This window comes from Psychrobacter sp. APC 3426 (assembly GCF_030408035.1).
Lineage (GTDB): Bacteria > Pseudomonadota > Gammaproteobacteria > Pseudomonadales > Moraxellaceae > Psychrobacter.
Genome location: NZ_JASDCF010000020.1, coordinates 1 through 55093, shown reverse-complemented (window position 1 = coordinate 55093; position 55093 = coordinate 1). Strand labels below are relative to the sequence as shown.

The following is a 55093-nucleotide window of genomic DNA, read 5'->3' as shown; positions in this document are numbered from 1 at the left end:
ACCATTTTGTTTGGCTAACTGTGACAGTTCAGCAGCAGGGTAGACAAGACTTGAGGTACCAATACTGATAAAGACATCACAATTGGCCGCTGCCTCCTCTGCCGTCTGCCATGCTTGTACAGGTAGGGCTTCTCCGAACCAAACGATATCTGGTCTGATATAGCCATCGCAACGCGAGCAATTGATTAATTCCTCATCGAAACTAAGGGTACTCGCACTATCAAATGTACGTCTAGATTGGTTTTGATAAGAGGTGTCGCATTGACTGCAGCGATTGCCCCATAGATTGCCATGTAAATGTATCACGTCACTACCAGCTTGCTCGTGTAGGTCATCGACATTTTGGGTAATGAGCGTCACTTGCTGATGTGATGATTGAGCATGGTATTGCCACTGCGCTAAAGCATCATGGGCTGGATTTGGTTTCTTATCAGCGACCAATTGCCGGCGCCATTGATACCATGACCATACCAGTTCTGGATCACGAGCAAAAGCCTCTGGTGTCGCCAAGTCTTCAGCACGATAATTTTCCCACAATCCAGTTTGATTGTCTCGAAACGTTGGGATGCCGCTTTCTGCGGAAATTCCTGCACCGGTCAAGATACAAACACGTGGTGCTGACGCCAATAGTTTGGTCGCCAGTTCTACTTCTGCTATTAACGCTGGTAATAATTCTGCTAACATGAGCCAACCCTTGCTAATAATGGATATCCCTTCTTATGATAGACGGAATTTGGTGGCTTGTCATACTCTTCGCTGTTGTTGCGGCCTTATGGCTATTGGCAAAATCACGTGGCGCAAAACCAGGTGAAACAGGGAGTCAAAAATCTGGCTATAAGCAGTCAAAAAAAGAAAAAATACCTGCTAACGATGGGCTGCAAAAAGCGGCGTCATTATTAAAACAGCATTTTCCTGATTATCGAGTCACGCGTAAGGCAAATCATCTGCTGGTCAGTAAACAAGATAAAAAAATTGCGATGATTACCATTGATAAAAAGCTTGCCATCGGTCAGCGTCGTTTGGGCAATGTCCCTGTAATTAATTACCACCGTGTACCTAGCCGTGCGCAGCTCTCTGCTAATTTGCAAGATGCAGAATAGGTTCAAGTAAATTTAACATTTTCAGCGCAGAATTCCCCTACTTCTAAAGTAGTGGGATGAATGCGTTATTGATAACTACCCTTACTCCCTATGGTATTATGATTAATAATTATAACGCCAATTAACAACAAGCTCCTTATGACCAAGCAAATCCTAAAAGCCCATAAAGTCAGGCTGTACCCCAATGAAGAACAGCAAATATTCTTTGCCAAATCATTCGGCTGCACACGCTTTATTTGGAATAGGATGCTTAGTGACAAAATAGACCATTACAACGAGCATAAGACCGAATTAAAAAATACTCCTGCTCACTATAAAAAAGAATTTGAATGGCTTAAAGAAGTCGATAGTCTGGCACTGGCTAACGTACAGCAAAACCTAAGAGCCGCTTATAGTAAATTCTTCAAAGGTTTAGGCTTCCCAAAATTCAAGAAAAAAGGAATTAAGGATAGTTATACCACCAACAACCAAAAGGGCACAGTGGCGATCACAGATAGCACTGTCAAACTGCCTAAAATAGGTCACATCAACGCTAAATTTCCAAGCAAGGTAAATGGCTTAATCAAGTCAGCGACCATCAGCCGCACCCCATCAGGCAAGTACTATGTCAGCCTATTGGTTGAAACTATCGTAGAGCCGTTGCTAAAAACTCACTCAAGAATAGGCATTGATTTAGGACTGACTGACTTTATCGTCCTATCAGATGGCAGCAAAGTTGCCAATCCTACCTTTTTATCTAAGCTGCAACATAAGCTTGCGCGAGAACAGAAAATACTGGCCAAACGCAGAGCCGTTGCCAAAGCGAATCAGCGCAAGCTGTCTGACAGCCGCAACTATCAAAAACAAAAAGTTAAAGTCGCTAAGGTCTATGAAAAAATAACCAATATCCGAAAAGACTTTCTGCATAAGCTATCATTCACTCTCATCAAAAACCACGATGTGATTGCGATTGAGGACTTAAACGTCAAAGGCATGGTTAAGAATAGGAAGTTATCTAAAGCGATTAGCGATAGATCATGGTCAGCCTTTACCATCATGCTGGCTTATAAAGCCGATTGGTACGGTAAAGAGGTAGTCAAAGTAGACCGATGGTATCCATCTTCTAAGACCTGCTCAGGCTGTGGTCACTTGCTAACTAAAGCTGAGTTACCGCTACAGGTGAGATCATGGAATTGTCCCAGTTGCTTGCAGTCCAACGATAGAGACATCAACGCCAGTATTAACATCCTCAACGAAGGACTAAGGCTGGTAACACTCAAAACCGTCGGTGTGACGGGGTTAGCTTAGTCAATTTGCCTAACCGCTGATACAAAATATCGTATCAAGTATGGGTATTACCTAAGAAACCGCCACCTCTTTAGGTGGTGGGTAGTTCATCAACAAAATGTACAACATTTTATAGATGTTAACACATAATAATAGAGGGCAGCTAAGGACGTAGATCGTCGCTGATAAAGGGTTCTAGAAGTATTGGGTAATACAGAGAAGGGGGTAATACAGAGAAAGGGGTAATACCATTCATGATTAATAATTGGTGCGCTCGGCGGGAATCGAACCCACGACCCTCGGCTTCGGAGACCGATACTCTATCCAACTGAGCTACGAGCGCATAACAAGATGAATCACTTGATTGGTTCAGCCTTTATTGATTGGCATTTTATCGATTAAGAATCTGCAAATAAAAGCAGCATACAAATCAATCAGAGTGGTAATAGCAAATACTATTAAATGCCGAAAAATAAAGACCGCTTAGTCTAACAAATAAAAGCCATAAAGCCAATGAATGAAGGCTGCGATTGATGTTTTTTAAGAAAAAACAGAATAGTCATTAAACAGGCATGGCAATCTACCTGCCTTTTCCCTTATAATGTCAGGGAGAATTCATATTTATAATCACCGATTGCAACTGTGCTGCACGCGGGATGGCTGTTTGCTATTGATGACGAGAGGTCATCAAAGGAGGACAGGCAGAATGTCCAAGCCGTGTAAGCCTTTGTATACGTAATAAGAGAACGTGACGAATGAGAAAAGTAGTTATGTTATCGGCAGCTGCCATTCTAGGAATCGCTAGTATCGCGGTGAGCCAAGCTGAAAGTGTTGTAGAAACGCCTGTAACTGTTTCTGATGTAGCAGAAGGTCAGGAAGTCGTTGAAAATGCACCTGAGCAATTAGGGGATGAGCCTAAAGCGGCTGCAGATACGACAGACGGCGAGGCTCCTGCTGATGAAGCCGCTGTAGTAGATAGCGAAGCAGACGCGGAAGAAACAGCTGCTGCAGCACCTGCTGTTGAAGAAGAGCCAATTCCACAAGATACGCCGCAAGTACAAAAGCTGATTGCTTTGTATCCTAACCTGATTGCCCGTATTCAGCCGGTTGCCAAGGTCTGTTTTGAAAACGATGAAGTCTGTGACGTGACGGCACGTGCTGCTGGTCCAGCAGCTGGTGACGGCCCTCGTGACGGCAAAGCCGTATACAATGCTGTCTGTCAGACTTGTCACGGTGCAGGTCTACTTGGCTCACCAATCTTAGGTGATGCAGGTGCATGGGGTGCACGTATCGCTAAAGGTACAGATACCTTGTATACGCATGCTATCAATGGCTTTGGTGCTATGCCTGCCAAAGGCGGTGCTGACATTGCTGACGAAGAAGTGCAAAACGCTGTCGATTATATGATTGATGAAGCGAGCTAAATTAAGTAACTGATGCACTTAGCAGCATAAAGATGGATTGTGTTAGCAGTATGCGCGATTCACAGCTGTTTATGATATCGCAACCTGTTTGCTAACTTGCCAGACGCATATATTAAAGCGCCTATTTCATTTAATGAGATAGGCGCTTTTTTAACAAAGTTCCGCAGAAATTTCCTACCTCTAAGGTAGTGGGATGGATGCGGTTGACCTTATGCGAGTGTTCTTATAATATGAATATTAAATTCAGTCTAATCATATAAAGGTCTTGCATTCAGATGCTTTTAGATACTAATTCTCATTCAGTCTTTTCGCTAAACTACCATCTAATTTTAGTGACTAAATACCGTAGGCAGGTTTTTGATAACGAAATATCAGACAGAGCAAAAGCTATTTTTGAGCGTATTGCACCTGACTATAAAATTGAGATTATTGAATGGAATCACGACAAAGATCATGTTCATGTTTTATTCAAAGCACACCCCAAGACCGAAATTAGTAAGTTTATTAATACCTACAAATCAGCAAGCAGTCGCTTGTTAAAAAAAGAATTTCCTAGGATTAAAGCCAAGCTTTGGGAAGATAAGTTTTGGTCGCAATCATTCTGCTTGATCACAACAGGCGGCGCACCTCTTGAGGTTATTAAGCAATATATCATTGGCCAAGGTAAATAATGACCAAGCAAATCCTAAAAGCCTATAAAGTCAGACTATATCCAAACGAGGATCAGCAAATATTCTTTGCTAAGTCGTTTGGCTGCTCACGCTTTATTTGGAATAAAATGCTGGCTGACAAGATCGAGTATTACCGTGAGACTAAAATGTCTCTCAACAACACCCCTGCTCAGTATAAAAAAGAATTTGAATGGCTAAAAGAAGTCGATAGCTTAGCATTGGCGAATGTGCAGCAAAACCTACGCAGTGCTTATAGTAAATTTTTCAAACAAGGCGCCCGGCTTCCTAAGTTTAAGAAAAAAGGCATTAAAGACAGCTATACCACCAACAACCAAAAGGGCACAGTGGCGATCACAGATAGCACCGTTAAACTGCCAAAAATAGGCCACATCAACGCCAAGTTCCCCGATAAAATAAACGGCCTAATAAAGAGCGCCACCATCAGCCGTACCCCATCAGGCAAATACTACGTCAGCCTATTGGTTGAAACCATCGTTAATGAATTACCAAAAACCCAATCAAACATCGGCATTGACTTAGGATTGACAGACTTTATCGTCTTATCGGACAGCACGAAAGTTGCCAATCCTAAGTTTCTAGCAAAGTTGCAAGATAAATTATCCAAAGCTCAAAAAATTATGTCTAAACGGGCATTGATCGCCAAAAAAGACAACCGTAATCTACGTGACAGTAAAAACTATCAAAAGCAAAAAACCAAAGTTGCCAAGGTTTATGAAAAAATAACCAATGCCCGTAAAGACTTCTTGCATAAACTCTCATTCAATCTCATCAAAAACCACGATGTGATTGCGATTGAGGACTTAAACGTCAAAGGTATGGTTAAGAACAGAAAATTAGCTAACTCAGACAGCTCATGGTCAACGTTTACCATCATGCTTGCTTATAAAGCAGACTGGTACGGCAAAACGCTTGTCAAAATAGACCGATGGTATCCCTCGTCTAAGACTTGCTCACACTGCAACCATCTACTGACTAAAGCTGAATTACCGCTTTCGGTTAGAATGTGGGATTGTCCAAGTTGCTTGCAGCAAAATGATCGCGATATCAATGCCAGTATCAATATCTTACATCAAGGATTGATACTGGCTAAACAGTCAAAAACTGTCGGTGCGACAGGGTTAGCTTAGTCAATTCGCTTAACCGCTGATACAGAGTATCGTATCAAGTAAGGGCGTTACCTAAGAAACTCTTATCTCTAAGGTAGGGGGTGGTTCATTGATGAGTATTTTTAATATGATGCTTCTAATCAGGTGCAGTTGAAATCTATCGTCGGCAGCCTCACTTTATGACATGACAACGTCTGTTCTAGACAACGCAATTGTAAGCAATAACCGTGCTCTAAAAATCGCTGTTCATATAAATGCATAACAAATAAAGAGGTTTTCATGTCTGAGGTACCAGCACTTGCTATCCAGAATTTATCCAAAACCTATGGCAATGGGTTTTCGGCACTCAAAGATGTCAGTTTAACTGTCCCGCAGGGTGGTTTTTTTGCGCTGCTTGGACCAAATGGTGCTGGTAAGTCAACGATGATTGGCATCATTAGCTCACTCTTTAAGCCTACCACTGGTAGCATCAAGATTTTTGGCACAGATTTGTTAGAAAACCCTTCGACTGCCAAGCAGTATCTCGGGGTCGTACCGCAAGAGTTTAACTTTAACCAGTTCGAAAAAGTTGAAGATATCTTGATTACTCAGGCGGGTTACTTTGGTATTTCTGCCAAAGAAGCACGTCCACGGGCCAAGCGCTTGCTGACGGCGCTTGGGTTATGGGACAAGCGTGATAGTAAATCACGTGAATTATCAGGTGGTATGAAACGCCGTTTGATGATTGCTCGCGCCTTGATTCATAAGCCAAAGTTATTGATTCTTGATGAGCCAACCGCTGGTGTTGATATCGAGCTGCGCCGCTCTATGTGGGAGTTTATGCAGCAGATTAATATTGAAGAGAACACTACCATTATCCTCACTACGCATTATCTAGAAGAAGCTGAGCAACTTTGTAAACGCATTGCGATTTTGGATCATGGCGAAATTCGTATTAATACTGAGATGAAGGATTTGCTTGCTCAATTGTCAGTTGAGACTTTTGTTTTGGATTTAGAGACACCGCTTACTCGTCAATTAGATTTGACTGGGATAACGGGATTGTCGCAGCCTGATGAGCAGACACTGGAAGTGACGTTAACAGAAGGCGAGTCATTAAATGGTGTGTTTAACCAATTGTCAGAGCAAGGCATTACCGTAGCGAGTATGCGCAACAAGGCCAACCGCTTAGAAGAGTTATTCATGCGCCTGGTGGATAAAAACATCGAGAATGCAGACAGTATGAAGGAGGCAGGACTATGAGTCAGGACATGAGTGAAATGAATAAAGCTTCACAGGCGTCTCGTCCTCATGATGGCTTAACCATTGCCCAAAAGTGGATTGCATTTCGTACTATTTTAATCAAAGAAGTGCGCCGGATTTTACGTATTTGGCCACAAACGTTGCTGCCTCCAGTCATTACCATGAGCTTATACTTTGTCATCTTTGGTAAGATGATTGGCTCACGTGTTGGTGAAATGGGCGGCGTGCCATACATGCAGTTTATCGTGCCTGGTCTCATCATGATGTCGATTATCACCAACAGTTACTCTAATGTGGTATCGAGCTTCTTTAGCGCCAAATTTACGTCCAGTATCGAAGAGCTTTTGGTCTCACCGGTGTCCAAGCATGCGATTTTGATGGGCTATATTAGTGGTGGTATCTTTCGCGGACTGGCGATCGGTATTATCGTCTCGATAGTGGCGTTATTTTTTACTGACCTTGGTATCGAACATTTATTTGTGACGGTATTTACGGTACTAGGCACCTCTATCTTGTTTTCATTGGGCGGCTTTATTAACGCAGTATTTGCCCGCTCATTTGATGACATCTCTATCATTCCAAGCTTTGTGCTGACGCCATTGACGTATCTTGGTGGGGTGTTTTATTCGATGGAAAATCTGTCACCATTTTGGCAAAATGTTTCGTTACTGAACCCGATTGTCTATATGGTGAATTCGTTCCGTTATGGCATCTTAGGATATTCTGATGTCAATGTTTGGTATTCCATGGCAGCGATTTTTGTATTCTGTGCGATATTTTATACCATCGCTTATCGATTACTGAGTAATGGCTCACGCGTACGTTTGTAGCATACAACGTTTAAAAGGCTGTGCTTTTACTGCCTTTTGAGCTAATTGCTAAGTCACTATTTTTATAAGCTTTTATAAGATTTTAATGGTTTGATATTAGGAAAGTAAATGAGTATTCACGGCATCTTGGGTGAGCAAACCACCGACTATCCGACTGAGTATAGTCCAGAGACGTTATATCCTATTGCTCGTAGTATGGGACGTGATGCGATTGGCTGGCATGATGATAAGCTGGCAGTAGGTATAGACTGGTGGCAGGCGTTTGAGATGTCTTGGCTCAATCATCAAGGCATTTCACAAATTGCCATTGCTCGCTTTGGTATTCCGGCAAGCTCGCCATTCATTATCGAATCAAAGTCGCTTAAGTTATATTTAAACAGTATTAACTTTACTGAATTTTCCAGCTGGGACGAGGTGCAAGCACTGATAGCCAAAGATTTATCAGCATGTGTACAAGCAGAAGTAACCGTTGAGCTATTTGATTTAAATGATGACCTGAACGATAAAGCAACAGGCTTATTGATTGCACAACCTGAAGGTGTTTGCATCGATAAGGCGCTTGCAAATAGTAGCGAGAAAGTGGCGCTGACAGAACATCCTGATGCCTCATTGTTAGTAAGTGATTCAGTGGTTTCTGAAAAACAAGTTGGCAAAAGTTTCAGCTTTTATTCTAACTTACTGCGCAGTAATTGTCCGGTGACCAATCAGCCCGACTGGGGTACGTTAGCGGTATCAATTAATACTAATAAGGCAATTAATGAAGCCAATATGCTACGCTACATATTAAGCTTTCGTCAGCACAACGGTTTTCATGAGCAATGTGTTGAGCAGATATTTGCTGATTTGAGTCAATATTATCAGCCAAGTGAACTCATGGTTCGTGCTTGGTATACGCGCCGTGGTGGTATCGATATCAATCCATGCCGTGTCAGTGATATGAGATTATTGCCAAAGCCAAGCCGTTTGATTCGTCAATAGAGAGAGCCATAGTTTAAAATAGTTTGGCTGATACAAAAAAGCGCCTATCTTATTTAATAAGACAGGCGCTTTTTATCGCATAAGTTTTACCAATAAAACTATTTGCTACTTACTTTTGAAATCACTTCTTCACGGCTTAGCATTTGCTTTTCTGCTTCACGGCGATTGACGTATTCGTACTTACCTTCAGCCAAGTTGCGATCTGAAACCACGATACGATGTGGAATACCAATCAGTTCAAGATCAGCGAACTTGACACCTGGACGTTCGTTACGGTCATCTAGTAGCACATTGATGCCTTGAGACTTAAGCTCTTCATACAGAGCGGTAGCTGTCTCCATGACGGTATCTTCTTTTGATTTCATCGGAATGATAGCCACTTCAAAAGGCGCAATCGAATCATCAACGGTTGGTGTTTGAGGCCACATGATACCGTTTTCGTCGTTATTCTGCTCGATGGCAGCCGCGATGATACGACTAACGCCAATGCCATAGCAGCCCATCATCATGGTTACTGGTTTGCCATCTTCACCAGAGACAGTAGCATTCATCGCTTGCGAATACTTATCACCCAACTGGAAGATGTGACCGACTTCGATACCACGTTTGATTTTTAGCGTGCCTTTGCCATCAGGAGAGGGGTCGCCTTCTTGCACATTACGCACATCAACGATACGAGTAATGCTCGCATCACGTGCCCAGTTCATGCCGACAGTATGTTTGTCGACTTTATTAGCACCTGTCACAAAGTCTGACAAGGTCGCCGCCGAGCGATCGACAAAGACTGGCATATCCAAATCAACACCGATAAAGCCTTTGTGTAGACCCGCTGCCTTGAGCTCTTCATCAGAGGCCAAAGTTAGTGGCACGTTGGCTTCTTCGACTTTCTCAGCTTTGATGGTGTTCAACTGATGATCACCACGTAGTACGACAGCGATGAGCTGCGGTGTGTCATCTTCTTTATGACCATGGACGATCAAGGTTTTGACCGTATTGGAAAGCGGGATATCTAAGTGTTCAGCGACCATCTTACAAGTGGTCATGCCTTCGGTGAGCACGTCTTCGCGCTCTTGCTTTGGCGGTTGGCGTTCAGCCATATTGAATGATATAGATTCGGCAAGCTCAACGTTGGCAGCATAGTCTGAGGAATCAGAAAAAGCGATATCATCTTCGCCACTATCGGCTAGCACATGGAACTCATGCGAGGCAAAGCCACCGATAGAGCCTGTATCTGCTTGTACCGCACGGAAGTCTAAGCCTAAGCGGGTAAAAATACGCGTATAAGCCTCATACATATCATGATAAGTCTTTGCGAGCGAAACTTGATCGACATGGAACGAGTAAGCATCTTTCATAGTAAATTCGCGCGCACGCATCACGCCGAAACGAGGACGAATCTCATCACGGAACTTACCTTGGATTTGGAAGAAGGTAATCGGCAGCTGTTTATAGCTACGCAATTCGCTCTGAGCCAAAGTAGTAATGACCTCTTCGTGCGTTGGACCAAGCACGAAATCACGATCGTGGCGATCTTTGAAGCGCAATAGCTCAGGACCATAGTCATCGAAGCGACCCGTAGTCTGCCACAGCTCAGCTGGCTGAGTCATCGGCATAAGCACTTCTTGGGCACCAACGTTTTGCATCTCTTCGCGAACAATACGCTCGACCTTTTGTAAGACGCGTAGCCCCATGGGCAACCAAATATATAACCCAGAAGCGATTTTGCGAATAAGACCGGCACGTACCATCAACTGGCTTGAGGCGATATCGGCATCACTTGGGGTTTCTTTTAGAGTGGCAAATAAAAATTGACTGGCTTTCATAAATAAAGCGTAACCTTATCAACGATAAAAAAATAAGAAATAGTGGGGTGTTGAGCGTAGGGCTAATCGGTTCATTGACGCCGTAAGCTTACCTTTATCACTTAGCAATGAACTAGGGTATTTCCTAGTAAATAATGTCTAGCAACTGATATCTGGCACGTAATATGCATACAACAGCATATTGATAAAACCGTTCAGATAACAAAGAGCTAGGTTTTGATTGACGTATCGATATGTAATGCCGCTAAATGAATGTATTTAGCGTAAAAAGTCTGCAAAATAAATCTATGCCGACATTTTATCAATACAATCTGACTATGTTAGGTAAAGTTCGCCTAAGACGCAATGACTTTTTGTTTTTTCAGACCGAACATTACCTAAAGAGCAAAATATACTCGTTTTAATTCGATTAGTTGGCTATTTCAAGTGTTTTTATAGCCAGTAGCGAGTAAATTTCGTCGCAATTGCCTTATCGATAATTATGTAGAGTATTGGTAGCTATTACTTGAAGTTAACGCCTGTAAATAGCATTTATGTCTTAGGTTTGAATACAAAATATTTGGCTTTTTTGAATCTCATAAAAATAAATAATAAAACTCTGAGGGTGTTTAGATGACCAGTCCTAGTAATGTTTCTACCAGCAATAATAATCCCCCCAATCAGCCACCCAAAAAAACCATCGCAATGCTGTCATGGGTAATATTACTTATTGGTTTAGCGGCATTGGTTTTCGCTATTTATAGTGTGCAAAATATCACGGAAGAAGAGCCGATTGAAACCATCACTCGTGAAGGGGTAGTGACGCAGATTCAGCAGTTAAATCGACTACAAACGGTGGCTTTTAGCGTGGATACGGTGATTACCAGTCAACGTCAGGGAAGCTGGATGAAGCTGTGGCAAGATGAACAAAAAGGGTTGTTTATCGCTCGTGGTCGGGTAGATGCCGGTATAGATTTGAGTGCGTTGACACCTGAGATGGTACAAGTCATACAGCCTGAGATGGGTGTAGAAGAAATACAAGCAGAGGGTACGAATACGCCAGTCTCTATCATGCCGCAGATTAATATCACCCTGCCACCTTCAGAGATATTTTCGGTGTATTTAGATGATATTGAGATTTATGATTGGCAGACAGGTGCTTTTGGTTTGATGCAGGTTGATCCAAAAATACTACAGCAAGCGCAAACGATGGCAAAGAAAGAAGTCCTTGAACGTGCTTGCCGAGGTGATGTGATGAATATGGCACTACAAAATGCACAAACTCAATTGCAGCAGCTGTTTGCAATGACGGGTGCTGTAGTGACGGTTACCACACAAGGCGCAGGCGCGTGTCAATTGCCAACAGCCAATGCATAAACTTGATATCAAAAGTAAGGTTAAGGCATTTTATTGAAATGTTCTAAATGAAAGTTAATTTAGAGTATGTTCTCATTTAGAACTTTACTGGTTTAATTGAAGATGTTCCCTAGTTAACAAATGTTGCTTGAAGTTATGAGTAATAAGCTTACTATATTATATAGCAATACTTATTTATCATTATCGATATCCTTATAAATATTGTCGATAGATAAGCTTATATAATATAAGAGGTGGCCTATATGAAAACTCCTAATAATCAGCCGTCTGCTAACGAGAAGCAACGTAAACTAACCAAACAACCCAAGGCGAAAGAGTCGCTGTCGTTTGCCACTTGGGTTCTATTAATAATAAGCTTCACCTTATTAATCTACGCTGTCTATACTATCAAGACGCGGATATTAGAGTCAGATACTGGTAGAGCGAGTGCGCCACAAAGTAGTTTGGTGCAAATAGACAGTTGACACTCTTTAAGATTTAGGCGCTAGTCTTTTTTAAATTCATTAATGGCTAATTGGCGAGCCGCTTTATGTTCGATCATCGGTACAGGGTAGTCAATTTCAGCAAACTTACCACCCTTTGCCAGCTCTTTACGCATTTTTTCCTCGCTGTGCAAGATGTTACTAGGAACGTCTTTTAGCTCAGGTAGCCACGTCTTGATGAACTCGCCATTAGTATCATGAGTTTTGCCTTGGCTAAAGGGGTTCATAATACGGAAGTAAGGAGCAGCGTCCGTGCCTGTGGATGCGCTCCATTGCCAGCCACCGTTGTTAGACGCAAAATCACCGTCTATCAGCTGCTGCATAAAGTAACGCTCGCCTAAGCGCCAATCAATCAGTAAATCTTTGGTCAAAAACATCGCCGTAACCATGCGTAGGCGATTGTGCATAGAGCCTGTCGCATTCAGACATCTCATTGCGGCATCGACTAACGGCACGCCCGTCATGCCAGTACACCATTTCTCAAAATCATCCTTGTCATAGGACCAATTAATCTTGGTGTCTGTTTCTTCCTTATAAGCCTTGTGGCGAATAAGTGCTGGCTTAGCTACTAAGACATGACGATAAAAATCTCGCCACGCCAACTCGCTTATCCAGCGATTAATGTCAGAGTTATCAGAGTTATCAGAGTTATCAGAGTTATCAGAGTTATCAGAGTTATCAGAGTTATCAGAGTTATCAGAGTCATTAAAGGTATCGCCATCATTACCATGAAGTTTTTCTTGCGCTTTCGCTGCTTGTAGGTAGCAAAGTCTGGGACTAATTGATCCAATGGTAAGGTAGGCTGAGAGCTGACTGGTTGCCTGTAGGCTAGGCACATCGCGGCTTACATCATAATTATCAATGTCATCAGCGATGAATGCCTCTAAACGCTGGCAAGCTGCATTTTCGCCAGCAGGGTAAGCTGTTCGAGCGTGGTCAAGCTGTGCGTCCATATCTATATGCTGTAATGAATCAATACCTTGTGAACTGCCGTCTTGTAATGTCTTTTGATAGCCATCGACAGTTTCTTTACTTAACTTTTCGATATCTTTAATAGTAGTAGCGCTAGATTTCGAGGTTTTCAGCTTGGTCTTATTATTGCTATTTACGGCTGGTGCTTCATGCATTTGCATGGTGCTGACATCCAAGGTATGTCGCCATTTTTTATAAAATGGGGTAAATACTTTATACATGCTATCGCCATCGTTGGTGGTGATGCTTTGTGGTGGTAAAATACATTGGTCATGCCAGCGGATAAACTCGATATCGTTTTTTGCCAGTTGCTTGGTTAATTGTTCATCGCGTTCAATCTCATTGCCTTCGTACTCATGATTGGCCATGACAAGGCTGATATTATTTTCTTCGCATAATGTGCTTAACGCATTCACGCAATCAGCAAAACTAGGACAGACTTGCACTTTTAAGGTGATATTCAATTGCGTTTGCAAATCTTGGCCGAGTATCGGTAAAGTGCGTGCGATATGATCGACTTGTGCTAGGGAGGTATCATGCGCTTGCCACTGTTCAGGCGTCAGGAAGAATAGAGCACTGACTGATGCATTGTCTTCTTTAGCTTGTTCACAAAGCGCAGCCAGTGCCGTATTGTCATGCAGCCGCAAATCACGACGAAACCACATCAAGTAATGCGGCATACTGACATTCTTATTATCATGATTTCCGTCATTGGTTGACGCTGTTTTAGACATTCAATTATCCCTATTTTAATCAATCGCAATCATAAACAAAACTATGAATAAAAGTATGCTAGGATAAGTTTTTGGATGCAATTGATTTGCCAATTGATTAACAAATCAGCATCATATTTAGGGATTAGAGTTTAACGCGAACTTGTCAAATGACGTCATACTCAATATCACATTTAACGTTTTAAGGTCATATAATGCACGTTAAGTTTTGCGGCTTTACCCAGCTTAGTGATATCAATACCGCTGTGCAGTTGGGTGTTGATGCGGTCGGCTTAGTATTTTATCCGCCAAGTCCGCGTGCTGTGACCTTAGAACAGGCGCAAATATTAAGCGCCGCTTTACCTGCTTTTGTCAGTGTCGTGGCGTTAGTCGTCAATATGCCTGAAGATGAGCTGATTGAGCTGGCAAATAACGTCTCTTTTGATATCATTCAGTTCCACGGTGATGAAACGCCTGAGCAGTGTCAGCAGCTGGCAAGTGCTGTCAATAAACGCTGGATGAAAGCGTTACGTATCAATGCTGAGCAAGACACGCTAGATAGCGTAAGCGCACGGATTGACAGTTTTGCCGCAGCAGGCGCGAGTAGTATTTTGTTCGATGCTTATCATCAGCATAAATATGGCGGTACGGGCGCGCGCTTTGACTGGAGCCTTATTCCGCATAATAGCTCACTACCGATTATCTTAGCGGGTGGATTGGATGCCGACAATGTCGCTGCAACTCGTGATTTGCCTATTTATGGCGTCGATGTTAGCGGTGGAATTGAGATTGATAAAGGCAAAAAAGACGCTGATAAGATGCGTGCCTTTATGAAAGCAGTAAAGCGTGACCGATGGCAAAACGAGACGGTCACTGACGTCATTTAAGATAATTGCTATATTTATGCTATTTATTCTTATTTAAGCGTTATTCCGACTTCCTGATTGAGGCTTATGTTTCCCCCGTCTCAATAGTTATCCCAATTTTTATACCATTACTCCTTATATCAAAAGATACCACCTATAGTAGGAATTATCATGAGTCATGCCACGAACAAAGCACCATCTGCTACTGCACAATCTATCAATACTTTTACTAATCCAACAGACGTTCAAGACTTTAACCAATACCCTGACGCACGCGGACATTTTGGTGTGCATGGCGGTCGCTTTGTCTCTGAAACGCTGATGGCCGCATTGGAAGAGCTTGAAACCTTATATACCAAAGTAAAAGCTGACCCTGCATTTTGGGAAGAATATCATAATGACTTGGTCAATTATGTCGGTCGTCCAACCCCGCTTTATCATGCCAAGCGTCTCAGTGATGAGATTGGTGGCGCGCAGATTTACTTTAAACGTGAAGACTTAAACCACACTGGTGCGCACAAAGTGAATAACACCATCGGGCAGGCACTACTTGCCAAAATGTGTGGTAAGAAGCGTATTATCGCTGAAACGGGCGCAGGTCAACATGGTGTCGCGACGGCAACGATTGCCGCGCGCCTAGGTCTAGAATGTATCGTCTATATGGGTGCAGATGATGTCGAGCGCCAAAAGATGAACGTCTATCGTATGCGTTTGCTGGGTGCAACGGTTGTGCCAGTGACTTCTGGTTCACGCACGCTTAAAGACGCGATGAATGAAGCCATGCGTGACTGGGTCACTAATGTAGATACCACTTATTACATCATCGGTACGGTTGCAGGTCCGCATCCTTATCCGCTACTCGTGCGTGACTTTCAAGCGATTATCGGCAAAGAAGCGCGTATCCAACATTTAGAAAAAACAGGTAAATTACCAGATGCCTTGGTTGCTTGTGTTGGCGGTGGCTCGAATGCTATTGGTTTATTCTTTGATTTCCTAAACGATACTGAAGTCAAAATGTATGGTGTCGAAGCGACAGGTGATGGCATTGAGTCAGGTCGTCATTCAGCGCCATTGGCTGCTGGTCGTATCGGAGTGCTACATGGCAACCGTACCTACTTGATGGCAGACGATGAAGGCCAAATTCAAGAGACGCACTCTATCTCGGCGGGCCTTGATTATCCTGGTGTCGGTCCTGAGCACAGCTTCTTAAAAGACATGAAGCGTGTTGAGTATGTCGGCTGTACGGACAAAGAGTCCTTAGAAGGCTTCCATGAAGTCACGCGTAAAGAAGGTATTATCCCTGCGCTCGAATCTGCCCATGCGGTTGCCTATGCGCTTAAGCTGGCTAAAACCATGACCCCTGATCAAACCATTATCGTCAATATGTCAGGTCGCGGCGATAAGGATTTGCATTCGGTAATGAAGGCAGAAGGGATTGAGTTGTAGTCACGTATTTTATTGCGAACTATAAATTCACTTTTATACAATAAATTGATGGGCTCTCTTATTAAATAATAGAGAGCCAATATAGCCAGTTTAAATTAATTTTAGAGACCACTATGACCCGAATTGAAAGCACCTTTGCAACCTTAAAATCGCAAAATAAAAAAGCCCTAATTCCATACGTGATGGCAGGTGATCCTAATCCTAGCAACTTCGTTGGCATGCTCCATGACTTAGTCAAGCATGGCGCGGATATGATTGAAGTGGGCTTACCGTTTTCTGACCCAATGGCAGATGGCCCAACGGTTGCGCTAGCTGGAGAGCGTGCTTTAGCAGCAGGTACCAGTACTCGTGATGCATTAAACATGGTCGCAGAGTTCCGCAAACAAGACACGCAGACGCCAATTATCCTAATGGGTTACCTCAATCCCGTTGAAATCATCGGTTACGATAACTTTGTCGCTTTATGCGAGCAGTCAGGTGTTGATGGTATCTTGATGGTTGATTTACCGCCAGCAGAAGCGGGTAGCTTTACTCAGCATTTAACTGAACATTCGATGAATGAGATTTTCTTGTTATCGCCAACGACCTTGCCTGAACGCCGTGAGCAAGTACTAACACATTGCGGTGGGTATATTTATTATGTGTCGCTTAAAGGCGTGACGGGCTCGGCAACGCTAGATACTGATGATGTCGCGACCCAAGTGCAAGCGATTAAAGCGGAGACCGATTTGCCAGTATGCGTGGGCTTTGGTATTCGTGATGCAGCGTCAGCCAAAGCGATTGGTGCTCATGCGGACGGTATCATTGTGGGTAGTGCGCTGGTGCAGAACTTTGCTGACATAGATGCTAAAGATGTATCTGCCGTTGCTAATGCTCAGCAAAAAATCATGGCTAAGATGGACGAGCTACGCAGTGCACTCGATAGTTTAACAGTCTAATGTTATATCGAATGTATGAGCATCAACGTGTGTATGGCTCAGCAACGTCATCGTCTTATTATTTATAAGAGGGGCGATAGCTGTTTTTATATCAAGGATTATCGTAACTTTTATAACAATGTTTATAAAGACACGGTGAAATGACTTTGCTAAAGTTAGTTTACGTGTGTAAACTAACATCACATATAAATTGTTACAGTTGCGCATAAGCGTGCTTTATAACTGCTGATGTTATAAGGCTATGTGACTTTTAAATTGATTCTTATAAACGGACTTCTTAGGGACAAGTAACTAAGCCAACTTGTCGATAAGCCTTTGATAATGGCAAATAATATGACTGATACCATAACACCAGATAATATAAATAATGCTGCTGCACCAAATGCGAATACCGCAGGACAATCGTGGTTCAATCGCCCAATACCAGGCATTAAGCAGCAACTGACTGCACCACTGACAGCGGTAGAGACCGAACCGTCAACCAAATGTAGTAATTGTCACTCCATGATTACCAATACGGCGCTGATCTTTAATTGCTATGTCTGTCCGCATTGTGACCATCATTTACCAATGAGTGCTCGTGAGCGCTTAAACTGGCTGCTCGATCAAGTAGAGGGTGAGCTGGGACAACAGTTCACTGCCAAAGATCCATTGAGCTTTGTGGATAGTAAGCCGTATCCGCAGCGCATGATCGAAGCACAAGACAAAACCGGCGAGTCTGAAGCACTAATTGTGATGTACGGTAAATTGCGCAATCTTGATGTGGTCACTTGTGCCTTTGACTTCCGCTTTATGGGCGGCTCTATGGGCTCGGTGGTCGGTGACCGTTTTGTAGAAGCTGCTGAAAAAGCCCTCAACGATAAATCTCCTTTGGTCTGCTTTGCTGCTTCTGGCGGTGCGCGCATGCAAGAAGGGCTGCTATCATTGATGCAAATGGCTCGTACTGCGGCGGCGATTGAACGCTTAAGAATTGCTGGCGTGCCTTATATCGTAGTACTGACCAATCCTGTTTATGGCGGGGTGACTGCATCACTTGCTATGCTTGGTGATATTCATTTGGCAGAACCAAAAGCCATGATTGGCTTTGCAGGCAAGCGTGTGATTGAGCAGACCGTGCGTGAAACTCTAGAAGAGCCGTTCCAGCGTGCTGAGTTTTTGTTAGAGCATGGCGTGGTCGATGAAGTGGTTCACCGTCATCAATTAATCGACACTATCTATCGCTTGCTGGCTAAGTTATGTCGCGTGCCTAATGTTGATGCCTAGTCGCTACATATTCTTAATCAGCGAGTAAATAGGTAAACTGAGTTTATAAGCTTTTATTAGCGTGCTAGACTCTGAAAAATAGTCAACACTTAACGAATAGCATTTATCGTCATCACGGTAAATGCTATTTTTGCTTTTTGGTCAGGTAGTTATATACTGTCTCTATTTTCTAATTCTTTATTTTCCCAAAAAATTCTATATAGGTTCTGTCCATGTCTGACGCTTTAGTTTCTAACCCCATCATTCCTAATGAGCATTCTAGTTTGACTGAATGGCTTGACTATATGCAGCAGATTCATGTGTCGGCGATAGATATGGGATTGTCGCGAGTGTTACCGGTGGCTGAGGCATTAGGTGTGGTACAGTCAGCCAAAGATGATGCTTATGTGTTTACCGTGGCAGGCACAAACGGTAAAGGCTCAACGACCGCTGTCATCGCGCAGATGTGTCAAGCGGCAGGATATAAAACGGCCTTATATCAATCACCGCATTTGAGTGTGTTTAACGAGCGCGTGCGTATCAATGGTAAGATGGTCAGTGATGAGACATTAATCAATGCGTTTAGTAAAGTAGAGGCAGCACGGTTGGCGTGTAATCTGACCTTGTCATTTTTTGAGATGACGACACTTGCCGCATTATTAATATTTGCCGAAGCAGATTGCGATGTCTGGGTGTTAGAAGTAGGGCTGGGCGGTCGCTTAGATGTGGTCAATATCATTGATCCTGATATAGCAGTGATTACCAACATTGCCATCGATCATGTCGACTGGCTAGGAGATAATGTCGAAGATATCGGTCGTGAGAAAGCAGGTATCTTACGTGATGGTATTCCCTTAATTTATGGTGCTACTGCGATGCCTGCTAGTGTGCAGCAAGCAATTGATACGCATCAGGCAACTTGTTACCAAGCTGGGCAAGACTTTATCAGCCGTGAGATAGGCTCAGGCACTTGGCAATATAGCAATGCCGCCGTTACCATGCAGTTACCACGTCCAGCGCTGTCATTGACCAATACTACTAATGCCCTATCAGCAGTGCTAGCAAGTCCATTAAATGTCGATATCAATGCTATTGAGCAGGCGCTGCGAACGGTTAAGCTCGCCGGTCGTTTTGACTATCGTGAGACACATAATCGCCATTGGCTGTTTGATGTGGCGCATAACGAGCAAGGCGTTGAGTTTTTATTGGCGCAACTGTTACCGCTTTGGCAGCAACATCTGGCAGAGAAAGCTGGTTCTGAGCAATTGAATAGTAAGCCTGCTACCATTAAAATGCTGTTTTCAATGTTGGTTGATAAGGATATAGATCACGTCGTGCAGCGTTTGACTGAATCAGGCTTACCTATTAGTGATTGGTTTATCGCTGAGATTGACTACCCGAGAGCAGCGAGTGCTGAGCATCTACAAGATATCTTATCGAACCACGTTAACCGTGCTCAGATACACCGTTTTGATAGATTGAGAGAGGCGACGCAGGCTGTGATACATGCGAGCGAGCCACAAGACTTAATCCTAGTATGTGGCTCATTTCATACTATCGGTGAGGCACTGGCGGCACTTGCAGTTGATGGTTTACTTTAAATATCTGGCTGTCCATCGTTGGTTCTAGCAGTAATATGATGGCAGACAGTATGAAAAATATGCTTTATAATCAAAATGATTTAGCGTGTCCCTGTACAAGGCTATTAGAAAGAAGCCCGGCATAACATTTGAAAACTGATGGACGTAACTGGCGGCAATGGCAACTATTAAGGCTATTCATTTAAGCTGTTTCAATATAGTCTTGAGACGATAGTTTTTGAGTGAGAGCTTGGCCGCTCAATCAACCTTATTACCAACTAAGAGACGTAAACGGATGAACTTTTCGAGACAAGCCTTATTGGGCATTGGGATGATTATTGGCGGTAGCGTGATGCTATACGCCATGGTGCAACAAATTGGCGAAAGTAATAACCAACAGCCAACGTCAGCGATGATAGACAAGCCAACCACTGAGCAAGCGTCACAACAGCCATTGACGACTGACATTGAGACGGAAAAACGTATCTTGGCACAGAAACAAAAAGAGCGTGCTGCGCGGGTCGCTGAACAAGAAAAGCGTGCGCAGCAGTTCTTGACTGAGCAAGAGGCCGCTGAAGCAGAAGCATTAGCTAAAGCACGTGCTGAAAGTCAGCAATATATGTCAAATACCGCAGCCACTGGTGATGATAGTGACAGTACAGCAGCTGCTGAAAACGTCATTGAAACGCCAACAGCCCAGCCACGCACTGATAGTGAGTCATCAGCCAGTACTAACGAGGCTGCTAATCAAAAAGCCACCGCTCAGCAACAAGAAGCCAAAAGACAAGCTGCCATTAAACAACAAGAGGCTGCCAAAAAATTAGCGGATAGTAAAAAAGAGGCGGAGGCGAAACGTCAAGCTGAAGCTAAGCGTCAAGCGGATGCCAAAAAACAAGCGGATGCTCAGACCATGGCTGAAAAAAAGAAAGCCGCCGCTGAGCAAGCAGCAGAGGCTGCTAAAAAAGAACCACCAAAATCGCCAACTGATTACGAAGTGAAAAGGGGTGATGGGTTGATTAAGCTGGCCAGACAATATAATGTGCCAGTAGAAGTGTTGGCTCAAGCCAACGACATGTCACCATCGACAGCACTACAATTGGGTCAAACCTTAACGATTCCATCGCGTAAGCAAGTGCAGCGTCTAGAGCGTGAAGCCGCCGCCGCTGAAAAAGCACGGGAAGAGAAGCGTCAAAAGGAAGAAGCATTAGCCAAGAAGTCAGCAGATGCCAAGCGTGAGGCGCAGCAGAAACTTAGCGAAGCACGTCAAGAAGTCAAAGAGACCGATGCCAAAGGTAGCTTTGGTGTACAGGTCGCATTAGCAAACGATCAAGCCAAAGCAGATGAGTTGGCGAAAAAATTCCAGTCAGCAGGCTATCAAGTCAAGACCAGTACCACCAGTCGAGGCGTACGTGTCATCGTCGGTCCTGAGCGTGGTAAAGTGGCGGCATTGGCGCTTAAAGATAAAATCAATAGCGACCCTAAAGTAAATACCACCAGTGCCTGGGTCTTATACTGGCGTTAAAAGCGTCTTTAAATTTGGGTAGTAGTTAGCCCTTAGAAACTAATGATTACCTAATAATTTGGCCGTATAATTTCAGTTTTTTGATTTTTTCTCTCTTATTATAAAAACACGACATTAGATGTCGTGTTTTTTGCGTTATAGATTGCCGATAAGGATAGGCTTAGATACTATGCCTACCATTTATTACTTCCTTCTGTATAACCTGTCAGCCTAGAAAGGTTGACCTGCTGTGATTGTTAAAAACGACGGCTTGCATTCAGTTTTTTATAAATAGCGAAGTCGTGAGTTTGGTCAATCACTCTTAAATTGTATAAGGTAAAACCATGTCATTTGGCGTTATTTTTTTAGTATTGGCCGTTGGGTTTTTAGGTCTCATTACATTACCAAAGCTGTTATCAAAACGTCAAAGCACAGAGCCTGATCCTAAGCCTGTGCGTGGTGATGATTTGGCTATATGGCCATTTGCACCCATGCCTATTATGACGGATACTGAAGTGCTGTTTTTTAATAAATTAAAAAATGCCTTACCAGAATATCATATTTTTGTTCAAGTGCAGCTGTCAAGAATCATCGAAGCCAATAGTAGCGAGACCTCCGAGCGCAGTTTTTGGTTTAATCGCATCTGTCGTCAAAGCGTTGATTACGTGATTGTTGATATTGATGCTCAAACAACCTTAGTGGCTATTGAACTTGATGATTGGACACACAGCAGTAAGTCACGACAAAAGGCCGATGATAAAAAGGACAAAGCCCTTGCCAGCGCAGGCATTCCGATTGTGCGCTTTCATGCTGAGCGTATGCCAAGTGCGGATATGCTCAGATATGAGCTGATGCAAGTGATTGAGACTTATTAAAAATTTACCCGAGCTCTTTAAGGGCTATCATTTGTTTCATCAGGCTGCCTTGGGTAAATGACAATTGGTCTGCCATTTTCAAAATACAGCCCTGTTGCAGGTGGCGTATCGTCTTCCCAAACCAACTGTGGCTGACATTTATCGTAACTGTCATAAAAGCTGCGTTTGGTAAACCATTCGATATAATGTGCGCGTCTGAGTTTCACCATGTTAATGGTTGCGAGACATGCTTTGTCACTTTTATCGCACCATTCATGCATCGGAAAGCTGGGTGCTAGCCAAGTAGGCCAGTCAGAATGGCTAGAGTTGGCTATGTTCATTGGCAAAAAGAATCGTCCTTTTATGATGCCATAACGCTTATCAATTTTTACTTGTCCATGATTTTCGGTATCGACCCACACCGTGCGAAACTGCTTGGTTTGCATATGCGTCATTTTACGCTGTAGATTGTCATTAGAATTTATCCCTACCCAATTTACAGGCGCAAAAGGGGCTGATCCCATAAAAAACTTAATCGCTAATTCCCAATGCTCGATGAGACCTTCATCGTGATTATGCAAAATCAAATCTAGTTCGCCAGTCGTCTGCTTGCCGTTGTACAACTGTACGTTATTAGCGAGCGTTTCGTATGGATGCAACTTGCGCGCAAACCCATCCTCTAACCAAAATGACAATAACCCCTCGAAATGAAAACCCAAGCGGTTAGGACTCGGACGCGTCAGTAAATAGCGGGTCAGATCCTGATAAGCATTGGTAGTATCTAGCTCTTCTAAACGCTGCTCATACGCCTCAAACTGCTGCTGCCAAAAGCTTGCACTATGTACCGATACGATATGCGTATTCTGATGCTGTGCAAAGTCCAACCACTCTGTTAAGACATTAGGGCACGCCAGCACATAAGCCAAATCGCGTACATAAGGCCGCTGATAAGCTTCCCAAGGTGCATAGTTGGTATGAGTTGCGAGAGTGGCGGGGCGTAGCGTGCTAAGCTCAAACATAGATTAAACCAGTGTAAACGTAAAGTATTTACCCTAGCTGCTCACTTGCTAAAAGTCTATAGTCAATCGTACTATGTTAAGATTGAGACCATCTGGCAGCACATGCTCTGTCGACTATGAAACATAAATCAAATAATAATGAGGATTGAACTATGAAATACCTTTTGCAAATCGATTTTCCATATAGTGGCCCTTTTGGCAATGCGTTCTTTGAATCGATGAAAGAGCTCGCTGAAGACATCGCAAACGAGAATGGTCTAGTCTATAAGCTATGGACAGAAAATGAAGAAACGCAAGAAGCGGGCGGCATCTACGTGTTTGACAACTTAGATGATGCCAACAGATACCTTGCCAAACATACCGAGCGTTTAGAGTCTTTTGGCTTTACAGATATTAAGTCTAAAACTTTTGAAATTAACGAAGCGCTGAGTGCGATTACTAAAGCGTCTGTATGATAATTGATGAAAAGTCATGAAAAAAAAGCCAACCATTGAAAGCAATGATTGGCTTTTTTATTGTATTATTATGTTTGGTCGGAACGGCAGGATTTGAACCTGCGACCACTACACCCCCAGTGTAGTGCGCTACCAGACTGCGCTACGCCCCGAATGACTGACTATTTTACGCAAAATCGTACGTATTGCAAGAGCTATTTATTTTGCTCGATTTTTACAACACCATTCTACGTATCATAGTCAGCATAACTACTTCGCCGTTCACTTTAACCCAATAGTTCTTTTAGGATTTGGTTTACTTGCTGAGGGTTAGCACTACCGCGGCTGGCTTTCATCACTTGTCCGACGAGACCATTAAAGGCTTTTTCTTTACCGCCGCGATATTCTTCCACCATGGCTTGATTCTTAGCAATGACTTCTTCTACCATGGCTTTGATAGCGCCAGTATCCGTTTCTTGCTTAAGACCTTTTTCTTCAATGATTTTATCTGCTGCATCATCATCGTTGCCGCCTTCGCGCTCATACAGAGCGCTAAAGACTTTCTTAGCCAATTTACCAGACAGCGTATCGTCTTTGATACGCGCTAGCATGCCAGCCAATTGCTTGGCGCTGATAGGGGAGTCGATGATGTCTTTATCATCTTTATTCAGTGCACCGAGTAAGTCGCCCATGACCCAGTTAGCCGCCATCTTCGCATCTTGCTGACCCACTTCAGCGACGACATCTTCAAAGTAATCGGCAAGCTGACGGCTACCAGTCAAGATACGTGCGTCGTACTCTGACAGCCCAAGCGCTTCTTCAAAACGTGCGCGACGTACAACAGGTAGCTCAGGCATGGCAGCTTTAATCGCATCGACAGTATGTTGCTCGATACGTACAGGCAGCAAATCAGGATCAGGGAAATAGCGATAATCGTTGGCATCTTCTTTGGTACGCATGGTGCGAGTTTCATCGCGCTCTGGATCATAAAGCATCGTTGCCTGCACGACTTTACCGCCGTCTTCAATGATGTCTATTTGACGTTCGATTTCACGATTGATGGCACGTTCGATAAAGCGGAACGAGTTTAGATTTTTGAGTTCAGTACGTGTGCCCAATTCTGCACCAGGCTCGCGCACAGAGACGTTACAGTCACAGCGGAATGATCCTTCTGCCATGACCGCATCTGAGATACCTAGCCACGTGACCAGCTGATGAATGGCTTTGATATAGGCCAGTGCTTCATGAGCTGAGCGCATATCAGGCTCAGAGACGATTTCGATTAATGGCGTACCAGCACGGTTCAAATCCACACCTGTCATACCATCGACAGCATCGTGTACTGACTTACCAGCGTCTTCTTCTAAATGCGCGCGAGTGATGCCCATACGTTTAGGGTATTCGTTTTTCTCGCCTTCATTGACGATGACATCGATATAACCTTCGCCAACGATAGGGTTGGCCATTTGGGTGATTTGATAGCCTTTAGGCAAGTCAGGATAAAAGTAGTTTTTACGGTCAAAGGTATTAAATAGACCCAGCTCAGCATTGACGCCGATACCGAATTTCAGCGCACGATCGACCACGCCAGCATTTAGAACTGGAAGGACACCAGGCAAGCCTAAATCTACGATACTGGCTTGGCTGTTTGGCTCATGACCAAAGTCAGTCGGTGCACTGGAAAATATTTTACTTTCCGTATTCAACTGGCAGTGAATTTCAATACCGATGACCACTTCATAACCATCGACGAACAGCTCTTTACGAACCTCATGTTCGCGGGCGGCATTATTATCAGTAGTAGTTGCTGTGTTCATTATACCGTCTCCTTCGCGATGGTAGAGTGTTGCAAATGATGGTCGGTGTGCTGCTGGAATAGATGCGCAGTGGCCAACAGCTTGCTTTCTTGCCAATACTGACCGATCAATTGTAAGCCAACAGGCAAGCCTTCAGACGTCAGACCAACAGGCTGACTGAGCGCTGGTAGACCGGCTAAGTTAACACCGATGGTATAGACATCGCCCAAATACATCGTTGCAGGGTCAAGATCTTCAGCGAGCTTATAAGCAGCGGTTGGTGCCGTTGGGCTGGCGATGACATCACAGTTGGCAAAGGCGTCTTCGAAGTCTTTGACGATTAAGCGACGTATTTTTTGTGCTTTAGTATAATAAGCATCAAAATAACCAGCAGATAGCGCGTAAGTACCGGTCAAGATACGGCGCTGTACTTCAGGGCCAAAGCCTTCAGAGCGTGAGCGCGTATATAGATCGATAAGGTCGGTTGGGTTTTCACAGCGATAACCAAAGCGTACACCATCGAAGCGCGATAGGTTCGAAGAGGCTTCAGCAGGGGCGAGCATATAATAAGTCGCCAGCGTGATATCAGGGTCAGTGATATTCACTTCCACAATCGTCGCGCCCAACTCTTCATATTTCTTTAGCGCAGCACGTACGGTGGTTTCTACTTCAGCGTCAAGCCCTTTGCTAAAGTATTCTTTAGCGACACCAATGCGTAGACCAGCAAATGGCTTATCACCAGCAGCGGCTTCTGCGTCATTGAGATCTTGCACGTAGTCAGGCATATCATGCTTGATAGAAGTTGCATCGCGTGGATCGTGACCAATCATTGGTTGTAATAGGTAGGCACAATCTTTGGCGCTACGACCCATGCTGCCAGCTTGGTCAAGACTTGAGGCGTAGGCAATCATACCAAAACGTGACACACGGCCATAAGTCGGTTTGATGCCTGTTAAGCCGCAAAATGAAGCAGGTTGACGAATAGAGCCACCGGTATCACTACCGGTTGCCACTGGCACAAAACCTGCGGCAACAGCAGCGGCACTACCACCAGATGAGCCACCCGGAACACGTTCTAAATCCCAAGGGTTTTGTACGGTTCCGTAGTATGAGCTGCTGTTATCTGAGCCCATTGCAAACTCATCCATATTGAGCTTACCAAGGCTAATCATGCCCGCTTTATCAATGTTAGAAACAATAGTAGCGTTATAAGGTGAGACGAAGTTATGTAGCATCTTTGAGCCACAAGTCGTCAGCACACCTTGAGTACAAAATATGTCTTTATGCGCCATTGGAACGCCCAATAAGCGTCTTTTATCACCTTGTGCGCGCATCTCGTCAGCTGCCTGTGCCTGTGCACGAGCAGTTTCAGAGGTATGAGTGATAAAGCTATTAATCTTGCTATCTAGTGCGTCTATGCGCTTGATGTAATGTTCGGTCAGCTCAAGGCTGCTAAATTGTTTGTCTTGCAAGCCAGTAATAAGCTGCTCGGTACTTAATAGATGAAGTTCAGACATAGGGTGTCGTCCGTCAAAATGTTAATAGCATAAAATAGGATAAAATAAAGGCACAAATAAAGAGAACAAATTATTCAATCACTTGTGGTACCAGATACAAGCCGCCTTCAACAGCAGGCGCGACTGATTGGTTGCGTTCGCGGTTGATGTCGTGTTTGGCAACGTCAGCACGCAACTCTTGGCAAACCTCATGGATGTTTGATAATGGTTTGATATCAGTTGTATCAACATTACCCAAGGTTTGCATGAGTTTTAATACCTTGCTGATATCGTCGGCGTAACTGCTGGCGGTATTCTCATCAACACCTAAACGGGCAAGGTTGGCAACTTCTAATATTTCTTCACGGCTGACGGTGTTGTCAGACGATGCTGGTTGCTGTGACATAGTTTCTCCAATAAAGGACAGTTTTTGTTAGAGTAGATTGGTAACTATTATAATAGGTGGTTATTAATAAATGACTACCGATAATAGATGACTAATAAAAATAAGATTGTTTATAGAGTTGGCTTATTATAAAGCATCTGACCCAAGTTTACAGAGCAGGCCGCATGATTGATGCAGAATATCAACCAAGATAGAATGATTTGCAAAACTGACCGTATAGTTAATGTTTCATTTCTAATTGCTTACCCATTACCTGCTGAAATACGTTACAGTATGCACCTGCTGCTAAGCAAAATTCTCTGCTGCCGCTAGAGCCTTGTTAGTTATTGAATTAAATGATGTTTCATTAAGTCGAATGGCATTGACTGCTATTTCAAATTTTGTAACAACTTTTAGCGTCTTAGACCAAAATCCTGACGTACTGATGCAAATATCTGTGTTTTTTTTGAGCCAAATCGGTATAATTTAGCTCAGTTTTTTCATTTCATCATTATTGCTTAGGTTTGACTTGTTGCGAGCTGCCATTTTCGCCACAAATAATGTCTATCGACGACCTGCTCAACACTGACGAGTAACACCTCAGTCAATCTCATTCGCCTCATTCGTAAGACGCTGGATATATTAGTCATGAACCTGTTTGGATTTTTATCAAATAATATCGCTATCGACCTCGGTACTGCGAACACCCTAATCTTTATTCCTAATAAAGGCGTCGTACTTGACGAGCCTACGGTGGTCGCGTTACGAAGTAATCGTACTCAAAACCCTACCGTCGCAGCTGTTGGTATCGATGCTAAGCAGATGCTTGGTCGTACGCCAGCCAATATCACAGCGATTCGTCCATTAAAAGACGGCGTGATTGCGGATTTTGAAGTGACACAAAAGATGCTGAAGCATTTTATCACTAAGGTAAAAGCCAAGCGTTTTATGGCAGAGCCTAATGTCGTGGTTTGTGTTCCTTGTAAGTCTACTCTGGTTGAACGAAAGGCCATTCGTGAAGCGGTATCATCAGCAGGCGCTAATAAAGTATTGTTGCTAGAAGAGCCAATGGCAGCGGCTATCGGTGCTGGCATGCCAGTACATGAAGCCAGTGGTTCAATGGTGGTCGATATCGGTGGTGGCACCACTGAGATTGCCGTTATCGCCTTGTCAGGTTGCGTCTACGCGGAGTCGATTCGTATCGGTGGCGATATGTTTGACGAAGCCATCATTACTCACGTACGCCGTACCCATGGTTGCGTGATTGGTGAGACGACTGCTGAACGTATCAAGCAAGAAGTAGGCTCTGCATTAAACGAAGACAGCCAGTTAGAAGTGGAGGTTCGCGGTCGTAGCATGGCAGAAGGCGTGCCAAAAACCTTTACGGTTAATTCAGAAGAAGTGCAAAAAGCGCTAAGTGATCCATTAAGCGGTATCGTCAGTGCGGTAAAAGCGGCACTGGAGCAGACGCCGCCTGAGCTATCATCAGATATCGCAGAGCGCGGAATTGTCTTAACGGGTGGCGGTGCGCTACTACGTGACTTAGATAAGCTCATCTCAAAAGAGACAGGCCTACCTGTGACTGTCGCAGAAGATCCATTAACCTGCGTTAGTCGTGGTGGTGGTATTGCGCTTGATTTTATCAATAACAAAAGCTTGAACATGATTTTTGTTTAAGCGGCTTTGAGCGAAGTTGTATCGTTTTTGAGAGTCCACGATGCTTAGCTACGACTAAGATGAAACATCGGGTTATAAAGATATGAAATTAAAGGTAGCCAGTTGCGCTGCCTTTAATTATATTCATTCATGCGACTATCCAGTAGTGGCTACTGCTTATTTTAGATCCTCTTTATACCCTCTATATTAGACAATTTATGATTCCAAGTATTTTTGCGCGCCGGCCGTTATCACTTCGCAAGACTGCTATTGTATTGATAGTGGCTTCGATATTGATGTGGTTTGATAGCAAAAATGCCGGATGGTTTAACCCAGTACGCAATACCAGCCATGCAGCGATGCAGCCGATTTACGAGCTGTCTTTATTACCAAGTTACGCCAAGCACTGGGCAAGTGGTAGCTTACAGTCAAAAGAAGCATTGCGCCGCGAAAACATGCAATTAAAGTCGCAGCTTATTCACGCGCAAGCCAAACTCCAGCAGCAAGATTATATCTTGGCACAAAATGCTCGCCTCCAAGGTATCTTGTCGACCACAAAACCTGAGCAGTTCGATCTCAATTTGGCACAAGTCATCGGTACCGATACCAATTTACTCAGACAAATTGTGGTACTCAATAAAGGTGCACAAGACGGCGTGCAAGTCGGGCAAACGGTCATCGACGAAGACGGTATTTTAGGGCAGATTATCAACGTTTATCCCAATACCAGTCGCTTGTTATTGATTACCGATGAGCAGCAGTCAGTAGCTGTGACGGTCAAGCGTACTGGTCAACGTGCTATTGTCACTGGCCAAGGCATACCAAGCTCTTTAAGTCTAAATTATGTCTTCAAAACCTCAGACGTGCGCGTTGGTGATGAGCTGGTCTCATCAGGGTTGGGCGGCCGTATTCCTGCAGGCTACCGCGTCGGTCGTATCGCTCATGTTGCAGACACGCAAGCGGACAACTTTAGAAGTATAGAGGTGACGCCCGCTGCCAACTTTATCGATAATGCTTATGTGTTGGTACTACAGGACAAACTGATAAATAAAAATAACACCGTCATCAATTAGCAATTATAAAAAAATGATAGAGTAATCCTAGGCACCTACTCGCTAGACTGTGTTGTCACTGGCTATAACTTTGCTGTTCTACAGACGCTAATCTGTTCATTCTTATATCAACCAACAAACCATATAATAGCAGCCGCTACTACTCGCTAAGGTAAGTACCCATGTCGTATCCTGATTCTGAGAATGCAACGGTACTATTGATTGCGGTCATTATTGTAAGCTTTGTCCTTGCCTCCTCACTCAGCGTCTACCCCTTAAGTCCTAGCATGGCGACCCTGCGGCCCATGGTAATGATGATGGTGTTGGTATTTTGGCTACTCTTTCAGCCGCGCTATGTTGGTATCTTTACCGCATTTACCATTGGCTTGATTGCTGATCTATTAATGGATACACATTTAGGACAGCAAGCCTTTGCCGCTGTCGTCAGCGCCTTTTTTATCAAGATTACCAGTATTTATATTAGGCAATTAAATACCATTAGTGCATGGGTGATAGCCAGTCTAAGTTTGCTGATATTTCAGCTGACCTTATGGGTACTACAGATGTTTATTCAAAACACCTTTATCGCCCAATCTGCCTTGTCGCTATTGATGAGCATCATCAGCTGGCCTCTGGTGCTTTTAGTGTTGCGCAAGTTTGCTCGTTGATGCTTGCTTAGTCATGGCCACTTTTTTGTCATGATAATTGCTACTCCAAACAACTGATTCTACAGATAGCTGCTTTTGCTGATCATAAGCCTAACCCTCCCGTGATTAACAGCGTGCAAATATAAATATATAAAATAAGAGAATAGCGATGGAACTCATTTTAGCATCTGGCTCGCCGCGTCGCCGTGAGCTATTAAAAAGAGCGCAATTGGATTTTACGACTTTAAGCGTCGATATCGATGAAACACCGTATGACAATGAAACACCCAAAGATTATATCGAGCGTATGGTCGCGACCAAAGCCGAGGCGGCGATACAAAAGCTGAATGACACGACTGTTATCGATTCAAGTAAAGATTCTGAGTCGCTTATTATTTTGACATCCGATACCATTGGGGTATTGCCAGATGGGCAGACCGTGTTAGTCAAACCCATTGACCGTGAGCACGCTTATGAGATGTGGCAGCAAATGTCTGATAACGTTCACGAAGTATGGACAGCAGTTCAAGCTACCCAAGTACAGTTAATGCCTAACGAGGCTAAGCTTGTCAATCAGCAAACGAGTCAGCCAAACCTTGAAGCAACGCTTCAAAAAGTAAATCAGAAACAAATTACTGAGCGTACAGACGTCAGGTTTATTCCCCTAACTAGAGAGATGATGAGTGAGTATTGGGAAACTGGCGAACCTGCGGATAAAGCGGGTGGTTATGGCATTCAGGGCTTAGGTGCTGCCTGGGTAAGCCGCATTAATGGCAGCTATACCAATGTCGTTGGCTTACCGCTTTCACAAACATTGGCGCTTATTAGAGAGATGCAAGATAAAGATAGCCAATAGGGTGGAGCCGAGGTTGTCAATTCACTAGAAATGAGTGGCTAGCCCTTATGCACATAATGACACGGTAGGGTAATGGGCAAGAGCAAGGTGCATTTGTTACACTGTAAGCCTAATAGACGATGAACGTCTAACAAGAAAGCTGAGAGATAAGAGAAAACATTATGTCCGAAGAGCTGCTGATTAATATTAGTCCAATGGAGTCCCGCGTTGCTGTGCTAGACAACGGGATTTTGGGCGAGATTTATATTGAACGTCATCATAAACTGGGTTTGGTTGGTAATATCTATCTAGGCACAGTCGTACGTGTATTACCGGGCATGCAAGCGGCTTTCGTTGATATCGGTCAGTCACGGACAGCGTTTTTACATGTCAATGATATGCAGCGTGAGCCGCGTGCCGCAGCAGATAACAAAAACAAAATAGTTGACGTTAGCACTAAAGAGGAAAGTGTCAATACAGGCAACGCTGATATATTGGATACTGCGGATAGCTTGGCAGTCACACCGCCTGTGGTCAGTGCGCAAAGCACTGAGGTTGTTCCGGTCTCTAAGACACTTATCCAACATCGTTTGCATGAAAGCCAACGTATTCTTGTGCAAGTTACCAAAGATCAGCTGGGCAGCAAGGGCGCTCGCTTAACCACCAATATCTCACTACCGTCACGTTACTTGGTTTATCTGCCATCGAGTGACCACATCGGTATATCGCAGCGTATCGATGGTGAAGAAGAGCGTACGCGTTTAAAGACAGAGCTTACGAGTTTGATGCAGACCGTCAATCTAAAGGGTGGTCTCATTGCGCGTACCGCTGCTGAACGTGTGCCGGTTGATAAGCTTGAAGAGGATATTTATTATCTGCTGCAGCTGTGGCGAACTATTTGTGCACGTCGTCAAGAGATTAATCATCATCAAAGCTCAGAGTTGATTTATCAGGAGCTCTCACTGCCACTGCGCTCTATTCGAGACCTAGTACATGCTGGTACTGAAAAGGTTATTATTGATAACACCCAGATATATGAGCAAGTAAGATATTTTGCCAAAGAGTTTGTGCCATTTGTTTATGATCGCATCGTTCACTACACGGCAGAGCAATCACTCTTTGATGTACACCGTGTTGAAGATGACTTACGCGATGCCTTGAAGCGCCGCGTCGACCTAAAGTCGGGCGGTTATCTCATTATCGATCAAACCGAAGCGATGACGACGATAGATGTCAATACAGGCTCGTTTGTCGGTGGTCGCTCACTAGAAGATACGGTTTATAAGACCAACCTCGAAGCCACTCATGCCATTGCTCGTCAATTACGCCTGCGCAACCTAGGCGGCATTATTATCCTAGACTTTATCGATATGCTTGAGCAGCAACACAAAGACGATGTGCTTGAAAGCTTACAGTCGCAACTGACGCAAGATTATGCCAAGACCAAAATCACCCAAGTCAGTGAGCTTGGCTTGGTAGAGATGACCCGTAAACGTACCCGTGAATCGCTCGGTCAGCAGCTGTGTGAACCGTGTTCGACCTGTCAAGGACGCGGCTTTGTCAAAACAGCCGAGACAGTTTGCTTCGAGATATTTCGCGAAATTATGCGCTGCGCTCGTACCTACAACTCGCCTAAAAAGTTTACTGTCGTGGCTCACGCAGCGGTCATTGACTTGCTGCTGACGTCAGAGTCGGATACTGTGGCAGATTTGGAGTATTTACTGGGTAGGGTCATTACCTTTGACGTTGAAAATCTTTATACCCAAGAGCAATATGATATTGTTTTAGACTGAAATCTTACCGAATAGTTGATAACTTATAATTAGTAAAATGAGTTGTTTATAAAGCGTAATATCTTGAATCACCATAGATATTGCTCTTGCAATGAACAAAATACTATGTATAATATACACCACTGAATTATATATGCGCAGCCAATAAAACAGCTGGCGCTATGACAGCTAGAGCATCGTTTCTAGCACTATTTCATTATGCCTTTGCTGCTTTCCAATAAATAGGAGGGTTGGCGGGGCTTTAAACTATTTTGCTTTTAGCACGCTGCTGGTTCTCTCGAAGAACAGATTCTGTAAAGAATGGGAAGCCGCTTGAAGTAAATCTTTAACCAAACGGCTTTTGATCATAATCTTGCAGCGCAAGAATGACAAAGGCCCATATTAGGAGCTTGCTGGCATGGCTAACCAGAGAATCCGTATCCGTCTCAAGTCATTTGATCATCGTCTGATTGATCAGTCGGCCCAAGAGATTGTCGATACTGCAAAGCGCACCGGTGCGCAAGTTTGTGGTCCTGTACCGTTGCCGACTCGCATTGAGCGTTTCAACGTTCTAACCTCACCACACGTTAACAAAGACGCTCGTGACCAGTACGAAATCCGTACCCACAAGCGTATGGTTGATATCGTTCAACCTACTGACAAAACTGTGGACGCGCTAATGAAATTAGATTTAGCGGCGGGTGTTGACGTTCAAATTGCTTTGGGTTAATGCACATTACACACCCAACCCATTAATATAAGATATAAAGAGGTCTAAAATGGCGATCGGTTTAGTCGGTAAAAAATGCGGCATGACCCGTGTCTTCACTGAAACAGGCGCATCTATCCCTGTAACAGTGGTTGAGGTCGATGCAAACCGCATTACTCAAGTAAAAAATACTGATGTAGATGGTTATCAAGCCATCCAAATCACCACAGGTACCCGTCGTGACAGCCGCGTAACAGCCGCACAAAAAGGTCACTTCGCGAAAGCTGGCGTTGCAGCTGGTCGTGGTGTTTGGGAATTTCGTGTCAATGATAGCGATCTTGAAGGTCGTGAGATTGGCGGTGAGATCCTAGCTGACTTGTTCGAACAAGGTCAGATGGTTGATGTCACAGGACAAAGTAAAGGTAAAGGCTTTCAAGGCGGCGTGAAGCGTCATAACTTCAGCATGCAAGATGCCACCCATGGTAACTCAGTATCTCACCGTGCGCTTGGTTCAACTGGTCAGAACCAGTCACCAGGTAAAGTCTTCAAAGGCAAAAAAATGCCAGGTCAGATGGGTAACAAACGCGTTACTGTTCAGGGCCTAGAAGTGATATCAGTAGATGCCGAGAAAGGGTTAATTGTCATCAAGGGTGCTATCCCAGGTGCCACCGGTGGCGATGTCATCGTACGTCCGTCAGTCAAAGCCTAAGCAAGGGGATTAACGTGGATTTAAAAACAGTTACAGGTGCGGCGGTTGAGCTTTCTGATACGGCTTTTGGTCGTGAATTCAACGAAGCATTAGTGCATCAAGTCGTCACCGCATATCTTGCTGGTGCTCGCCAAGGTACACGTGCGCAAAAAACCCGTGCCGAAGTTTCTGGCGGTGGCATTAAGCCATGGCGCCAAAAAGGTACTGGTCGCGCTCGTGCAGGCTCTATTCGTAGCCCAATCTGGCGTTCTGGTGGTCGTGCATTCGCTGCAAAACCACAAGATTGGTCACAAAAAGTAAACCGTAAAATGTATCGCGGTGCTATGCAGTGCATCCTAGCCGAATTGATTCGTCAAGATCGTTTGATCTTGGTTGAAGAGCTAAGTATTTCTGCACCTAAGACCAAAGAGCTGATCGCAAAGTTGAATGATTTAGGCGCACCTCGTGCACTAATCGTCACCAAAGAAGTTGACGAAAACTTATACTTAGCTGCTCGCAACATCCCACACGTCAATGTACTTGGTACAAACGAAGTGGATCCAGTGAGCTTGATTGCTTTTGACAAAGTAATCATGTCAGTTGAAGCTGCGAAACAATTTGAGGAAGCACTAGCATGAATAACGCAAGACTTTATCAGGTCTTAAGAGGACCTGTATTCTCAGAAAAATCTCAAATGCTTGGCGACTCACTTGGTGTACAGGTATTTAAAATTGATTCTAATGCTACTAAGCTAGAAGTCAAAAAAGCAGTTGAGATGATGTTTGAAGGCGTTGAAGTTTTAAAAGTAAACACTTTGAATGTTAAAGGTAAGACAAAGCGTTTTGGTAAGAGCATCGGCCGTCGTAATGATTATAAAAAAGCCTATGTTACCTTAAAAGCTGGTCAAGATGTACAAATGGCTGATGCTGGTGAAGAAGTAGCGAATACTACTGATTCTACTAGTGAAACAGCGAACAACGAATAAGGATTACACTCATGCCTATCGTAAAAGCAAAGCCAACATCACCAGGCCGTCGTTTTGTTGAAAAAGTGGTGCATCCACACCTTTACAAAGGTCGTCCTTATGCAGCGCTTCTCGAATCAAAAAGTAAGTCAGGTGGTCGTAACAATAATGGCCGTATAACTACTCGCCATATTGGTGGTGGTCATAAGCAACATTATCGTATTATCGATTTCAAACGTACTAAAGATAATATTCCAGCAACGGTAGAGCGTATCGAATACGATCCTAACCGTACTGCACATATTGCATTACTTAAGTACGCTGATGGCGAACGTCGTTACATCATTGCTGCTAAAAAACAAGCAGTTGGTGATACAGTAATGTCAGGTGAAAACTCTCCAATTCGTCCAGGTAACTGTTTACCGCTGAAAAACATCCCATTGGGTACTGTGATTCACAATATCGAATTAAAAATCGGTAAAGGTGCACAGATGGCTCGTTCTGCGGGTGCCAGCGTTCAGCTACTAGGTCGTGACGGTATCTACGCAATCCTACGTATGCGTTCAGGCGAAACTCGCCGTGTACACGTAAATTGCCGTGCTGTTATTGGTGAAGTATCTAACACTGAAAACAACTTGAAATCACTTGGTAAAGCCGGTGCTTCACGTTGGCGCGGTGTTCGTCCTTCTGTTCGTGGTGTCGCTATGAACCCGGTTGATCACCCACATGGTGGTGGTGAAGGTCGTAACAAAGGTCGCCATCCTACTAGCCCTTGGGGTCAGAAGTCTAAAGGACTTAAAACGCGTCATAATAAGCGTACTGACAACATGATCATCCGCCGTCGCGCCAAGAAGAAATAAAGGAAGAACTTCATGCCTCGTTCATTGAAAAAAGGTCCATTCATAGACGCGCACTTGTTTGCCAAAGTTGAGAATGCATTAGACACCAACTCACGCAAGCCAATTAAGACTTGGTCGCGCCGCTCGATGATTCTGCCACAAATGGTTGGCCTAACTTTATCTGTTCACAACGGCCGTACTCATGTACCGGTTATCGTGAGCGAGCAGATGGTTGGTCATAAACTAGGTGAATTTGCCCCGACTCGTACGTATCGTGGTCATGGCATTGACAGAAAAGCTAAGAAATAAGGTGCTTACCATGGAAGTAACTGCAAAATTACGCGGTGCCGCCATATCGGCACAAAAAGTTAGACTCGTTGCTGATGAAGTTCGTGGCAAATCTATTGAGCGTGCTTTGGATATCCTAACGTATAGCAATAAAAAAGGCGCTGTCTATGTTAAGAAATGTCTTAACTCAGCCATCGCCAATGCCGAACACAACAACGGTTTAGATATCGATACGCTTAAAGTATCAACTATCTACGTTGATGAAGGCATTACGCTAAAACGTATCCTACCACGTGCCAAAGGTCGCGCTGATCGTATCAGTAAGCGTACTTGTCACATCACTATAAAGGTAGGAGAATAAGTTATGGGTCAAAAAGTACATCCAATCGGAATTCGTCTTGGTGTTGTAAAAAAGCATAACGCAAACTGGTATGCTAACCCTAAACAATACTCAGAATACCTCATCAACGACATTCAAGTTCGTGAGTATCTACGCAAAAAGCTAGACAACGCTATGATCAGTAACATCATGATCGAGCGTCCTACTGGCGCTGCTAAGATTACCATCGCCACTGCGCGTCCTGGTATTGTTATCGGTAAAAAAGGCGAAGATATCGAAAGACTTCAAAAAGAATTGACCAAAATTATGGGCGTACCTGCTCAGGTCAACATTGAAGAAATCACATCACCTGATCTTGATGCTCGTTTAGTAGCAGAGGGTATCGCTAGCCAGCTTGAGCGTCGTGTTATGTTCCGTCGTGCGATGAAACGCGCCGTACAGAACAGCATGCGTTCAGGTGCTAAAGGTATCAAAGTTGAGCTGTCTGGCCGTCTTGGCGGTGCTGAGATTGCTCGTACTGAATGGTACCGTGAAGGTCGTGTGCCACTGCATACACTCCGTGCTGATATTGACTATGCGTCAATTCGTGCAGAGACAACTTACGGCACCATCGGTGTTAAAGTTTGGATTTTCCGTGGCGAAATCCTTGACGGTATGAATAGCGTTTATAATCCCGTCAAAGAAGAGCAGACGCGTGCGCCAAAACGCCGTGGTCGTGGAAACCGTCGAAACTCAGACAGAGGTTAAACTATGTTACAGCCAAAACGTACCAAGTTTCGTAAAATGCACAAAGGTCGTAACACTGGGCTAGCTCATCGTGGAAGCACCGTTGCATTCGGACAAATTGGTCTAAAATCATTGACTCGCGGTCGTATGACAGCACGTCAAATTGAAGCAGCACGTCGTACCATCACTCGTAAAATTAAGCGTGGCGGTAAGATTTGGATTCGTGTATTCCCTGACAAACCAATCACCAATAAGCCATTAGAAGTACGTATGGGTAAAGGTAAAGGTCCAGTCGAGTATTGGGTATGCGAAATCAAACCTGGTAAAGTGCTATATGAAATTGAAGGGGTACCAGAAGAGCTTGCACGTGAAGCTTTCACGCTTGCTGCAGCAAAACTGCCCTTTAAAACTACCATTGTTAAGCGGACGATAATGTAATGAAGATCAGTGAATTACGTGATAAATCATTAGAAGAACTGACCCAGTTACTTGATGAAAAGCAACTTGATGCTTTCCGTATTCGTATGGCTAAAGCAACTGGTCAGTTGGGTAATACCCATGAAGTTAGAGCCAATCGTCGTACGATTGCCCAGCTTCAGACTTTGATTAACGAGAAACAACGAGGCGACTCATGAGCGATAACAATCAAACAGCTACCAATGCTAGCGTATTGACAGGACGAGTTGTCAGCGACAAGATGGACAAGTCCATCACAGTTTTGATTGAGCGCCTGGTTCGTCATCCTTTATATGGCAAGCAGCTTCGTCGTTCTACAAAAATCAAAGCCCATGATGAGAATAACGTTTGCCAACAAGGCGACCTTGTCCGCATCAAAGAAACGCGTCCAATCTCAAAAACTAAGTCATGGACTTTGGTTGATGTGGTTGAAAAAGTAGAAAAAATCTAAGTAAATTGCATTAAAAGCCAGAAGCTGTTAAAATAGCCGCCTTTTTAAGGATGCTGATTGCGCCGAGCGTATATCACTCACATTAAGAGTAAGTCGCGGTTATTTATATTAAAAAATGCCGTCTACTCATACTGTGCTAGCGGCAGCAACTGGTTTTTATTGCTCATACGTGTGGAGTAACGCTATGATTCAGGTTGAGTCAATGCTGGAAGTTGCAGACAATAGCGGTGCAAGGCGAGTTCAGTGCATTAAAGTACTGGGTGGTTCTCATCGTCGTTATGCATCAGTTGGCGACATTATTAAAGTAACGGTTAAAGAAGCCATTCCGCGTGGTCGTGTAAAGAAAGGCGACGTGATGAATGCTGTAGTTGTACGTACCAAAAAAGGCGTTCGTCGTCCAGATGGTTCTGTTCTGCGTTTTGATGACAATGCTGCGGTATTGTTGAACCAAAACAAAGCACCGATTGCAACTCGTATTTTTGGACCGGTAACTCGTGAACTACGTGGTGATCAGTTTATGAAAATTGTATCACTAGCACCAGAAGTATTGTGAGGTAATCCATGTCAAAATTACGTAAAGGCGATACAGTTATCGTGATTGCTGGTAAAGATAAAGGCAAGCAAGGTACTGTACAAGCTGTAAAAAATGATCGTATTAAAGTAGAAGGCATTAATATTGTCACTAAACATCAGAAGCCAAATCAGGCGACTGGCGTTGAAGGTGGTATTGTTAAGCAAGAAGCTTTTCTGCATATCTCAAATGTCGCAATTTTAAATGCGCAAACCCAAAAAGCTGATCGTATTACTTATCAGTTCGGCGAAGACGGCAAAAAACAACGCGTCTATCGTTCGAACGGTGAAGTAGTGGCGACTGCGTAAGACACTAAGGGTGTAATGGTAATGGCAAGATTAAAATCTTTATATAACGATGAACTAAAGCAGCAAATCAAAGAAGAACTTGGTTTGGCGAATGTGATGCAGGTGCCTAAAATCACTAAAATCACACTAAACATGGGTGTAGGCGGCGCGTCTCAAGACAAGAAAATCCTTGAAGGTGCTGTGGCTGATATGACCGCTATTGCGGGTCAAAAACCTGTTGTCACCAAAGCGCGTAAATCAGTTGCTGGCTTTAAGATTCGTGAAGAATGGCCAATTGGCTGTAAAGTAACGCTACGCGGTGAGCAAATGTACGAATTTTTAGATCGTCTCATTGCCATTGCAATTCCTCGTATTCGTGATTTCCGCGGTTTTTCACCTAAAGCCTTTGACGGACGTGGTAACTACTCATTGGGTATCAAAGAACAAATCGTATTCCCAGAAGTAGATTTTGATAAGATTGATCGTATCCGTGGTATGGATGTGACAATCACCACGTCAGCTGGTAATGATGAAGAAGGTCGTGCGTTGCTTAAAGCATTCGGCTTCCCATTTAAATAAGGTAAAGACGTTATGGCAAAGAAGAGCATGATTAACCGCGAATTAAAGCGCGAAAAAATGGTTGCTAAGTATGCTGAAAAGCGTATCAAGCTAAAAGAAACTATCAGTGATATGAATGCAACTGACGAAACTCGTATGGAAGCGATGTTAGAGCTACAAGCTTTACCACGCAATGCATCACCAGTACGTCTGCGCAATCGTTGTGCTATCACCGGTCGTCCTCACGGTTACTTCCGCAAGTTTGGCTTATCACGCAATATGCTGCGTGAGCGTGTCATGCAAGGCGATGTGCCTGGTGTTCGTAAAGCAAGCTGGTAAGGAGTAACTATATGAGTATGCAAGATACCGTTGGGGATATGCTAACCCGTATTCGTAACGCACAAATGGCTAACAAAGTATCGGTAGCAATGCCGAGCTCTAAATTACGCAAATCAATTGCTGATTTGCTAGTTAGCGAAGGTTATGTGGCTAGCGCTGTTGTTACTGAAGAAGACAACAACAAAGCGACACTTACTATTGAATTGAAATACTTCGAAGGCAAAGCTGTCATCGAAACTATCCAACGTTTTAGCCGTCCTGGTTTACGCCAGCATCGCGGTAAAGACGCTATCCCTACTGTTAAGCAAGGTATGGGTGTTGCTATCGTATCTACCAGTCAAGGCATCATGAGCGATCGTGCTGCACGCGCTGCTGGTATCGGTGGTGAAGTCGTCGCATTCGTTGCCTAATTAGTATTTACTGCTTAGGTAATGAGACGATAAAGTCTACTTGAACCTTTTTAAGTCTGCTATCTGTATTAACTGATAACGGACTTAAATTAAGCTAAACATTTGATATCAATAAAATTGAGTGGTGTTTAACGGGAACAATTATGCTAAACTAGCAGGCTTTTTAGCCTGTTAGTTTTTTCGCCAATATAAAGAAGTTAATTTTTTAAGGAATATTCCTATGTCTCGTGTGGCTAAAGCCCCAGTAGCACTGCCTAGCGGCGTAAGTGTTACTCTGAACGATCGGCAGGTCGAAGTTAAAGGCAAGAACGGCACTATGTCTTTACGCCTGCATGAATTGGTCGAGCTGAAACAGGAAGATGATGCTATCATTTTCTCACCTACAGTCGATTCAAAAGAAGCTATGATGCACACAGGCACCATGCGCGCTCTGCTTAACAACTATGTTACAGGCGTAAACGAAGGCTTTGAAAGACGTCTTCAGTTAATTGGTGTTGGTTATCGTGCACAAGCTACTGGAAACAAAGTAACCTTAAACGTTGGTTACTCACATCCAGTAGAATATACGTTACCTGAAGGTGTGTCAGCTGAAACCCCAACGCAAACTGAAATCGTTTTGAAGTCAAACGATAAGCAGCAGCTTGGTCAAGCAGCGGCTAATATCCGTGGTTTCCGCCCACCTGAGCCTTATAAAGGTAAAGGTATTCGTTATAGTGACGAACATGTGATTCGCAAAGAAGCTAAGAAAAAATAAGGTGAGTTGAAATGTTTGATAAAAAAGCAGCTCGTCTACGTCGAGCAAAGAAAACACGTGCGCATATCCGTTTCTTAGGCGTCCATCGCTTAACGGTTAATCGTACGCCAAAACATATTTATGCCCAGATTATCTCTCCTAACGGTGGTGAAGTGATTGCTCAGGCATCTACCTTAGACGGCAGCTTGCGCTCTGGCGCGACTGGTAATGTTGATGCAGCAACGTCTGTGGGTCAAATGATCGCAGAACGCGCAAAAGCAGCTGGCATTACTAAAGTTGCCTTTGACCGTAGTGGTTTTAAATATCATGGTCGAGTAAAAGCTTTAGCTGAAGCTGCTCGCGAAAACGGATTGGAGTTTTAATCATGGCTAGAAATGATAAAAATGATAAAAATGAACAGACTGACGGTCTAGTAGAACGCTTAGTTACCGTTGATCGTGTTGCAAAAGTAGTTAAAGGTGGTCGCATTTTCTCATTCACTGCGTTAACTGTAGTTGGTGATGGTAATGGTCGTGTTGGTTTTGGTCGCGGTAAAGCACGTGAAGTACCAGCTGCTATTCAAAAAGCACTTGAAGCTGCTAAACGTAATATGATTACTGTTGAGCTAAATGATGCAACTTTGTATCATCCGATCAAAGCACGTCATGGTGCTAGTAAGGTCTATATGCAGCCTGCATCTGAAGGTACTGGCGTAATCGCTGGTGGCGCAATGCGTGCTGTATTAGAAGTTGCTGGTGTCAAAGATGTTTTGACTAAATGTTATGGTTCTACCAATACTGCTAACGTTGTTCGCGCAACGTTTAACGGTTTACGTGATATGTCAACTCCAGAAAAGATGGCAGCAAAACGTGGTAAATCTGTAGACGAAATCTTGGGTTAACTTAGACTAGGTGAGTTACGATGAAAAAAATGAAAGTCACTCAATTTAAATCGGGTGCCCATCGCCTAAAGAGCCACAAAGCGAGCTTGAAAGGATTGGGTTTACGCCGTATTAATCATACTGTTGTTGTAGAGGATACTCCTTCAAACCGTGGTATGGTCAATCGCGTTAACTACATGGTAAAAGTGGAGGAAGCGTAATGGGTCTTAGATTAAATGAATTATCACCAGGTGTTGGCGCAAAGAAAACTGCCCAACGTCGTGGTCGTGGTATCGGTTCAGGTCTTGGTAAGACTGGTGGTCGTGGTGTAAAAGGTCAGAAATCTCGTTCAGGTTCTAGCGTACGCTCAGGATTTGAAGGTGGTCAAATGCCTTTATATCGTCGTCTACCTAAATTTGGTTTTACCAGTAAAATGGCAATGACAACTGCTGAAGTTCGTCTGTCTGAACTGAATCAAATTGAAGGCGATGTGGTTAGCATTGAAACACTTAAAGCTGCTAACCTTATCCGTCATGATATGAAGCGTGCCCGTGTTATGTTATCAGGCGAAGTTACTAAAGCATTTACCTTCAAAGGTATCAAAGTAACTAAAGGCGCTAAGCAAGCAATCGAAGCTGCTGGTGGTAGCATCGAGGAGTAGTAACGTGTCAAAACAATCAATGTCATCGGCTGGTATACCGCTTAATCCATTCGTCTTCATACGTAAGTATGATGAGTTATGGAAGCGTTTATTATTCTTAATCGGCGCATTGATTGTTTATCGTTTAGGGTCACATATTCCAGTACCTGGTATTAATCCAGTTAACTTGGCTGATCTGTTTTCGCGCAACGAAAATACCATTCTGAGCATGTTCAACATGTTTTCAGGTGGTGCACTAGAACGTATGTCCATCATGGCACTTGGTATCATGCCATATATCTCAGCATCGATTATTGTTCAAATGATGTCTGCGGTACTGCCATCGCTTGAGGCCCTCAAGAAAGAAGGTGAAGCGGGACGACGTAAGCTAAATAAGTATACCCGTCAAGGGACACTTGCTTTAGCCCTAGTACAGTCATTAGGGATGTGTGCTGGCTTAATCAGTCAAAATCTTACTTTATCTACTGGTCTGACCTTTTATATTCCAGCGGTTACCTCATTGGTAGCTGGCGCTATGTTCTTAATGTGGCTCGGTGAGCAGATTACAGAACGTGGTGTTGGTAATGGTATCTCAATGCTCATCTTTGCGAGTATTGTGGCTGGTACGCCAGGTATGATTTCGCAGTCTATTGAACAAGTCAATCAGGGTCAGATGAACTTGATTGTACTATTTATCTTTATATTGCTCGGTATCGCGGTTACTGCTGGTATTGTTTATATTGAACGTGCTCAGCGCCGTGTACCAGTAAACTATGCGCAGAAACAGCAACAAGGTCGCAAGATATATGCTCAACAGCAATCACATTTGCCGTTGAAGCTGAACATGGCAGGGGTTATTCCCGCCATTTTTGCCAGCTCTTTGTTATTGTTTCCAGCCAGTTTAGGGCAGTGGGTAGGTCAGTCAACTGATCCTACCTTTACCCAAAAGATATTACAGAATATGGCATTGGTGTTGTCTCCAGGGCAGCCGCTATATTTGGTTCTGTTTGGTGCGATGATTATTTTCTTTTGTTATTTTTACACGGCATTGGTATTTAGTCCGCGTGAAGTGGCAGAGAACCTTAAACGCAGTGGCGCTTATATTCCAGGTATTCGCCCAGGACAACAAACTCAGCGTTACCTCGATCATGTATTAAACCGACTGACCTTTATTGGCGCGATGTATATGACGGTTATTTGTTTAATGCCAATGGTCGTGCAGTCATCGTTTGGTGTACCGTTTCAACTTGGTGGTACGTCTTTACTGATTATGGTGGTTGTGGTAATGGATTTCATCTCGCAGATTCAAGCGCATTTGATGACCCATCAATATCATGATCAGACGTTAATTCAATCGCCCACTCAACCTTAAATGAGCGGTGTGATATCTCAAGGAGCATGCTATGAAAGTTCAAGCATCAGTTAAAAAGATTTGTGGTAGCTGCAAAATCGTACGCCGTAAAGGCCGTGTACATGTTATTTGTACTGCAGAACCTCGCCACAAGCAACGTCAAGGTTAATATTTAGCATTCTAAAGTGTTAAGCTTTAGTTACTAATTAAATTAATACTTGAAAAATAACGGCGGATGGGATATCATCCGCCACTTGCCGTAGTTTATGCAAAATCTTTTATAATACCGTCAACGAATAGGCTTGTAACCAAGTCAAAGCTGCGATAATAATTATAAAAGCTTTAGTATTCACAGCAACAAATCTGAAAAATACAGCCTTATTGATAAATAACGCTTATTTTTCTTTAATGGAGAGAAATCAATGGCTCGTATTGCCGGCGTAAACATTCCGGATAATAAGCATGCTGTTATTTCACTAACTTACATCTTTGGTGTAGGTCGTACCACTGCTCAGAAAATCTTAGAAGCAGTTGGCATTGCCCCTACTACTAAAGTTAGTCAGTTAGATGATACACAGTTAGATGCTATCCGTGCACAAGTTGCAAATTACATGACTGAAGGTGATCTTCGTCGTGAAGTGTCAATGAATATTAAGCGTTTAGTTGACCTTGGTTGTTACCGTGGCATCCGCCATCGTCGTAACTTACCAGTTAGAGGTCAGAACACTAAGAACAACGCTCGTACTCGTAAGGGTCCGACACGCCCTCTCAAAAGATAATTAACTTAGGAAGCTAAAAGATGGCTAAAGACACTCGTAGTCGCAAGAAAGTGACTCGTCGTTCAGTATCGGAGGGCGTTGCCCATATCCATGCGTCTTTTAATAACACCATTGTAACGATTACCGATCGTCAAGGTAATGCACTGGCTTGGGCCACTTCAGGTGGACAAGGCTTCCGTGGTTCACGTAAATCTACACCATTTGCAGCTCAGGTTGCAGCTGAAGTCGCTGGTAAAGCGGCTCAAGAATATGGTGTTAAGAATATCGACGTTTTGGTCAAAGGACCAGGACCGGGTCGTGAGTCTGCGGTAAGAGCACTAGGTGCATTGGGTTATAAAGTTAACAGCATCTCTGATGTAACCCCAATTCCACACAATGGTTGCCGCCCGCCTAAAAAGCGCCGCGTCTAATATTAAAGACGAAGCTTTTTATCCCAAAAGCTTATAGGAGACATAACAATGGCCCGCTATATTGGACCAAAACTTAAATTATCACGTCGTGAAGGCACGGACTTAGGTCTGAAGTCTGGCGTAAAACCATACGATGTAAAAACAAAGAAAGCTGGTCGTCCGCCAGGTCAACATGGCGTTAGCCGTAATAAGACCTCAGAATATGCTCTACAGCTGCGTGAAAAGCAGAAAGTTAAGCGTATCTATGGTGTACTAGAGCGTCAGTTTGCTAACTACTATAAAGAAGCTGCTCGTAAGCGTGGTGCTACTGGTGAAAACCTACTAGCTATGCTAGAAAGCCGTTTAGATAACGTAGTATATCGCATGGGCTTTGGCTCAACTCGTGCTGAAGCACGTCAGTTGGTTAGCCATCGTACTATTATGCTTAAAAAAGCTGGCCGTGATGAGTTTGTTCGTGTGAACATTCCATCAATTCAGCTTCAAGATGGTGATGTCATCGCTATCCAAGAGAAGTCTCGCGAACAGCTACGTATTAAAAACGCTATTGAACTAGCGACACAACGTGGTATTCCAGAATGGCTAGATGTTGATCACAGCAAACTACAAGGTACTTTTAAACAAGCACCTGATCGTATTGATCTACCTGCTGAAATCAACGAAAGCTTGATCGTTGAGCTATACTCTAAGTAAGTAACGTGATGCTCAATGTTATGGAAATGACATTGAGCAATCAACGTTAATTAAACCAGTTTAATAAATCGAGGTGACATCATGATGCTAAATGCAACTGAGTTTCTAACGCCGAACGCCATTAATGTGGATACGGTTAACGAAACGATTGCGAAAGTCACGCTCGAACCGTTAGAACGCGGCTTTGGGCATACCCTAGGTAATGCCTTACGTCGCATCTTGTTATCTTCATTACCTGGTGCTGCAGTTATTGAAGCTGAGATTGATGGTGTTGACCATGAATACTCAACGCTTGAAGGACTACAGGAAGACGTACTTGACTTGCTTTTGAATCTAAAAGGCTTGGCAATTACGCTTCATGACCAAAATGAAGTATTTTTGACCTTGGATAAACAAGGTCCAGGCACTATTACTGCTGCAGACATCGCGTTACCGCACAATGTAGATATTATCAATCCAGAATTGGTATTGGGTACATTGAGTGATCGTGGTCATCTTAAGATGCGTTTGCGTGTAGTAATGGGTCGTGGATATGAGCCAGCAAACCAGCGCCGTGAAGATGGTGATACTAAAGCAATTGGACGTTTAAAGCTTGATGCAAGTTTTAGTCCTGTGCTTCGTGTTGCTTATCAGGTTGAGAACGCTCGCGTAGAGCAGCGTACTGATCTTGATCGTCTTATCGTTGAGCTTGAAACTAATGGCACTATAGATCCAGAAGAAGCAATTCGTAAAGCAGCCACTATTTTACAACAACAGATTTCTATCTTTGTTGACCTAGAAGCTGAAGAAGCGCCTGAGCCTGTGAAAGAAAAAGAAGAGGTTGATCCGGTGCTATTACGCCCTGTGGACGATCTTGAACTAACGGTTCGCTCAGCCAACTGCTTGAAAGCTGAAAACATTTACTATATCGGTGATTTGGTACAGCGTTCAGAGACTGAACTACTTAAAACCCCAAATCTTGGTAAGAAATCATTAACGGAAATCAAAGACGTATTAGCGTCTAAAGATTTAGAGCTCGGTATGCGCCTAGATAACTGGCCACCAGCTGATTTACGTGTTGATGATCGCTTTTCTTATCGTAGCCGTTAAACTTTAAGGATTTTTGACTATGCGCCATCGTAAGAGTGGAGTCAAGCTGGGTCGTACCGGCAGTCATCGTAAGGCAATGTTTCAGAACATGACCAACTCATTATTTGAGCATGAACTGATCAAAACAACTTTACCAAAAGCAAAAGAGTTACGTCGCGTTGCTGAGCCATTGATCACTATGGCTAAAGAAGACAGCGTTGCTAACCGTCGTTTAGCATTCAGCCGTATGCGTAGCAAAGCTATGGTAGGCAAATTATTTGGCACGTTAGGTCCTCGTTACCAGACACGTCCAGGTGGTTATTTGCGTATCGTAAAATGCGGTTACCGTGATGGTGACAATGCGCCAATGGCTTATGTAGAACTAGTTGATCGTGACTAATTTTACATTGACGATATAATTTATAAAAAAGGCTCCAATTCAATTGGAGCTTTTTTTTACGTGTCGAATTTGCCGCTAATTACAATAATAATGAATCAACATCGGCTGCACCTTGTCTGATGATTTCAGGCTGACCGCTAGTCATATCTACAATGGTCGTCAGCTTAGTCGTCTTGATACCAGCATTAATCAGACCGTCGATTTGATTACCCAATAACTCTTCGATCTCAAAAGGGTCATCAAGTATGTCATCGCGATTAGGCAATATTAATGAGCTGGTGAGTATAGGTTCGTCCATGATTTCTAAAAGCGCTTGAGCAATAGGGTTGCTAGGCACTCGAATACCAATGGTTTTTTTCTTAGCGTGTGCCAACTTCTTAGGCACGTCTTTTGTGGCGTTTAGAATAAAAGTAATGGGTGCTGGTGTGTGCGCTTTTAATTGTTTAAATTGAACATTGTCTACCGTGGCATAGTTAGCGATCTCACTCAAATCACGGCAGAGTAACGTAAATTGGTGTTTGTCATCAAGCGCACGTATTTGTTTGAGTTTCTCTAGCGCGTCTTTTGCTCCTAAACGACAACCAAACGCATAGCTGGTATCGGTAGGGTAGATAATTAATTGGTCTTTGCGTAGCAATTCAGCAGCTTGCTCAATGAGACGTGGCTGTGGATTGTCCGGATGAATATAGAATACTTGCATAACGGTTCCTTATTTTATAATTATAGGCTTTACCAATCTCTATTTATTCTACAATATATAGTGCTACTACTTCTCTGATTAACCTTGCTAAAAAGGTTGTTATATTTAGTTAGTATAGCGCAAAGCAAATATAAGTTTAGTGGTAAGACGTTACTATTCATCATATCGGTGCGTAGAAAATCGTTACCACAAAAAACCATGTGCTAAATATGATATAGCGCTGCTACTCGGGAGCGTCTATACAGATGCTAAGAAAGGCATGTAACAGAGTCTTAGCATCACGTGGTAGGGTACTGGGTGCAGCAATATATTTCACTACTTGGTGATAAACGTCATCTTCAAAGGTACTGTTGCTAGTATCAAAATCAGCAAACAAATTATCCTGTGACACTTGAAATTGACGCCCACAAGCCAAAGTGAATAAACATTCCAATGCTTGAGGCTTAATCTCTACACGCTCAAATGCTTGCTGCTGCGCTGCTGTCCGTCCATCTGGTGCATACCAGTATCCAAAGTCGGACAAGCCTCTACGCGCCTTACCTGCAACGCACCAGTGACTCATTTCATGTAATGCACTGGCAAAAAATCCGTGAGCGAATTCGATCCTTGCGGGCTTATTGTTTTGGGCAGGGAAGTATTCAGGTTCTCCAGCGCCACGCTCTAAAATAACTTGTTGATAGGCAAAGAGGTTATTGAACAGCTTGATGAGCCAGTCAGTCGCTGCTCGTTCTTGATTGTCAGTTAACTCTTGAGCATTATCGTCTGTTTTAAAAACAGAAAGCATCTGCCATTCGTTTTTAAATATCTCAAGTTGCTCAGTATCAAGCGCGGATAAGCCATTTGTTTTTTTCTCTCTACTGTCTGTAAGCATAGTCAAACGTTGCAATAGTAACTTTGAATCAGCTGGGGTAAGTAGAGTGGAAAAATCAGTTTTATTATTAAGCGCATTCATAGATAAAGTAGTGACCAAATCAGAGGTTTTATGATATAGCTAAAATAGCCTATCCTTCATGTATCTATTGATATAAATATGAAGAATGGGTAAGTGAGTAGGATTTTTTTAGTTATATCCTCAATCACATTATGATTGAAATTTTTATCAAAATTGCTATCAAAAAATATTAACATACTAGCGCTAGCACAGTATTGCGCTTTCCGTTAGTATGGCAGGCAATATTATACACCGTTTTGATGAATGAGGCCGTGCATGTCAAACACTCCAGAAAGTAAACCATCAGCAATTCTTGCTGATAACAAAAAAGCGCCTGTGTCGACCAGCATGCCTGAGAATATATCTTTAGATAAATGGGCTGATACTGGCTTTGAGTGGGTAGGTCAGGTAGATCTGACCTCTTTTAAACGCCTTGTACCTGCCTTAAGCCCTGAGCATACACAGGAAAAAACGCAACTCGATGCTAGTCTGTATCGCCGCAATAATGTATTGCATTTGGCTTTTACCTTGACGGGTGATGTCTGGCTTACTTGTCAGCGCTGCTTGCAACCGATTGCGATAGATTTGTCTGATGATTATAATATCGCGTTGCTAGAAGACGAGAGCCAAGTGCGTTTGATCAATGAAGAGCAAGACTATTTGTTACTGGATGAAATTATTACTGACTCTTCACCAGAGCGTTTATTACCGTTTAAAAAATTGCTTGAAGATGAGATATTACTCAAAACGCCAATGGCACCAAAACATGATGATTGTGAAATGAGTGTTGAGCAGTTTGGTGAGATTCCAGAAGAAGAGGAAGGTGAGAATCCCTTCGCTGCATTGGCCTCATTAAAAGGCAAGTTGTAGATATATCATATATAAACGTCAGGCTTTATAGATTTATAATACCTTTTATCAGCTTTCTGCCGAAGAGTGGGATGCAGGGCTTTATTAATTCGTTAAACATGCGTATAATGTCCCGTTTATTGCACTCTAGCAACCTGCTACTGGCAGAGAGTCGCTAGACTTGCAAACGAACTATAGATTTTAGACGTAGTCAGCACCTTAATACGTGTGGCAATCTATTTAACTAATGATGCGTAAGACTTAGGTTGTTGTGATTATATAGCCTCTGTCAGTATCGATAAAAGCTGAATTTCAAGCTTATCCCTTTTAAGTATAGGAGCTATATCATGGCTGTTCAAAAAAGTCGTAAAAGTCGTTCTCGTCGTGACATGCGCCGTTCACACCATCGTATGGAAGTGGCTGAGCTAAGCGTAGATGCTACCACTGGTGAAAAACATCGTCGTCATCACATGACTAAAGATGGTTTCTACCGTGGCCGTCAGTTGTTCAAGGTCAGTCAAGAAGCTTAAGACGTTTGCTCTACGATGCTGACTAAAAAATAGTGGTGGTACGAGTGACTGTCACTATTTTTGTCTGGTTATCGTTGGATAATCCGCTTTAAGCTAAAAAAAGCCAAGTTATTTCGCTAACATATATTATGTTGCTGGATAACTTGGCTTTTTGCTATTAATTTTTTGCTCAATATTTCAATAATGCTTAGGTTCAACGTTAAGATAATTTGCTCGCGGATGTTTTTCTGACAGTGAATACGTATTTTGCTTGTCTCTTTTATTATCGTGTAATTAATGGTCACGTGAATAACGCCTACATGAAGAACTCCTATGCGAATAACCTTGGGCCAACACTGATTAGATTGTCATTTGCTATGATAATAGTGTGGGTCAGTGTATAGTTTACTAATGGTCCGTTTTTAGATAATACTCAAATGAACGGCCTTATATCGAATCTAATAATATAATAAACCCCATTGTTTTTAGGGATATTTCCAATTAAATAAGGAATATTGGTTATGGCCTCTGTACCCGATATGGTAAAAAAGCAGCCGACACGTATTGCGGTAATTTTTCCTGGACAAGGATCACAAGTAGTCGGGATGACTAGTGAACTTGCTGAAATCTATCCAGAGATTCGTGATACCTTCACCGAAGCCAGTGAAGCGCTTGGTGAAGATTTATGGGCAATCTGTCAGGACGAAGAAAAACTCAACCAAACTCAATATACTCAGCCAGCATTGCTGACTGCAAGTATCGCTATTTGGCGCCTTTTAAAACAAAAGATAGCCACAGCACCTTGTTATTTAGCAGGTCACTCTTTGGGTGAGTACAGTGCTCTGTGTGCTGCTGAAGTGATATCGCTTGCTGATGCGGTAACCTTGGTGCATAAGCGCGGTCAGTTAATGCAAGAGGCGGTGGTAGGTGTTGATACTGCTATGGCGGCAGTGTTAGGGCTTGAAGACCAACGTGTTGAAAACTTATGTGAACAAGCCACTGAACACGTAGACGATGCTATCGTTGGCGCTGCTAACTTTAACAGCCCAGGACAGGTAGTGATATCTGGTAATGCTGCTGGAGTAAATGCAGTCATTGATAAAGTACAAAATACCGGCAAAAAATCCATCCCGCTAAAAGTGAGTGTACCGTCGCATTGTGCATTAATGGAGCCAGCAAGCAGTGCATTGGCTGAGATATTGGCAGAAATAAAATTCGATCAGGCCACAATCCCTGTGATTCAAAACCGCCATGCGCGTGTTGAGACCAGCGCAGCAGGAATTAAAGAGGCATTAACTGAGCAGTTAAGCCAACCGGTGCTTTGGTCAAAGACGATGCAAGAACTGGCTGACAAACAAATCAACATTTTAATCGAGTGTGGCAGCGGTAACGTATTGAGCAACTTGGCCAAGCGGCAAGCACAGCCAATTACCAGCTATCCTACTGACAAACCTGCCCGCCTAGATAAGTTAATGGAGGTGTTATCATGAGCCGTACGATTACATTAGTGACTGGCGCAAGTCGTGGTATTGGTAAAGCGGTTGCCAAACGTTTTGCTAAAGAAGGGCATTTTGTCATTGGAACAGCGACCACTGAAAAAGGTGCTGAGCTTATTGATGATTATCTGCATGATACAGGCGGTATTGGACGTGTACTAGATGTACGTGATACGGCGCAAATTGACAAACTGTTCGAAGAGATAGAAAGCGTTTACGGTGCTGTACAAGTATTGGTCAATAACGCTGGTATTACGCAAGATGGCTTGCTGATGCGTATGAAAGATGAAGACTGGGAAAACGTGGTAGATACTAACTTAACCTCAGTCTACCGTATGAGTAAACGTGCTGTACGCGGTATGATGAAAGCGCGCCGTGGACGCATTATTAATATCACCTCTGTGGTCGCACAGATGGGCAATGCAGGGCAATCTAACTATGCTGCTACCAAAGCAGGTGTAGAAGGCTTCAGCCGCACACTGGCGCGTGAGATTGGCTCAAGGCATGTGACTATTAACTGTGTCGCGCCAGGTCTGATTGAGACTGATATGACGGATGAGCTTGATGAGCGTCTACTAAACTCTATGTTAGATGCGGTACCTATTAGTCGATTAGGTCAACCAGAAGACATCGCTGCTGCCGTGCATTTCTTGGCAAGTGATGAAGCCAGTTACATTACTGGCGCTGTTATTCCTGTCAATGGTGGCATGTATATGTAGTTTAGCGACAAGCGTTACACAGTTATAATAAAAAACTGTGTGAACGAGTGTAAACTATAATAAAGGGTGTTATAATGACGCATACTTTTATGTCAAAGCCCTGTATTATGGCAGAGCTTTACTAGACATTAGACAGGCTTTATAACGTGTCAAAGAGTACTCAGACGGCAATGCTGATCTGGCAAATCCCATTTTATATACCATGTGATAAAGCGTAAACCGTGCATTATCGCAGTTTATTAAAAATAATAGATGATAAAGGAGCAATCTACATGAGCAATGATACCGAGCTAAGAGTAAAAGCGGCAGTAGCTGAGCAGTTAGGCATGAACGTTGAAGATATCAATAACGACGCTTCATTTATGGAAGATCTAGGTGCTGATTCTTTAGACCTAGTTGAATTGGTTATGTCATTTGAGAGTGATTTTGGTATCACTATTCCTGACGAAGATTCTGCGGAATTAACAACGGTTCAAAAAGCAATCGATTATGTACAAGCCCAGCTATAATTCGCTATTGGCTTAGCCAGTTTTATGACGCCGCTTATCTTATGGATAGGCGGTTTTTTTATGTCTTTTTTATCCTTATTGCTTTCTGACGTCATTGAATATGTAAAGCCATTTAAATAAAAGTTATTTAGCGTTATACAAAGGATTTACTGCATTAACATAAGCTGTGTTAATTTAACATTACTCAACATACTCTTACTATTCAAACGGAACAGCTTTGCTATACTCATAACGCTAGCGATAGCAATTCAGTGCTGTTCATTTAAAGTATCAGCATTAAAACAATAATGATGAATAATGAATAACAATATTTCAAGGAGCAATTATATGGGTATGTTCAGTTTTGCAAAAGACATCGGTGACAAAATTTTCAATCGCGATGATGCCAAGCATGATGCTAAGTCAGAGACCAAAGCAGATGCCAACACACCAGTTGACAGCGGTGAGCCTTCTGCGCAGTCAGTTGCTAATATTTTATTACGTCGCATCCAACAGCAGAATCTCAACATCAGCAATCTAAAAATCAAATACAATGGTTCTACTGATACCGCAGAAATCAGTGGTAATGCAAAGACCCAAGCGGATCGTGAAAAAGCAATTATTGCTATTGGTAATGTACAGAACGTTGCTAAAGTGATTGATAACATTGACATCGAAGAAGATGCGCCTGAATCTACTATGTATACGGTAAAATCTGGTGATAGCTTGTCTAAGATTGCTCAAGATGTTTATGGTTCAGCCAATGATTATATGAAAATCTTTGAAGCCAATAAACCAATGCTTTCTGAGCCAGACAAAATCTATCCAGGTCAAGTATTGCGTATTCCTAAGCCATAAGCCTAAGTTATAATATAATTTGAGCCACTATTTATGTCATAGTTTGGATTGTTAAGCATATAAATACTTAGCAAGTAAAAAGCGCCTCCCAGTGATAAGAGGCGCTTTTTGTTGTCTGAAATAAAATTTTGCAACATATAAATTGCCAGTCAGATAATTATACCATTCCCAAAAATTAGAGTAACGCGGAAAAATTGCGCAAGTACTACACCTAGTAGGCTTAGCAAATTTGACAACGTTAATTGCACTTTTTGGGTTTGGTATTATTTGTACAGCATATAATTAGGTGGTGCTCTAAATATTCTCAGAATGAGAACGCCACCTAAGAATTCATAATAGACCTCTTGCAAAAGTCATAGTTTAAGCTCGGAATTAATGATACCAGCAAACAGCTTCATTCTAAGATCATAGCGCTGACGACGGTTGCGATATTTATGAGCCACGATTTTAAACAACTTGATTA

65 protein-coding genes, 2 tRNA genes and 2 pseudogenes (1 of these 69 cut by a window edge) are annotated in these 55093 nt (G+C 43.2%); 57 read left to right on the top strand and 12 right to left on the bottom strand.

What is annotated here, in order from left to right:
• Positions 1-684, bottom strand: partial view of an NAD-dependent deacylase gene (locus QL919_RS10425; RefSeq protein ID WP_290189459.1) — the 5' portion only. Its footprint begins 117 nt before the window's first position; 684 of the gene's 801 nt are visible here — the first part of the coding sequence; the start codon lies at positions 682-684; its stop codon lies beyond the left edge, outside the window.
• Between the two features lie 35 nt (positions 685-719).
• Between QL919_RS10425 and QL919_RS10420 the strand changes: the two genes are divergently transcribed.
• Positions 720-1100 carry a hypothetical protein gene (locus QL919_RS10420; protein WP_290189458.1) on the top strand — a complete coding sequence of 127 codons (381 nt, stop codon included), beginning with the start codon at positions 720-722 and terminating at the stop codon, positions 1098-1100.
• Positions 1101-1238: 138 nt separating this feature from the next.
• On the top strand, positions 1239-2387 hold the full coding sequence (tnpB, locus tag QL919_RS10415; RefSeq protein ID WP_290189457.1) for an IS200/IS605 family element RNA-guided endonuclease TnpB: 1149 nt from the start codon (positions 1239-1241) through the stop codon (positions 2385-2387).
• A 245-nt stretch (positions 2388-2632) separates the two neighbouring features.
• On the opposite strand, the gene QL919_RS10410 is transcribed toward tnpB (QL919_RS10415), so the two are convergent.
• A tRNA-Arg gene (locus QL919_RS10410) sits at positions 2633-2709 on the bottom strand.
• 412 nt (positions 2710-3121) lie between these two features.
• Between QL919_RS10410 and QL919_RS10405 the strand changes: the two genes are divergently transcribed.
• From QL919_RS10405 to queF, 6 genes are all read left to right on the top strand, one after another.
• Complete coding sequence (locus QL919_RS10405) at positions 3122-3790, top strand: c-type cytochrome (RefSeq protein ID WP_290189456.1); 669 nt, start codon at positions 3122-3124, stop codon at positions 3788-3790.
• Positions 3791-4065: 275 nt separating this feature from the next.
• Entirely contained in the window at positions 4066-4461 is a 396-nt protein-coding gene (tnpA, locus tag QL919_RS10400) for an IS200/IS605 family transposase (RefSeq protein WP_290189455.1), read from the top strand.
• Positions 4461-5609 carry an IS200/IS605 family element RNA-guided endonuclease TnpB gene (tnpB, locus tag QL919_RS10395; protein ID WP_290189454.1) on the top strand — a complete coding sequence of 383 codons (1149 nt, stop codon included), beginning with the start codon at positions 4461-4463 and terminating at the stop codon, positions 5607-5609. Before tnpA ends, tnpB (QL919_RS10395) begins: the two co-directional genes overlap by 1 nt.
• Positions 5610-5867: 258 nt before the next feature.
• Positions 5868-6830, top strand: a complete 963-nt coding sequence (locus tag QL919_RS10390; RefSeq protein WP_290189453.1) for an ABC transporter ATP-binding protein — start codon at positions 5868-5870, stop codon at positions 6828-6830.
• A complete protein-coding gene (locus tag QL919_RS10385) occupies positions 6827-7660 on the top strand; it encodes an ABC transporter permease (RefSeq protein WP_290189452.1) in 834 nt (277 codons plus the stop codon). The genes QL919_RS10390 and QL919_RS10385 overlap by 4 nt, the downstream gene beginning before the upstream one ends.
• Before the next feature lie 108 nt (positions 7661-7768).
• On the top strand, positions 7769-8638 hold the full coding sequence (queF, locus tag QL919_RS10380; protein WP_290189451.1) for an NADPH-dependent 7-cyano-7-deazaguanine reductase QueF: 870 nt from the start codon (positions 7769-7771) through the stop codon (positions 8636-8638).
• A 98-nt stretch (positions 8639-8736) separates the two neighbouring features.
• Here the strand turns inward: queF and QL919_RS10375 are convergent, their stop codons facing one another.
• Positions 8737-10461, bottom strand: a complete 1725-nt coding sequence (locus QL919_RS10375; protein WP_290189450.1) for a proline--tRNA ligase — start codon at positions 10459-10461, stop codon at positions 8737-8739.
• A 612-nt stretch (positions 10462-11073) separates the two neighbouring features.
• Between QL919_RS10375 and QL919_RS10370 the strand changes: the two genes are divergently transcribed.
• The gene (locus QL919_RS10370) at positions 11074-11817 is read left to right on the top strand and encodes a DUF4230 domain-containing protein (RefSeq protein ID WP_290189449.1); all 744 of its coding nucleotides are present in this window, start codon (positions 11074-11076) and stop codon (positions 11815-11817) included.
• Positions 11818-12059: 242 nt separating this feature from the next.
• A complete protein-coding gene (locus tag QL919_RS10365; protein ID WP_290189448.1) occupies positions 12060-12281 on the top strand; it encodes a hypothetical protein in 222 nt (73 codons plus the stop codon).
• A 20-nt stretch (positions 12282-12301) separates the two neighbouring features.
• On the opposite strand, the gene QL919_RS10360 is transcribed toward QL919_RS10365, so the two are convergent.
• Positions 12302-14005 carry an FAD-binding domain-containing protein gene (locus QL919_RS10360; RefSeq protein ID WP_290189447.1) on the bottom strand — a complete coding sequence of 568 codons (1704 nt, stop codon included), beginning with the start codon at positions 14003-14005 and terminating at the stop codon, positions 12302-12304.
• A gap of 194 nt (positions 14006-14199) precedes the next feature.
• On the opposite strand from QL919_RS10360, the gene QL919_RS10355 reads away from it, so the two are divergent.
• From QL919_RS10355 to QL919_RS10325, 7 genes are all read left to right on the top strand, one after another.
• Positions 14200-14871, top strand: a complete 672-nt coding sequence (locus QL919_RS10355; protein WP_290189446.1) for a phosphoribosylanthranilate isomerase — start codon at positions 14200-14202, stop codon at positions 14869-14871.
• A 150-nt stretch (positions 14872-15021) separates the two neighbouring features.
• Entirely contained in the window at positions 15022-16296 is a 1275-nt protein-coding gene (trpB, locus tag QL919_RS10350) for a tryptophan synthase subunit beta (protein ID WP_290189445.1), read from the top strand.
• Positions 16297-16409: 113 nt separating this feature from the next.
• Positions 16410-17234: a tryptophan synthase subunit alpha gene (gene trpA, locus QL919_RS10345; RefSeq protein ID WP_290189444.1), complete on the top strand. Its 825-nt coding sequence runs from the start codon at positions 16410-16412 to the stop codon at positions 17232-17234.
• A 321-nt stretch (positions 17235-17555) separates the two neighbouring features.
• The gene (gene accD, locus QL919_RS10340) at positions 17556-18497 is read left to right on the top strand and encodes an acetyl-CoA carboxylase, carboxyltransferase subunit beta (RefSeq protein WP_290189443.1); all 942 of its coding nucleotides are present in this window, start codon (positions 17556-17558) and stop codon (positions 18495-18497) included.
• Between the two features lie 212 nt (positions 18498-18709).
• Positions 18710-20077: a bifunctional tetrahydrofolate synthase/dihydrofolate synthase gene (gene folC / locus QL919_RS10335; RefSeq protein WP_290189442.1), complete on the top strand. Its 1368-nt coding sequence runs from the start codon at positions 18710-18712 to the stop codon at positions 20075-20077.
• A 274-nt stretch (positions 20078-20351) separates the two neighbouring features.
• On the top strand, positions 20352-21578 hold the full coding sequence (locus QL919_RS10330; protein WP_290189441.1) for a LysM peptidoglycan-binding domain-containing protein: 1227 nt from the start codon (positions 20352-20354) through the stop codon (positions 21576-21578).
• 323 nt (positions 21579-21901) lie between these two features.
• Entirely contained in the window at positions 21902-22432 is a 531-nt protein-coding gene (locus tag QL919_RS10325; RefSeq protein WP_238034875.1) for a DUF2726 domain-containing protein, read from the top strand.
• A gap of 17 nt (positions 22433-22449) precedes the next feature.
• On the opposite strand, the gene QL919_RS10320 is transcribed toward QL919_RS10325, so the two are convergent.
• Positions 22450-23430, bottom strand: a complete 981-nt coding sequence (locus QL919_RS10320) for a DUF1853 family protein (protein WP_290189440.1) — start codon at positions 23428-23430, stop codon at positions 22450-22452.
• A gap of 152 nt (positions 23431-23582) precedes the next feature.
• On the opposite strand from QL919_RS10320, the gene QL919_RS10315 reads away from it, so the two are divergent.
• Positions 23583-23885, top strand: a complete 303-nt coding sequence (locus tag QL919_RS10315; RefSeq protein ID WP_238034873.1) for a monooxygenase — start codon at positions 23583-23585, stop codon at positions 23883-23885.
• 75 nt (positions 23886-23960) lie between these two features.
• Here QL919_RS10315 and QL919_RS10310 read toward each other — a convergent pair.
• The 4 genes from QL919_RS10310 to gatC all read right to left on the bottom strand — a co-directional run bounded on the left by QL919_RS10310 (position 23961) and on the right by gatC (position 27562).
• Positions 23961-24037: transfer RNA gene (locus tag QL919_RS10310), tRNA-Pro, on the bottom strand.
• 114 nt (positions 24038-24151) lie between these two features.
• The gene (gene gatB, locus QL919_RS10305) at positions 24152-25681 is read right to left on the bottom strand and encodes an Asp-tRNA(Asn)/Glu-tRNA(Gln) amidotransferase subunit GatB (protein ID WP_290189439.1); all 1530 of its coding nucleotides are present in this window, start codon (positions 25679-25681) and stop codon (positions 24152-24154) included.
• Entirely contained in the window at positions 25681-27177 is a 1497-nt protein-coding gene (gene gatA, locus QL919_RS10300; RefSeq protein WP_290189438.1) for an Asp-tRNA(Asn)/Glu-tRNA(Gln) amidotransferase subunit GatA, read from the bottom strand. The genes gatB and gatA overlap by 1 nt, the downstream gene beginning before the upstream one ends.
• Before the next feature lie 70 nt (positions 27178-27247).
• The gene (gene gatC, locus QL919_RS10295) at positions 27248-27562 is read right to left on the bottom strand and encodes an Asp-tRNA(Asn)/Glu-tRNA(Gln) amidotransferase subunit GatC (RefSeq protein WP_290189437.1); all 315 of its coding nucleotides are present in this window, start codon (positions 27560-27562) and stop codon (positions 27248-27250) included.
• A 627-nt stretch (positions 27563-28189) separates the two neighbouring features.
• Between gatC and QL919_RS10290 the strand changes: the two genes are divergently transcribed.
• From QL919_RS10290 to rplQ, 33 genes and pseudogenes are all read left to right on the top strand, one after another.
• Entirely contained in the window at positions 28190-29218 is a 1029-nt protein-coding gene (locus QL919_RS10290; protein WP_083608617.1) for a rod shape-determining protein, read from the top strand.
• A 197-nt stretch (positions 29219-29415) separates the two neighbouring features.
• Positions 29416-30270 carry a rod shape-determining protein MreC gene (mreC, locus tag QL919_RS10285; RefSeq protein WP_290189436.1) on the top strand — a complete coding sequence of 285 codons (855 nt, stop codon included), beginning with the start codon at positions 29416-29418 and terminating at the stop codon, positions 30268-30270.
• A gap of 161 nt (positions 30271-30431) precedes the next feature.
• Positions 30432-30917 (top strand): rod shape-determining protein MreD, encoded by a 486-nt coding sequence (mreD, locus tag QL919_RS10280; protein WP_290189435.1) that lies wholly within the window; start codon positions 30432-30434, stop codon positions 30915-30917.
• A 148-nt stretch (positions 30918-31065) separates the two neighbouring features.
• On the top strand, positions 31066-31752 hold the full coding sequence (locus QL919_RS10275) for a Maf family protein (RefSeq protein ID WP_290189434.1): 687 nt from the start codon (positions 31066-31068) through the stop codon (positions 31750-31752).
• A 161-nt stretch (positions 31753-31913) separates the two neighbouring features.
• Positions 31914-33524, top strand: a complete 1611-nt coding sequence (locus QL919_RS10270; protein ID WP_290189433.1) for an Rne/Rng family ribonuclease — start codon at positions 31914-31916, stop codon at positions 33522-33524.
• Positions 33525-33921: 397 nt separating this feature from the next.
• Positions 33922-34233 carry a 30S ribosomal protein S10 gene (rpsJ, locus tag QL919_RS10265; protein ID WP_010196670.1) on the top strand — a complete coding sequence of 104 codons (312 nt, stop codon included), beginning with the start codon at positions 33922-33924 and terminating at the stop codon, positions 34231-34233.
• Between the two features lie 49 nt (positions 34234-34282).
• Positions 34283-34921, top strand: a complete 639-nt coding sequence (gene rplC / locus QL919_RS10260; RefSeq protein ID WP_290189432.1) for a 50S ribosomal protein L3 — start codon at positions 34283-34285, stop codon at positions 34919-34921.
• Between the two features lie 14 nt (positions 34922-34935).
• Entirely contained in the window at positions 34936-35538 is a 603-nt protein-coding gene (gene rplD / locus QL919_RS10255) for a 50S ribosomal protein L4 (RefSeq protein ID WP_290189431.1), read from the top strand.
• Entirely contained in the window at positions 35535-35885 is a 351-nt protein-coding gene (gene rplW, locus QL919_RS10250) for a 50S ribosomal protein L23 (RefSeq protein ID WP_290189430.1), read from the top strand. Before rplD ends, rplW begins: the two co-directional genes overlap by 4 nt.
• An 11-nt stretch (positions 35886-35896) precedes the next feature.
• Positions 35897-36724, top strand: a complete 828-nt coding sequence (rplB, locus tag QL919_RS10245; RefSeq protein ID WP_290189429.1) for a 50S ribosomal protein L2 — start codon at positions 35897-35899, stop codon at positions 36722-36724.
• A 12-nt stretch (positions 36725-36736) separates the two neighbouring features.
• On the top strand, positions 36737-37012 hold the full coding sequence (gene rpsS, locus QL919_RS10240) for a 30S ribosomal protein S19 (RefSeq protein WP_021813372.1): 276 nt from the start codon (positions 36737-36739) through the stop codon (positions 37010-37012).
• 10 nt (positions 37013-37022) lie between these two features.
• Entirely contained in the window at positions 37023-37352 is a 330-nt protein-coding gene (gene rplV / locus QL919_RS10235) for a 50S ribosomal protein L22 (RefSeq protein ID WP_290189428.1), read from the top strand.
• A 3-nt stretch (positions 37353-37355) separates the two neighbouring features.
• Positions 37356-38142, top strand: a pseudogene (gene rpsC / locus QL919_RS10230) (30S ribosomal protein S3).
• Positions 38082-38495, top strand: coding sequence for a 50S ribosomal protein L16 (gene rplP / locus QL919_RS10225; protein WP_010196693.1), 414 nt, complete (start codon positions 38082-38084; stop codon positions 38493-38495). The pseudogene rpsC and the gene rplP overlap by 61 nt, the downstream one beginning before the upstream one ends.
• Positions 38495-38692, top strand: a complete 198-nt coding sequence (gene rpmC / locus QL919_RS10220) for a 50S ribosomal protein L29 (RefSeq protein WP_025644397.1) — start codon at positions 38495-38497, stop codon at positions 38690-38692. Before rplP ends, rpmC begins: the two co-directional genes overlap by 1 nt.
• Positions 38689-38964 carry a 30S ribosomal protein S17 gene (gene rpsQ / locus QL919_RS10215; protein ID WP_021813375.1) on the top strand — a complete coding sequence of 92 codons (276 nt, stop codon included), beginning with the start codon at positions 38689-38691 and terminating at the stop codon, positions 38962-38964. Before rpmC ends, rpsQ begins: the two co-directional genes overlap by 4 nt.
• A 184-nt stretch (positions 38965-39148) precedes the next feature.
• Complete coding sequence (gene rplN, locus QL919_RS10210; RefSeq protein ID WP_010196702.1) at positions 39149-39517, top strand: 50S ribosomal protein L14; 369 nt, start codon at positions 39149-39151, stop codon at positions 39515-39517.
• A gap of 8 nt (positions 39518-39525) precedes the next feature.
• Positions 39526-39843 (top strand): 50S ribosomal protein L24, encoded by a 318-nt coding sequence (gene rplX, locus QL919_RS10205; RefSeq protein WP_201605171.1) that lies wholly within the window; start codon positions 39526-39528, stop codon positions 39841-39843.
• Positions 39844-39864: 21 nt separating this feature from the next.
• Positions 39865-40401 (top strand): 50S ribosomal protein L5, encoded by a 537-nt coding sequence (gene rplE / locus QL919_RS10200; RefSeq protein ID WP_290189427.1) that lies wholly within the window; start codon positions 39865-39867, stop codon positions 40399-40401.
• Between the two features lie 12 nt (positions 40402-40413).
• On the top strand, positions 40414-40719 hold the full coding sequence (gene rpsN, locus QL919_RS10195) for a 30S ribosomal protein S14 (RefSeq protein ID WP_290189426.1): 306 nt from the start codon (positions 40414-40416) through the stop codon (positions 40717-40719).
• An 11-nt stretch (positions 40720-40730) separates the two neighbouring features.
• Complete coding sequence (gene rpsH, locus QL919_RS10190) at positions 40731-41129, top strand: 30S ribosomal protein S8 (RefSeq protein WP_290189425.1); 399 nt, start codon at positions 40731-40733, stop codon at positions 41127-41129.
• 220 nt (positions 41130-41349) lie between these two features.
• Complete coding sequence (rplF, locus tag QL919_RS10185) at positions 41350-41883, top strand: 50S ribosomal protein L6 (protein WP_290189424.1); 534 nt, start codon at positions 41350-41352, stop codon at positions 41881-41883.
• Between the two features lie 11 nt (positions 41884-41894).
• Positions 41895-42245: a 50S ribosomal protein L18 gene (gene rplR, locus QL919_RS10180; protein WP_290189423.1), complete on the top strand. Its 351-nt coding sequence runs from the start codon at positions 41895-41897 to the stop codon at positions 42243-42245.
• 2 nt (positions 42246-42247) lie between these two features.
• On the top strand, positions 42248-42763 hold the full coding sequence (gene rpsE, locus QL919_RS10175; RefSeq protein WP_010196711.1) for a 30S ribosomal protein S5: 516 nt from the start codon (positions 42248-42250) through the stop codon (positions 42761-42763).
• 20 nt (positions 42764-42783) lie between these two features.
• A complete protein-coding gene (gene rpmD, locus QL919_RS10170; RefSeq protein WP_290189422.1) occupies positions 42784-42963 on the top strand; it encodes a 50S ribosomal protein L30 in 180 nt (59 codons plus the stop codon).
• Positions 42963-43403, top strand: coding sequence for a 50S ribosomal protein L15 (rplO, locus tag QL919_RS10165; RefSeq protein ID WP_290189421.1), 441 nt, complete (start codon positions 42963-42965; stop codon positions 43401-43403). The genes rpmD and rplO overlap by 1 nt, the downstream gene beginning before the upstream one ends.
• Positions 43404-43422: 19 nt before the next feature.
• Positions 43423-44754, top strand: a complete 1332-nt coding sequence (secY, locus tag QL919_RS10160) for a preprotein translocase subunit SecY (RefSeq protein WP_290189463.1) — start codon at positions 43423-43425, stop codon at positions 44752-44754.
• A 31-nt stretch (positions 44755-44785) separates the two neighbouring features.
• Positions 44786-44902 carry a 50S ribosomal protein L36 gene (gene rpmJ, locus QL919_RS10155; protein WP_025644371.1) on the top strand — a complete coding sequence of 39 codons (117 nt, stop codon included), beginning with the start codon at positions 44786-44788 and terminating at the stop codon, positions 44900-44902.
• A 253-nt stretch (positions 44903-45155) separates the two neighbouring features.
• On the top strand, positions 45156-45512 hold the full coding sequence (rpsM, locus tag QL919_RS10150) for a 30S ribosomal protein S13 (protein ID WP_021813384.1): 357 nt from the start codon (positions 45156-45158) through the stop codon (positions 45510-45512).
• A gap of 20 nt (positions 45513-45532) precedes the next feature.
• Positions 45533-45922, top strand: coding sequence for a 30S ribosomal protein S11 (rpsK, locus tag QL919_RS10145; RefSeq protein WP_290189420.1), 390 nt, complete (start codon positions 45533-45535; stop codon positions 45920-45922).
• Positions 45923-45970: 48 nt separating this feature from the next.
• Positions 45971-46612 carry a 30S ribosomal protein S4 gene (rpsD, locus tag QL919_RS10140; RefSeq protein ID WP_290189419.1) on the top strand — a complete coding sequence of 214 codons (642 nt, stop codon included), beginning with the start codon at positions 45971-45973 and terminating at the stop codon, positions 46610-46612.
• Positions 46613-46693: 81 nt separating this feature from the next.
• Complete coding sequence (gene rpoA, locus QL919_RS10135) at positions 46694-47701, top strand: DNA-directed RNA polymerase subunit alpha (protein WP_087040762.1); 1008 nt, start codon at positions 46694-46696, stop codon at positions 47699-47701.
• Positions 47702-47720: 19 nt separating this feature from the next.
• On the top strand, positions 47721-48080 hold the full coding sequence (rplQ, locus tag QL919_RS10130) for a 50S ribosomal protein L17 (protein ID WP_021813387.1): 360 nt from the start codon (positions 47721-47723) through the stop codon (positions 48078-48080).
• Positions 48081-48159: 79 nt separating this feature from the next.
• On the opposite strand, the gene QL919_RS10125 is transcribed toward rplQ, so the two are convergent.
• Both QL919_RS10125 and QL919_RS10120 read right to left on the bottom strand, forming a co-directional pair.
• Complete coding sequence (locus QL919_RS10125; protein ID WP_290189418.1) at positions 48160-48780, bottom strand: L-threonylcarbamoyladenylate synthase; 621 nt, start codon at positions 48778-48780, stop codon at positions 48160-48162.
• A gap of 223 nt (positions 48781-49003) precedes the next feature.
• On the bottom strand, positions 49004-49732 hold the full coding sequence (locus tag QL919_RS10120; protein WP_290189417.1) for an elongation factor P hydroxylase: 729 nt from the start codon (positions 49730-49732) through the stop codon (positions 49004-49006).
• A 255-nt stretch (positions 49733-49987) separates the two neighbouring features.
• On the opposite strand from QL919_RS10120, the gene QL919_RS10115 reads away from it, so the two are divergent.
• The 6 genes from QL919_RS10115 (at position 49988) to lysM (ending at position 54630) form a co-directional block, all read left to right on the top strand.
• Positions 49988-50581 carry a YceD family protein gene (locus QL919_RS10115; RefSeq protein WP_290189416.1) on the top strand — a complete coding sequence of 198 codons (594 nt, stop codon included), beginning with the start codon at positions 49988-49990 and terminating at the stop codon, positions 50579-50581.
• A 326-nt stretch (positions 50582-50907) separates the two neighbouring features.
• Positions 50908-51090, top strand: coding sequence for a 50S ribosomal protein L32 (rpmF, locus tag QL919_RS10110; RefSeq protein WP_290189415.1), 183 nt, complete (start codon positions 50908-50910; stop codon positions 51088-51090).
• A gap of 500 nt (positions 51091-51590) precedes the next feature.
• Positions 51591-52559 (top strand): ACP S-malonyltransferase, encoded by a 969-nt coding sequence (fabD, locus tag QL919_RS10105; protein WP_290189414.1) that lies wholly within the window; start codon positions 51591-51593, stop codon positions 52557-52559.
• Positions 52556-53284, top strand: a complete 729-nt coding sequence (fabG, locus tag QL919_RS10100; RefSeq protein WP_290189413.1) for a 3-oxoacyl-ACP reductase FabG — start codon at positions 52556-52558, stop codon at positions 53282-53284. The genes fabD and fabG overlap by 4 nt, the downstream gene beginning before the upstream one ends.
• Before the next feature lie 272 nt (positions 53285-53556).
• Positions 53557-53793 (top strand): acyl carrier protein, encoded by a 237-nt coding sequence (gene acpP, locus QL919_RS10095; RefSeq protein ID WP_025652201.1) that lies wholly within the window; start codon positions 53557-53559, stop codon positions 53791-53793.
• Between the two features lie 327 nt (positions 53794-54120).
• Positions 54121-54630, top strand: coding sequence for a peptidoglycan-binding protein LysM (gene lysM, locus QL919_RS10090; RefSeq protein ID WP_290189412.1), 510 nt, complete (start codon positions 54121-54123; stop codon positions 54628-54630).
• 353 nt (positions 54631-54983) lie between these two features.
• On the opposite strand, the pseudogene QL919_RS10085 reads toward lysM, so the two are convergent.
• Positions 54984-55093 (bottom strand): annotated as a pseudogene (locus QL919_RS10085) (IS5/IS1182 family transposase); the annotation flags it as partial.

Excerpts from the sequence above, each read along its gene's own strand:
- QL919_RS10420 (WP_290189458.1), top strand. The coding sequence starts at position 720 with ATGATAGACGGAATTTGGTGGCTTGTCATACTCTTCGCTGTTGTTGCG.
- tnpB (WP_290189457.1), top strand. The coding sequence starts at position 1,239 with ATGACCAAGCAAATCCTAAAAGCCCATAAAGTCAGGCTGTACCCCAAT.
- QL919_RS10405 (WP_290189456.1), top strand. The coding sequence starts at position 3,122 with ATGAGAAAAGTAGTTATGTTATCGGCAGCTGCCATTCTAGGAATCGCT.
- tnpA (WP_290189455.1), top strand. The coding sequence starts at position 4,066 with ATGCTTTTAGATACTAATTCTCATTCAGTCTTTTCGCTAAACTACCAT.
- tnpB (WP_290189454.1), top strand. The coding sequence starts at position 4,461 with ATGACCAAGCAAATCCTAAAAGCCTATAAAGTCAGACTATATCCAAAC.
- QL919_RS10390 (WP_290189453.1), top strand. The coding sequence starts at position 5,868 with ATGTCTGAGGTACCAGCACTTGCTATCCAGAATTTATCCAAAACCTAT.
- QL919_RS10385 (WP_290189452.1), top strand. The coding sequence starts at position 6,827 with ATGAGTCAGGACATGAGTGAAATGAATAAAGCTTCACAGGCGTCTCGT.
- queF (WP_290189451.1), top strand. The coding sequence starts at position 7,769 with ATGAGTATTCACGGCATCTTGGGTGAGCAAACCACCGACTATCCGACT.
- QL919_RS10375 (WP_290189450.1), bottom strand. The coding sequence starts at position 10,461 with ATGAAAGCCAGTCAATTTTTATTTGCCACTCTAAAAGAAACCCCAAGT.
- QL919_RS10370 (WP_290189449.1), top strand. The coding sequence starts at position 11,074 with ATGACCAGTCCTAGTAATGTTTCTACCAGCAATAATAATCCCCCCAAT.
- QL919_RS10365 (WP_290189448.1), top strand. The coding sequence starts at position 12,060 with ATGAAAACTCCTAATAATCAGCCGTCTGCTAACGAGAAGCAACGTAAA.
- QL919_RS10360 (WP_290189447.1), bottom strand. The coding sequence starts at position 14,005 with ATGTCTAAAACAGCGTCAACCAATGACGGAAATCATGATAATAAGAAT.
- QL919_RS10355 (WP_290189446.1), top strand. The coding sequence starts at position 14,200 with ATGCACGTTAAGTTTTGCGGCTTTACCCAGCTTAGTGATATCAATACC.
- trpB (WP_290189445.1), top strand. The coding sequence starts at position 15,022 with ATGAGTCATGCCACGAACAAAGCACCATCTGCTACTGCACAATCTATC.
- trpA (WP_290189444.1), top strand. The coding sequence starts at position 16,410 with ATGACCCGAATTGAAAGCACCTTTGCAACCTTAAAATCGCAAAATAAA.
- accD (WP_290189443.1), top strand. The coding sequence starts at position 17,556 with ATGGCAAATAATATGACTGATACCATAACACCAGATAATATAAATAAT.
- folC (WP_290189442.1), top strand. The coding sequence starts at position 18,710 with ATGTCTGACGCTTTAGTTTCTAACCCCATCATTCCTAATGAGCATTCT.
- QL919_RS10330 (WP_290189441.1), top strand. The coding sequence starts at position 20,352 with ATGAACTTTTCGAGACAAGCCTTATTGGGCATTGGGATGATTATTGGC.
- QL919_RS10325 (WP_238034875.1), top strand. The coding sequence starts at position 21,902 with ATGTCATTTGGCGTTATTTTTTTAGTATTGGCCGTTGGGTTTTTAGGT.
- QL919_RS10320 (WP_290189440.1), bottom strand. The coding sequence starts at position 23,430 with ATGTTTGAGCTTAGCACGCTACGCCCCGCCACTCTCGCAACTCATACC.
- QL919_RS10315 (WP_238034873.1), top strand. The coding sequence starts at position 23,583 with ATGAAATACCTTTTGCAAATCGATTTTCCATATAGTGGCCCTTTTGGC.
- gatB (WP_290189439.1), bottom strand. The coding sequence starts at position 25,681 with ATGAACACAGCAACTACTACTGATAATAATGCCGCCCGCGAACATGAG.
- gatA (WP_290189438.1), bottom strand. The coding sequence starts at position 27,177 with ATGTCTGAACTTCATCTATTAAGTACCGAGCAGCTTATTACTGGCTTG.
- gatC (WP_290189437.1), bottom strand. The coding sequence starts at position 27,562 with ATGTCACAGCAACCAGCATCGTCTGACAACACCGTCAGCCGTGAAGAA.
- QL919_RS10290 (WP_083608617.1), top strand. The coding sequence starts at position 28,190 with ATGAACCTGTTTGGATTTTTATCAAATAATATCGCTATCGACCTCGGT.
- mreC (WP_290189436.1), top strand. The coding sequence starts at position 29,416 with ATGATTCCAAGTATTTTTGCGCGCCGGCCGTTATCACTTCGCAAGACT.
- mreD (WP_290189435.1), top strand. The coding sequence starts at position 30,432 with ATGTCGTATCCTGATTCTGAGAATGCAACGGTACTATTGATTGCGGTC.
- QL919_RS10275 (WP_290189434.1), top strand. The coding sequence starts at position 31,066 with ATGGAACTCATTTTAGCATCTGGCTCGCCGCGTCGCCGTGAGCTATTA.
- QL919_RS10270 (WP_290189433.1), top strand. The coding sequence starts at position 31,914 with ATGTCCGAAGAGCTGCTGATTAATATTAGTCCAATGGAGTCCCGCGTT.
- rpsJ (WP_010196670.1), top strand. The coding sequence starts at position 33,922 with ATGGCTAACCAGAGAATCCGTATCCGTCTCAAGTCATTTGATCATCGT.
- rplC (WP_290189432.1), top strand. The coding sequence starts at position 34,283 with ATGGCGATCGGTTTAGTCGGTAAAAAATGCGGCATGACCCGTGTCTTC.
- rplW (WP_290189430.1), top strand. The coding sequence starts at position 35,535 with ATGAATAACGCAAGACTTTATCAGGTCTTAAGAGGACCTGTATTCTCA.
- rplB (WP_290189429.1), top strand. The coding sequence starts at position 35,897 with ATGCCTATCGTAAAAGCAAAGCCAACATCACCAGGCCGTCGTTTTGTT.
- rpsS (WP_021813372.1), top strand. The coding sequence starts at position 36,737 with ATGCCTCGTTCATTGAAAAAAGGTCCATTCATAGACGCGCACTTGTTT.
- rplV (WP_290189428.1), top strand. The coding sequence starts at position 37,023 with ATGGAAGTAACTGCAAAATTACGCGGTGCCGCCATATCGGCACAAAAA.
- rplP (WP_010196693.1), top strand. The coding sequence starts at position 38,082 with ATGTTACAGCCAAAACGTACCAAGTTTCGTAAAATGCACAAAGGTCGT.
- rpmC (WP_025644397.1), top strand. The coding sequence starts at position 38,495 with ATGAAGATCAGTGAATTACGTGATAAATCATTAGAAGAACTGACCCAG.
- rpsQ (WP_021813375.1), top strand. The coding sequence starts at position 38,689 with ATGAGCGATAACAATCAAACAGCTACCAATGCTAGCGTATTGACAGGA.
- rplN (WP_010196702.1), top strand. The coding sequence starts at position 39,149 with ATGATTCAGGTTGAGTCAATGCTGGAAGTTGCAGACAATAGCGGTGCA.
- rplX (WP_201605171.1), top strand. The coding sequence starts at position 39,526 with ATGTCAAAATTACGTAAAGGCGATACAGTTATCGTGATTGCTGGTAAA.
- rplE (WP_290189427.1), top strand. The coding sequence starts at position 39,865 with ATGGCAAGATTAAAATCTTTATATAACGATGAACTAAAGCAGCAAATC.
- rpsN (WP_290189426.1), top strand. The coding sequence starts at position 40,414 with ATGGCAAAGAAGAGCATGATTAACCGCGAATTAAAGCGCGAAAAAATG.
- rpsH (WP_290189425.1), top strand. The coding sequence starts at position 40,731 with ATGAGTATGCAAGATACCGTTGGGGATATGCTAACCCGTATTCGTAAC.
- rplF (WP_290189424.1), top strand. The coding sequence starts at position 41,350 with ATGTCTCGTGTGGCTAAAGCCCCAGTAGCACTGCCTAGCGGCGTAAGT.
- rplR (WP_290189423.1), top strand. The coding sequence starts at position 41,895 with ATGTTTGATAAAAAAGCAGCTCGTCTACGTCGAGCAAAGAAAACACGT.
- rpsE (WP_010196711.1), top strand. The coding sequence starts at position 42,248 with ATGGCTAGAAATGATAAAAATGATAAAAATGAACAGACTGACGGTCTA.
- rpmD (WP_290189422.1), top strand. The coding sequence starts at position 42,784 with ATGAAAAAAATGAAAGTCACTCAATTTAAATCGGGTGCCCATCGCCTA.
- rplO (WP_290189421.1), top strand. The coding sequence starts at position 42,963 with ATGGGTCTTAGATTAAATGAATTATCACCAGGTGTTGGCGCAAAGAAA.
- secY (WP_290189463.1), top strand. The coding sequence starts at position 43,423 with ATGTCATCGGCTGGTATACCGCTTAATCCATTCGTCTTCATACGTAAG.
- rpmJ (WP_025644371.1), top strand. The coding sequence starts at position 44,786 with ATGAAAGTTCAAGCATCAGTTAAAAAGATTTGTGGTAGCTGCAAAATC.
- rpsM (WP_021813384.1), top strand. The coding sequence starts at position 45,156 with ATGGCTCGTATTGCCGGCGTAAACATTCCGGATAATAAGCATGCTGTT.
- rpsK (WP_290189420.1), top strand. The coding sequence starts at position 45,533 with ATGGCTAAAGACACTCGTAGTCGCAAGAAAGTGACTCGTCGTTCAGTA.
- rpsD (WP_290189419.1), top strand. The coding sequence starts at position 45,971 with ATGGCCCGCTATATTGGACCAAAACTTAAATTATCACGTCGTGAAGGC.
- rpoA (WP_087040762.1), top strand. The coding sequence starts at position 46,694 with ATGATGCTAAATGCAACTGAGTTTCTAACGCCGAACGCCATTAATGTG.
- rplQ (WP_021813387.1), top strand. The coding sequence starts at position 47,721 with ATGCGCCATCGTAAGAGTGGAGTCAAGCTGGGTCGTACCGGCAGTCAT.
- QL919_RS10125 (WP_290189418.1), bottom strand. The coding sequence starts at position 48,780 with ATGCAAGTATTCTATATTCATCCGGACAATCCACAGCCACGTCTCATT.
- QL919_RS10120 (WP_290189417.1), bottom strand. The coding sequence starts at position 49,732 with ATGAATGCGCTTAATAATAAAACTGATTTTTCCACTCTACTTACCCCA.
- QL919_RS10115 (WP_290189416.1), top strand. The coding sequence starts at position 49,988 with ATGTCAAACACTCCAGAAAGTAAACCATCAGCAATTCTTGCTGATAAC.
- rpmF (WP_290189415.1), top strand. The coding sequence starts at position 50,908 with ATGGCTGTTCAAAAAAGTCGTAAAAGTCGTTCTCGTCGTGACATGCGC.
- fabD (WP_290189414.1), top strand. The coding sequence starts at position 51,591 with ATGGCCTCTGTACCCGATATGGTAAAAAAGCAGCCGACACGTATTGCG.
- fabG (WP_290189413.1), top strand. The coding sequence starts at position 52,556 with ATGAGCCGTACGATTACATTAGTGACTGGCGCAAGTCGTGGTATTGGT.
- acpP (WP_025652201.1), top strand. The coding sequence starts at position 53,557 with ATGAGCAATGATACCGAGCTAAGAGTAAAAGCGGCAGTAGCTGAGCAG.
- lysM (WP_290189412.1), top strand. The coding sequence starts at position 54,121 with ATGGGTATGTTCAGTTTTGCAAAAGACATCGGTGACAAAATTTTCAAT.